Raw genomic sequence first — 55,669 nt, forward strand, 5'->3', positions numbered from 1 at the left:
AACGATGTCATCGCGGCTGATGGTCCCCGCCGAGAGCGGGATCTCGATCTCGCCGATATGGCCCACGGTGGTGTCGATGCTGTCCACGAACAGGCGCGCACGGCACAGCGCTTCGTCGTCGGCCTCGCGCATGTCGGGGCGGTAGGCACCGATGAGGTCGATATGCTGGCCCGGTTGCAGCCACTCGCCCTTGAGGACCGGCTCGGTGCTCATGGTGGCCGAGGTCACGATATCGGCGGCGCGCACGGCCTGTTCCAGATCGTCCGCCACGGCGATGCCGCCGCATGTTTCTGCCATCTCTTCGGCGCGCGCGCGGGTGCGGTTCCACACGGTGAACTCCGCGTCGGGAAAGGCGGCGCGATAGGCCTGCCACAGCGAATGCGCGACCGTGCCCGCGCCGACGATCAGGATGTGACGGCTATCGGACCGCGCCAGCCGCGTGGCGGCATAGAGGCTGTCACCGGCGGTCTTCCACTTGGTGACGAGGTGGAAATCCACGATCGCGGCCAGCGTGCCGGTGGCGTCGTCATAGAGGTTGACGCCGCCATTGATCGTGGGCAGGTCGCGCGCCGCATTGCCCGGAAAGATGGTGGCCGACTTGACGGCAAGGCCCAGTCCGTCGATCCATGCGGCCCGGTTCAGCAGCGTGTCGTCGCCGCGATAGAGAAAGCTGTCGGCGATCTCGGCGCGGGGGCGGTCGTGGCCTGCCTGAAACGCGGCGCACAGGCTCAGCCAGTCGAGCGCGCGCTCGCCCTCTTCGAAGGGGATGATGGTGGGGGGCATGGCGTGTCTCCTTTGCTCAGCGGCGATAGGTCGGGGCGCGGCGGGCCACCTGCGCGTCGCGCACCGTCTCGCGCCACAGCAGGTAGAGACCCGATCCAACGATGAGCGCGATGCCGATCCACGCGGTCGCGTCCGGCCATGTGCCAAAGACCGTCACGCCCCAGAAGATCGCCATCGGCATGGCGACATATTCGAACGGTGCGGCAAAGGCGGCCTCCGACAGGCGATAGGCCTGGCTGATGAACAGCCCGCCAAACAGCCCCGAGACCCCCAGCACCGCGAGGATGGGGTAGTCGCCGGTGGCGGGCCACTCCCACCCGCGAAACAGGAATTCCAGCGACGGATGCCCCGACCCGGCAAAGCGCCCGTCGCCGATGGTCAGCCCGATCAGCGTGCTGGCCACGATGAACGTGATCTGGATATAGGCCGCCATCGTCGCCGCGCTCTCGGTGCCGCCGATGCGGCGGGTGAGCATGTGCAGCGTGGCATAGAGAAACGCCGCGGCGATGGGCAGCAGCGAGGCCGCCTGAAACGACGCGGTACCGGGCTTGACGATGATCAGTACGCCGACGAATCCCACCGCGATCGCCGCCCAGCGGCGCGGCCCCACGGTCTCGTGCAGGAAGACCACGGAGAATACCGTGATGACCAGCGGCGAGACGAAGAAGATCGCCGTGGCGTCCGCGATGGGCAGCGCCGCGAGGCCGAGGAACAGGCACATGTTGGCCGCGACCACGCACAGCCCGCGCACGAGATGGATCACCGGGCGGCGCGTCCGCAGCACCGTGAGCCCGCCCGCGAACGGCATGACGAGGCAGGTGAACACCACGAGCGCCACCAGCGCCCGGATGAACACCACCTGGTGCAGCGCGTAACCGCCCGAGAGGAACTTGATCCCCACATCGTTGACCGAAAAGCATGTAACCGCCGCCAAGGCATAGGCGGCGCCGGTCAGGTTCGCGCGCTGAACGGTCGCGGTGGTCATGAATATCCAAGGCTTGCCGACTGTCGCCGATACATGAGCGGACCGCCCGCGCATTGTAAACCCCCGGGCTGTCCACATCGTCGCCCGGTGGGGCAAGAGATGCGCGCCCGGACATCCTGCCGGCGCGGCAAGGCGATCCATCCAGTAGTCGTGCTCCGGCGATCGCCCCGAGGCGGCGTCAAACCCTTGTTAAGCGGGCAGGATCAGGTCATGGTGCGACAGTTTGGTGAGCAAGATGGAGCATGTTGGCGGCAGAGGGAGGTGATCATGTTCGGGGAGGGCGGCTGGTTTTCTGGCGAGCAATTGGTGCTGCTCGGTGCCGTCGTCCAGACGATGGCCATGCTCTCTCGTCACCAGATCACCCTTCGCGTCACCTTCATCACGGGTTCCGCGATCTATATCGCTTTCTATCTTCTGGTTTTGCCCACCCCCCTCTGGGAGGCCGCGTTCGCAAGCCTCGCGATGGCCACAGCCACATTCTACGGGCTCGTGGTCCTTCTCGTCAGCCGGTCGAAGCTCATCATTCCCGGCAGCCTGATGGACCTGTACCACACGATGGGTGGCATGGAGCCGGGCGAGTTCCGGTCGCTGATGCGCTCATCCACGCGGCGGGTGGTCGAGACGACAGAGACGTTGACGCAAGAAGGCGAGGTGCCGGACAGGCTCTACTTCATTGAATCGGGCAGCATGTGGGCAGAGAAGAATTCGCAAGAGTTCACCCTTCCCCCGGAGGTGTTCATCGGCGAGGTCGCCTTCCTGACAGGCAAGCCGGCCTCTGCAACGGTGCGGGTGGCCCCGGGTGCGCGTCTTGTAGAGTGGGACGCAGCCACCCTGAAACGCCGTGTTCAGCGCAATTCGCGGGTGCGTCTCGCACTCGAGGCCCGGATCGCCGAGGACCTGGCGGGCAAGGTCACCCGCGCGGTCAATTCAGAGACGTAACCCCGATTTCCGCGTCCGCGCCGCCAACCCTCACCCCCCGGCGCGTCCGGCGCTGCGCACCGCCCGCTCCAGCGCGTCGAGGAAGCGCGACCGGTCGGCCTTGGTGAATCCCTTGCCGCCGCCCTGCCGGAACGGGTCGGCGGCGCGCAGGTCGGCCATCAGGTCGCGCGTCGCCAGCACGTTGCCGATATTGGCCCGCGTCAGCGCCTCGCCATTGTGCTTGAGGACCAGCGCCCCCGCCTCCACGCATTTCGCCGCCAGCGGGATGTCTCCGGTCACCACGACGTCCCCCGGCCCGGCGCGCTCGGCGATCCACATATCGGCCACGTCCGGGCCATCCGGCACGATCACCGTCTCCACCAGCGGGTTGCGTGACGACCGCAGCCCGCCATTGGACACGAGAAACATCCGCAGCCCGTGCCGCGTGGCCACCCGCTCGGCCTCGTCCTTGACCGGGCAGGCGTCTGCGTCGATGTAGATGGTCATGGACAGTCTCCTCGTCTCGGGCCGATGGATCACATCCGCGCCAGCTATCGGTCGAGCCATACAAATTCCCCGCGGCGCGGTCTATGACTGCGGTCAGACATGACGCAAGGAGATCCCATGCCCTTTCTCCCCAGCCTCCCCGATCCCGCGCATCTAAGGGATCTCTACGCGCGGTTCCCCGACAACGTGCAGCCGCTCATGGTCTATACCGATGGCCTCCTGCGCGGCGAGGGGGAGTTGAACGTGGGCGAGCGCGAGCTCATCGCCACCTATGTCTCGGCGCTCAATGCCTGCACCTTCTGCGCGGGCGCGCACCGGGCCTATGCCGAGGTGTTCGGCATCGACGCGGGCCTTATCGACGCGCTGATCGACGATCCCGCCACCGCGCCGGTGGATGACAAGCTGCGCCCGATCCTCGCCTACGTGGCCAAGCTCAATACCCTGCCGAGCAGGCTCAAACAGGACGACGCGCAGGCGGTCTATGATGCTGGCTGGTCCGAGACCGCGCTCTACGAGGCGGTGCAGGTCTGCGCGCTCTTCAACATGATGAACCGGATCATCGAGGGTACGGGCATCAATTTCGACTATGCGAAGACCCCCGAGGGCCACCACGCCACCGGCACCACCCCCGAGGAACAGGCCGACAGCTACAGCCGCTTCGGCGAGATGGTCGCGGCGATGGCGAAAGGCTGAGGCATGCTGGTGGTCGTCGGCCTGATCGTCGCCTTCATCCTCGTGATGATCTATTCCAACCGCGCGACGCGCGGCTGCCGCTGGCGCGAATACCGGGTGAGCGGCTGCGACCTGCGTCGGCGCTGGCGCTGCGCGGCGTGTGGCGCCGAGGTCTTTACATCCGACGGTGACCCGCCGAAGGTCTGTCACGATCCCGGTCGCCAGAGGAAATAGCCGATGACCCAAGCCCCCGCCGATGCTGCCACGCGCCGCGCAGTGGTCCCCGTGATCTGCTACCCCAACGACACGCTGCCCGCGCCCGACCTGGCGCTCTACCACGCCGCGCGCGAGGGGGCCGCGAAAGTGGCCGAGGTGATGGTGCCCCCGCGCGAGGCCGCCTGCTTTCGCGTGGGCGCGGGGCAATTCTTCCGCATCAGCAGCGTCGAGGGGCCGCAGGTTGGCGATCTCAACCTGTGGAACGCCGATGACCTGTCCGAGCGGTTCTATTCCGGCAAAACCCGCGCGCTGCACGGCACCCATGTCACCACCAGCGAGCGGCTCTGGTCGTCGTTCCCGCATATGCGCCCGATGGCCACGATCATCGCGGATACGCTCGACTGGTACGGGATCGACGAATTCGGCGGCTCGGTCCATGACGTGATCGGCACGCGCTGCGATCCTTACACAGGCAACCTCTTGTCGGGGGTTCAGTATCACCATTGCTGCCATTCCAACCTGACGCGCGCGCTGGCCGACGAGCTGGGCGTGTCGCTGGCCGAGGCAGAGCCCCATGTTCATGATGTGCTCAACGTCTTCATGTGCACCGGCTTCACCCGCGACACCGGGCAGTATTTCATGAAGGCCAGCCCCGTGCGCCCGGGTGACTATCTGGAGTTCTTCGCCGAGATCGACCTTCTAGGTGCCCTTAGCGCCTGCCCCGGCGGCGATTGTTCTTCCGAGCACACAAGCGACACGGCGGCGTGTTTCCCGCTGCTGGTCGAGGTGTTCGCACCCGCGCCGGGTGCGCTGGAGGGCTGGCAGAGCCCCCCGCCCAACGGCTATGACCGCAGCCACGGGCGGTAGCATACGGCGCGGAGCAGGGGGGGGTTAGTCTGGAGCGAACGCTCGTAGCCAAGTACCCCCGCGCGGAGTCGAGGCGTGCTTGCACGCCGCCGCGCGAGCACCCGCCCGCCCGGACGGGCGGGTGCTTTTGCGACGTTGCACACCCGCATGATCGCTCGACGTTCATGGTGCCATAAAGCGACGACCAAAGCCGTCGGAGCATCCGCCCGCGGTCGGGCACTCGCGCGGCTCATCGCATCCTGCCCAACGACCGCTTTACGCCACGCCCCCCCCCGCTCTGCCCCCTAGAACGGCTTGCGCCATGCCAGCGCGAGGGTCCAGTCCGTCTTTGACTGCACGCCGTTCAGGTCCTGGTAGAGCGGCACGCCCAGCTCCACCCCGATCCGGTGACCCTTGAACAGCCCCTTTTTCGGCGCGAGGTCGGCCCCGGCATGGAGCGTCACGTAACGCCCGCCGTAATTGCGCGGGTCGGCCCCGAGCGACGGCCCCATGATGCGCGGATCGCGCCCGTGAATGCGCCCGGCGTGGCGGTATTCCAGTCGGCCCGAATAGCTGATCCACGGTGCCGCGCGATAGCTGAGCCAGCCCGAGACCGCCGCCTCGTGGCCGTGCCGATAGCCCTCGTCATTCTCGCCCAGCCGGATGATCCCGCGCGCCTGCGCCCCCCAGTTGAGCGCGCCGCGCCCGGCCTCCCATGTCAGGGCGGGGTGCAGGTCATAGGTGCCCGAGCCGAGTTGCATCGAATAGGCCAGCCGCATGGTGGGCGTGGTGCCCATCGGGCTGAGCATCTGCCCCGTCTCGGTGATCGAGCCGGTCGGCAGGCTCAGGCCCAGGCCGAGCGCGGTGCGGTTGCGCCCCGCCTCGTGCAGCGACCACAGCGCGCCGAGGCGGATATCGCCCAGGCCGTCACTTCGCGTGGTGCTCTGCCCCAGGACGGCGGTTCCGGCGGGTCCGGCATAGGTCCGCATGGTCATGGATTTCTTCACATAGGGCAGCATGCCCATCACCGTGAGCCGCGCGCCCGCGCCATACATCGCGCCCAGCATGTGCATCTCGCCGGTCATCTCCACCGGGGCCATGCGGATCGTGGGCGGCTGGCCCGGCATGCCGGCAAAGGCATTGGGCACGGTCGTCACCAACGTGGCCGGGTCGAGATCGTCGGTGCCCGCGCGGATGCCCGACATGGCCATCGCCCCCGCCCGATAGACGAGCACCATCCGCCCCTCGGGGATCTGGTGGCGGCCCGGCAGGCCGACGGGCCCGTGGCGATGCATGTGGTGGCGGGCGTGGTCGTGGGGCATCGCGCCCCCCGCCTGCATGGCCATCGGGGTCATGGTCTGGGCCGTGGCCATACTGGCCAGCAGCCCGGCGCAGGCCAGCGCTGCGCCAAGGGATCGTTTCAGCATCGTGTCGTCCTTCGCAATCGGGCGCGCCTCGGGGCGGCCCGGTGATCTGTCTTGAGGGTGTCAGGGTCAGATCAGGCGAGGGGCGGGGCGCGGGGCCGGTGCGCGGGGGCAGGGCGCGCTGCGACGCGTGCCGCTTGGCCGGGCACAGGGGTGAGCGAAACCAGCCGTCCGGCGGGAACGGTCACGCCAATGTCGGGCAGGGCGAGCGCGGCGGTGATGCCGAAGGCGGGGCAGGGGTCGTGGACCGCGTCGGGCGCGGGCTCGACCGGGCCGCCGCCGATGGGGACATAGATGATCTCGGCCCCGGTGCAGATCGCCATCATGCCGGGGCCGGGTGCGCCGCCCGCCATCACCACCGGCAGCGCCGCGACGCGCAGCGCGAGGGTCAGCGCCAGCAGCACCGCCGCGCCGCCGCGCACCCACCTTCTGCCCATGCTCCGCCTGCCCGTCATGTCCCCTGCCTTTCCGGCATCCGGTTATATGCGCGGTCACGAATTTGTGAACCCGCAAGACGGCCCGCGCCGGTTTTGTCGCAGGGTGGGCAGGCGACTCCACAAAAGAACAAAACATGAATATCCTGACCGGAACGCTGCCTGACCGAATCGCCCATGATGTTCGCCGAACTCTGCGCCACCTCGAATTTCACCTTTCTCACCGGGGCCGCCCACCCCGAGGAATACATCGAGCGTGCCGCCGCGCTGGGCCTCGCGGGCGTGGCGATTGCCGATGTGAATTCCGTGGCGGGGATCGTGCGCGCCCATGCCCGCGCGAGAGAGATCGCGCGGCAGGTGCGCGAGCGGCGGGCGCTGGAGGCGCGCGAGGGGCTGCACGGCCCGCCCGCACCGCACCCCGCGCCGCCCGCATGGGCCAACGCTCCCCGCCTCATTCCCGCCACCCGGCTGGTGCTGCGCGATGGCCTCACGCTCACCGCGCTGCCCGGCGACCGGCAGGGCTGGGCGCGGCTCTGTCGGCTCCTGACGCTTGGGCGGCGGCGCGCGGCCAAGGGGGGCTGCGATCTGACCCTTGCCGACGTGCTGGAGGGGGCAGGGGGGCTGCACCTCCTCCTGCACCCCGAAACCGCGCCCGGCTGGCAGGATCAGGCGCGGCGGCTGAGGGGCCGCCTCGGGGATCGGCTGCACCTGCTCCTGCACCCGCATTACGACGGGCGCGATCCTGCACGCTTTGACCGGCTGGCGGGGATCGCGGCGCGGCTCGGCCTGCCCACTGTCGCCGCCGCCTGCCCGATCCTGCACCGCGCCCATCGCCGCCGCCTCGCCGATGTGCTGAGCGCGATCCGGCTCGGGCTGACGGTGGACCGGCTGGGCCGCCACGCCCTGCCCAATGCCGAAGGACGGCTGCGCTCGGAGGCCGAGATGCGCCGCCTGTTCACGGGGCACGAGGACGCGGTGGACCGCGCCACGGCGCTGGCCGCGCGGCTGACCTTCTCGCTCGACGAGCTGCGCCACGACTATCCCAGCGAGGCGGAGGGCGGCGAGACCCCGACCGCGCGGCTGCGGCGGTTGGCCGAGGCGGGCCTGAACTGGCGCTATCCGCAGGGCGCGCCTGACCGCGTGCGCGCGATGATGGAGCACGAGTTGGCCCTCATCGCGCGGATGCGCTACGAGCCCTATTTCCTGACCGTGCATGACGTGGTGGCCTTTGCCCGCTCACGCGGCATCCTGTGCCAGGGGCGTGGCTCGGCGGCCAATTCGGTGGTCTGCTACTGCCTCGGCGTCACCTCGGTCAGCCCCGAAATCGGCACCATGGTGTTCGAGCGCTTCGTGTCAGAGGCCCGCGACGAGCCGCCCGATATCGACGTGGATTTCGAGCATGAGCGCCGCGAGGAGGTGATCCAGTGGATTTATGACCGCTACGGGCGGCACCGCGCCGGGCTGTGCGCCACGGTGATCCATTACCGCGCCAAGCGCGCCATCCGCGAGGTGGGCCGCGCGATGGGCCTGTCGGAGGATATGCTGTCGGCGATCTCGTCACAGATATGGGGCGCGGGCAGCGCGCGTCGCCCCGACGCGGCGCGCCTCGCCGGGGTCGGCCTCGACCCGCGCGACCGCCGCCTTGCCCTGACGCTCGATCTGGTGGACGAGATCATCGGCTTTCCCCGCCACCTGAGCCAGCATGTTGGCGGTTTCGTCATCGCCGCCGACCGGCTGGACGAGCTTGTGCCCATCGAGAACGCGGCGATGGAGGAGCGCACGGTGATCTGCTGGGACAAGGACGACATCGACACCCTCGGCATCCTCAAGGTGGACGTGCTGGCGCTGGGCATGCTGAGCTGCCTGCGCCGCGCGTTCGACCTCTTGGCCGATCACCACGGCACGCGCTACGACCTCGCCACGCTACCGCCCGAGGACGGGCGCGTCTACGAGATGCTGGGCCGCGCCGACAGCCTCGGCGTGTTCCAGGTGGAAAGCCGCGCGCAGATGAATTTCCTGCCCCGGATGCGCCCGCGCAGCTTCTATGACTTGGTGATCCAGGTGGCGATTATCCGCCCCGGGCCGATCCAGGGCGATATGGTCCATCCCTTCATCCGCCGCCGCAATGGCGAAGAGGCGGTCAGCTTTCCCTCGGACGAACTGGGCCGCGTGCTGGGCAAGACGCTGGGCGTGCCGCTTTTCCAGGAACAGGCGATGCAGATCGCCATCATCGGCGCGGGCTTCTCGCCGGAAGAGGCCGACCGCCTGCGCCGGTCGCTGGCGACGTTCAAGAAGCATGGCAATGTCAGCGAGTTTCGCAACCGCTTCCTGCGGGGGATGCGCGAGAACGGCTATGACATGGACTTTGCCGAGCGCTGTTTCAGCCAGATCGAGGGGTTCGGCAGCTACGGCTTCCCCGAGAGCCACGCGGCCAGCTTTGCCCTGCTGGTCTATGCCAGCGCCTGGATCAAGTGCCACCACCCGGCGGTCTTTGCCTGCGCGCTGCTCAATTCCCAGCCGATGGGCTTTTACGCCCCCGCGCAAATCGTGCGCGACGCGCGCGAACATGGTGTGACGGTGCGCCCCGTCTGCATCAACGCGTCCTGCTGGGACAACACGCTAGAGCCCGACGGGCGCGGCGGGCTGGCGCTGCGGCTGGGCTTTCGGCAGGTGCGGGGCGTGGCCCGCGAAGAGGCCGACTGGATCGCGGCGGCGCGCGGCAACGGCTATCTCGGCCCCGAGGACGTGTGGCGACGCGCGGGCACCGCGCCTGCGCTCATCGCGCGGCTGGCCGAGGCCGACGCCTTTGCCGCGTTGGGGATGTCGCGCCGCGACGCGCTCTGGCAGGCGCGCGCGATTCGCAGCGCCGCGCCGCTGCCGCTCTTTGCCTGCGACCTCGACGGCGAGCGGATCGACGAGCCCGAGGCAACCCTGCCCGCGATGAGCCTCGGCGAGGAAATGGTCGAGGATTACGCCTCCCTGCGTCTGTCCCTGCGCGCGCATCCGCTGGCGCTTCTGCGGCCCATCCTCACCCCGCCCCGAGGTCATGGACAATCGCGCGCGTAGCGGAAATACTCGTGGAGAAATCACCACAGCGGGAGAGCCAAAATGCGCTGCGTCTTCATCAACATCCGCTGCAAGCCCGGCCACTCCTACCACGTGGCCGAGGATATCGCCCTGCGCGAGATACACTCGGAACTGCACTCCACCTCCGGCCCGTTCGACCTCTTGATGAAACTCTATGTCCCAGAGGACGCGGATATCGGCAAATACATCAACGACAACCTGCTCGATATCGAGGGGATCGAGAGAACCGAGACGACGCTAACCTTCAAGGCATTCTGAGGGGCGTAATCGGGGGGGCTTGCGCTCGTGTGTCGTCGCGAATGACCTGGAGCGGACGTTCAGGTCTTGGTGCCCATGCGCGGAATCGAGGCGCGTTTACGCGCCGCCGCGCAGCGCCCGACCGCCCCCTCGGGCGGGCGCTCCTCGACGGTGCAAGTAACGGTAATTCCAGAAGTATCTTGCACCATAAATCGCGCTGCGTAACCGGTTTTGTGCCCACCCGGCGGTCGGGCGCTGCGCGGCTCATCGCCAGACGGTTCAATGTCCCCTCTAGGCCAGCCCCGCCCCACTCTTTCACCCGATCAACTCGAAGCGCGTCACGTCCACCAGCCCCCGGTCGGTGATCTTGAGCGCCGGAATCACCGGCAGCGCCAGGAAAGCCAGCTGCAGGAACGGCTCGTGCAGCGCCACGCCGAGCGATTTCGCCGCCGCGCGCAAATCCACCAGCCGCGCGCGCACCTCCTCGAACGGCGCAAGACTCATCAGCCCGGCCACCGGCAGCGGCAATTCGGCCAGCACCCGGCCGCCTTCCACCACCACGAAGCCGCCTTCGATCTCGGCCATCCGGTTCACCGCCACGGCCATGTCGCCGTAATCCATGCCGACGCAGGCGATGTTGTGGTGGTCGTGGCACACGGTCGAGGCAATGGCCCCCGCCCGCAGGCCAAAGCCGCGCACGAAGCCGGTGGCGATGTTGCCGTTCTTCCCGTGCCGCTCCACCACCGCGATCCGCACCAGGTCGCGGCCCGCGTCGGGGCGCTTGTCGCCGTCCTCGGGTGCGATCTCCTCGCGCAGGTGCTCTGTCAGGATGCGTCCCTCCAGGATGCCGATCACATCCGTTTCCGCCCGGTTGCCGCCGTGGCGGAAATTCTCGGCGCGCACGCGCGGGGCCATGACCGAACGTCGCCCCACCGGGGCCACCCCGTCGCGCGTGCCAAACGCGGCCTCATCGGCCACCCGGCCCGCGCACAACACCAGCCGCGCGTCGCAATCCTCCAGCGATCCCACCGCCACGATATCCGCCCGTCGCCCCGGCGCGATCAGCCCCCGGTCGCGCAGCCCGAACGCCTCGGCCCCCGACAGCGACGCCGCGCGATAGGCCGCGAGCGGCGAGGCCCCGCGCGCGATGAGCCGCCGGATCATGTGGTCGAGATGGCCTTCCTCGGCGATATCGAGCGGGTTGCGGTCATCGGTGCATAGGCACATGTAGGGCGCGGTGATGTCCGACAGCAGCGGCGCCAGCGCCTCGAGATCCTTGCTGACCGAGCCTTCGCGGATCAGCACCCGCATCCCCCTTTGCAGCTTCTCGCGCGCCTCCTCGACGGTGGTCGCCTCGTGCTCGGTGCGGATACCGGCAGCGCAATAGGCGTTGAGATCGCGCCCCGAAAGTTGCGGGCAATGCCCGTCCATGTGGCCCCCCTCGAAAAGCCGCAGCTTGGCCATCATGCCGGGATCGCGATGGATCACGCCGGGATAGTTCATCACCTCGGCCAGCCCGATGCCCGAGGGGTGCCCCATCACCTCTCGCAAATCCTCGGCCCCGATCTCGGCGCCCGCCGTTTCCATGTCCGTGGACGGCACGCAGGAGCTGAGTTGCACCCTGATATCCATCAGCGTATGCGCACTCGCCTCCTGGAAATAACGGATGCCATCCAGCCCCATCACGTTGGCAATCTCGTGCGGATCGCAAATCGCGGTGGTCACGCCCCGGGGCGTTACGCAGCGGTCGAATTCCAGCGGCGTGACCAGCGAGCTTTCGATATGCAGATGCGTGTCGATGAAGCCGGGCACGAGGGTGAGGCCCTTCACGTCGATCACCTGCCGCCCCTCGTACTCGGCGCCGACGCCGACGATGGTATCGCCGCAGATCGCGACGTCGCCGGGGATCATCGCCCCCGTGACCAGGTCGAACACCGCACCGCCCCGCAGTACGAGGTCTGCCGGTTTGTCGCCCCGCCCCTGCGCGATCCGGTCCTCAAGCTTCGCCATTTGCCGCCCTCCGGTTGCTTTGCCTCACTGTCGCGCGGGAGGGGGCGGGGGGCAAGAGCGGTGGGGCGGTGATGAGCCGCGCGAGCGCCAGCCCGCGGGATGGCGATCCGATGGCTGGTCTATTGTGCTCTATCTCCGGGTTCCCGAGAGAGATCAGAGCTTTGCGCCAGCGTTACCCAATCGCCAGCCCGGGGGGCGGGCTGGCGCTCGCGCGGCGGCGTGCAAGCACGCCTTGATTCCGCGCGGGGCGCAGGGATTCCGCGCGGGGCGCAGGAGGCGAATGGCAGGAACAGGCCAGCCGCGTCAGCGCCTCAAACCACCCCTCACGCCGCCGCCTTCATCAGCCCCTCGTCGCGGACCTGCCGTTCGGCCTCGTCGAGCGAGCGCCACGCCCGGTCGATCAGCGTGTCGATTTCCGACTTCGAGATCACCAGCGGCGGCGAAATGATCATGCGGTCGCCCACGTGGCGCATCACCAGGTTGTTGGCAAAGCACCGCTCGCGGCAGATATAGCCCACCGTCCCCGGCTCCGAGGCGAACTTCGCGCGCGCGCCCTTGTCCGGTGTCAGCGCGATGGACCCCATCATGCCCACGATCCGCGCCTCGCCCACCATCGGGTGCGCGGCGAGGCTCTCCCATTTTTCCTTCAGGTAAGGGCCGGTTTCTTCGGCCACGCGGGTGACGATCCCCTCCTCGTCGAGGATGCGCAGGTTCTCCAGCGCCACGGCGCAGGACACCGGGTGCCCCGAATAGGTATAGCCGTGGTTGAACTCGCAACCATTCAGCACGCGCGCCACCTCGTCCGACACGATCGACCCGCCGATCGGCGCATAGCCCGACGACAGACCCTTGGCGATGGTCATGATGTCGGGGCGAATGCCGAGCGTCTGGCTGCCGAACCAGTTGCCCGTGCGACCGAACCCGCAGATCACCTCGTCGGCGATGAGCAGGATGCCGTACTTGTCGCAAATCCGCTGTATCTCGGGCCAATAGCTGTCGGGCGGAATGATCACGCCGCCCGCGCCCTGCACCGGCTCACCGATGAAGGCGGCGATGCGGTGCGGCCCCAGTTCCTCGATCTTCTCCTCCAGTTGCCGCGCGCGGGCGAGGCCGAATGCCTCCGGGTCCGTATCGCCGCCCTCGGCATACCAGTGGGGCTGGTCGATATGGTGGATGTCGGGAATGGGCATACCGCCCTGCGCGTGCATGCCCCCCATGCCGCCAAGGCTCGCGCTGCCCATCGACGAGCCGTGATAGCCGTTGTGCCGCGCGATGATGACATTGCGCTCCGGCTCGCCCTTCTCCGCCCAGTAGGTGCGCACCATGCGGATATTGGTGTCATTGGCCTCCGAGCCCGAACAGGCATAAAACACGTGGTTGAGATCGCCCGGCGCCAGTTCCGCCAACCGCTTGGCCAGCGCGATGGCGGGCACGTGGCTGGTCTGGAAGAACGTGTTGTAATATGGCAGCTCGCGCATCTGCCGCGCTGCTACCTCGGCCAGCTCCTCGCGCCCGTAGCCGATATTGACGCACCACAAGCCCGCCATCGCGTCGAGAATCTCGTTGCCGTCGCTGTCGGTCAGCGTCACGCCGCGCGCGCGGGTGACGATGCGCGCGCCCTTGGCGTTGATCGCGTCACCATGGGTAAAGGGATGCATGTGATGCGCGGCATCGAGCGCCTGAAGCTCGGCGGTGGGCAGGTGATTGGTGATCGTGGTCATGGCGGACCCTTTCGTCTCGGGGAATCGGGGGTGCGGCCCGGTCAGCCGCCTTCCACCAAGAATATGATCAAATTTATCTCTGTCAATCGAATCAGTCGTCCCGCGGCTGGCGCGACAGCGATTGGCGTACCTGCTCCATCCCCTGCACCACGTCGGCACGGATTGCCTGCGCCGCGGCCTCGGCATCGCCCGCGCGCATCGCCGCGAGCAGGTCCTTGTGCCGGTCAGGCAGGCCCTCGGTGCCCACCCGTCCGCACACCACGCGCAGCGACGGACCAAAGCGCAGCCATAGCCCGTCTGCCACGTCTGTCAGGATCGGGGCCACCGCAATTTCGTAGAGCGCGCGGTGAAAGCGGTAGTTGAGCTCGAGATAGGCGCGCATGTCCCCGCGCAGGATGGCGCGGTCGAGGTCGTCGTCGACCTCGGTCAGGTGGTCAAGGTCCGCAGGCGTTGCGCGTTCTGTCGCGCGCCGCGCGAGGTGAGGGTCAAGCCATTGACGCGCAAAGATCAACTCCCCGATATTCCCGGCATCCAGCAGCGGCACCGAGACCCGCCTGTTGCCCTGGAACTCCAGCGCGCCCTCGGCGATCAGCCGCCGCAGTGCCTCGCGCACCGGCGTCATGCCCGCACCGAGCCGGTCGCACAGCCCCTGGATCGTTACCGCCTGTCCGGGGGCCAGATCGCCAAAGAGCACCAGCGCGCGCAACTCGCGATAGATCGTCTCATGCGCCGGAAGGCGCGGGGCGAGGGCGGTCTCGCTGCCCGTTTTACGTGCGGTTCTCGATGTCACTCCGGCATCCCCGATGTCTGTGCAAACTCATCGCTTGCGAGTTTAACGGCTGCGTGAAAACATTACCATATTGCCATCCGCGGTAGTTTTTGATCAAATGCCGCCAAGGCAGACAACATGCCGAACCAACGGGAGATCACCATGAAATACCTTATACTGACCACCACCGCCACGCTCGCACTCGGTACCGCCGTCGCCTCGGCAGAGGAAGTGCGGGTCTACAACTGGTCCGACTATATCGACGAATCGCTGCTCACCAAGTTCGAGGAAGAGACCGGCCTCGATCTCGTCTACGACGTGTTCGACAGCAACGAGGTGCTGGAAACCAAGATGCTCGCCGGCGGCTCGGGCTATGACGTGGTGGTGCCCTCGGGCACCTTCCTGCAACGTCAGATCCAGGCGGGCGCGTTCCAGAAGCTCGACAAGTCCAAGCTGCCCAATCTGGATAACATGTGGGACGTGGTCACCAAGCGTACCGAGCAATACGACCCGGAAAACGCCTACTCGATCAACTACATGTGGGGCACCACCGGCATCGGCGCCAATGTCGGCAAGGTGCAGGAGGCACTGGGCGAGGATGCGCCGCTCGACAGCCTCGAGCTGGTGCTCAACCCCGACAACATGGAGAAGCTAGGCGACTGCGGCGTGCATTTCCTCGATGCCCCCGCCGAGATGATCCCGATGGCGCTCAACTATATCGGCGAAGATCCGAACAGCCATGACCCGGACGTGATCGCCAAGGTCGAGCCGATCCTGATGGCGATCCGCCCCTACATCCAGAAGTTCCACAGCTCCGAATACATCAACGCGCTGGCCAACGGTGATATCTGCGTCGCGGTGGGCTGGTCCGGCGACATCCTTCAGGCGCGCGACCGTGCCGACGAGGCCGATAACGGTGTCGAGATCGTCTACAACGCCCCCAAGGAAGGCGCGCAGATGTGGTTCGACCAGATGGCCATTCCGGTCGATGCCCCGAACCCCGACGGCGCCCACACGTTCCTGAACTTCATCATGGACGCACAGAACATGGCGACGGCGTCGAACTATGTCTACTACGCCAACGGCAACAAGGCGTCGCAGGAATACCTGGTCGAGGACGTGATCGGCGATCCCGCGATCTATCCCTCGCAGGAGGCGCTCGACAACCTGTTTACCACCACGCCCTACCCGGCAAAGGTGCAGCGGGTAGTCACCCGTCTGTGGACCAAGATCAAGTCCGGCACCTGATCGCGATGACCGGCCCGCGCCCTCCCGGCGCGGGCCTTTTCATATCCGTAAATGCCGGGGGCAGCATGGGGCAGACCGTCTTCGAGCCGTGGAACGATCCGGACGAAAAACCGCTCATCCAGTTCAAGAATGTCACCAAGCGGTTCGGCGATTTCACCGCCATCGACAACCAGACATTCGACATCTACGAGAAAGAGTTTTTCGCCCTTCTCGGCCCCTCGGGCTGCGGCAAGACCACGATGATGCGGATGCTCGCCGGCTTCGAGGCACCGACCGAGGGTACCATCCTGCTGGGCGGGCAGGACATCGCCCCCATCCCGCCCAACAAGCGCGCGGTGAACATGATGTTCCAGTCCTACGCGCTCTTTCCGCATCTCTCCGTGTGGGACAACATCGCCTTCGGCCTCAAGCGCGATCGCATGTCGAAGGACGCGATCGCCGCGCGGGTCGAGGAAATGCTCAAGCTCACGCGGCTCACGCAATTCGCCCGCCGCAAACCGCACCAGATTTCCGGCGGCCAGCGGCAGCGCGTGGCGCTCGCGCGCAGCCTCGCCAAGGCGCCCAAGCTCTTGCTGCTCGACGAGCCATTGGGCGCGCTCGACGCCAAGCTGCGGCAGGCCACGCAGTTCGAGCTGATGGACATCCAGGAAAAGACCGGCACCACCTTCGTCATCGTCACCCACGACCAGGAAGAGGCGATGACCGTGGCCAGCCGCGTCGCGGTGATGGACGAGGGCCGCATCGTGCAGGCCGACACGCCCGCGCGCATCTATGAAAACCCGAGCACCACCTATGTCGCGGATTTCATTGGCGATGTGACGATCATCTCCGGTCGTGCCAGCCGGGCGGGCGAGGGCTACGAGGTGCACTATGCCGAAGCGGCCGCACCGATCTACTCGGCCTTCGATATCGACCTCGCCGAGGGCGAGAGCTGTCACCTCGCGCTGCGCCCCGAAAAGGTTTCGATCACCGCCGAGCGCCCGGCGGACCGCCGCAATGCCGTGCAGGGCACGATCATCGACATCGCCTATCTCGGCAATCTCTCGACCTACCATGTCGAGATCGAAGGCGGGCAGATGGTCAAGGCGCAGGCCGCCAACACCCGCCGCCTCTCGCGTCGCGATTTCACTTGGGAAGACACGGTGTGGCTGTCGTGGACCGATACCGCCGCCGTGCTCTTGAGGGAGTGACGGGATGCGCCGCTTCGCCCTCATCGCGCTACCCTATGCCTGGCTTCTGGCGCTGTTCCTCGTTCCTTTCGGAATCGTGCTCAAGATTTCGCTGTCGGATATCGCGCTTGCGATCCCGCCCTACACGCCCACGCTCGACCTGTCCGAGGGATGGGCAGGGTTCAAGGATTTCCTCGCCGCGCTCGATTTCGAGAACTTTACCTTCCTGACCACCGATGATCTCTACTGGAAGGCCTACCTGTCGTCGCTCCAGATCGCGGCGCTGGCCACGTTCATCACGCTGATCGTGGGCTATCCCATCGCCTATGGCATGGCCAACGCGCCCGATCACTGGCGCCCGACGCTGATGATGCTGGTGATCCTGCCGTTCTGGACGTCGTTTCTCATCCGGGTCTATTCGTGGATGGGGATTCTCTCGACCGAGGGCTATCTCAACCAGCTTCTGCTCTGGGCAGGGCTGATTTCCGAGCCGCTGGATATCCTCAACACCCCCACGGCCGTCTATATCGGCATCGTCTATACGTACCTTCCGTTCATGATCCTGCCGATCTACTCGACGCTCGAGCGAATGGACGGCTCGCTTCTCGAAGCGGCGGAAGACCTGGGCTGCTCGCGGCTCACGGCCTTCTGGCTGGTGACGGTGCCGCTGTCGAAGAACGGGATCGTGGCGGGCTGTTTCCTCGTCTTCATCCCCACCATCGGTGAATTCGTCATCCCCTCGCTGCTGGGCGGATCACGCACGCTGATGATCGGCAAGGTGCTGTGGGAGGAATTCTTCAACAACCGCGACTGGCCGGTGGCAAGCGCGGTGGCGGTGGTGCTGCTGCTGATCCTCATCATCCCGATCATCCTGTTCCAGCGCAACGAGCAGAAAAGCCGGGAGGCCGAGGGATGATACGACGCCGTTTCCCGAAATCTTCAAAAGATTTCGCCCCGATTTCTTTCAAAGAAATCGGCCACCCGAGGGCGCACACATGAGACGGGTCACCTGGTTCAACGCCACCTCTCTCACCCTCGGCTTCGCCTTTCTCTACCTGCCGATGCTGATCCTCATCGTCTACAGCTTCAACGAGTCGAAGCTGGTAACCGTCTGGGCCGGGTTCTCGACCAAATGGTATGGCACGCTCATCCAGAACGAGGCGTTCCTCGACGCCGCGCTCGTCACGCTCAAGGTGGCGGTGGCGTCCTCGACCATTGCCACGGTGCTGGGCACGATGGCCGCGCTGGTGCTGGTGCGCGCCGGGCGGTTCCCGGGGCGGACGTTGTTTTCCGGCATGATCTACGCGCCGCTGGTGATGCCAGAGGTGATCACCGGCCTGTCGCTCCTGCTTCTCTTTATCGGCATCGGGCTCGATCGCGGCATCCTCACCATCATCCTTGCGCACACCACCTTCTCGATGGCCTTTGTTGCGGTGGTGGTATCCTCGCGGCTCATGAGCTTCGATCGCTCGCTGGAAGAGGCGGCGCTCGATCTCGGCTGTTCGGCCTTCGACGCGTTCCGCCTCGTCACCCTGCCGATCATCGCGCCCGCCGTGATCTCGGGATGGCTGCTGGCCTTTACGCTCTCGCTCGACGACCTGGTGATCGCGTCCTTTACCGCTGGACCGTCGGCCACCACCCTGCCGATAAAGATCTGGTCCTCGATCCGGCTGGGTGTCAGCCCCGAGATCAACGCGCTATCCACCATCATGATCGGCATCGTGGCCGTCGGGGTCGTCACCGCCTCGCTCGTCACCAAGCGCGCCAGCTTGCGCCAACAGGCCGAGGAGCGCGCCGCGGCGCAACAGGTATGAGACGCATCTTCCCCGCGCACGCCTACGGGCCCGGTCCGCGCGCCGCCTGCTTCTGGGCCGGGACCGCCGATATCCCGGACTACCCCGCCGCCGAGGGCGAAATCGCCTGCGACGTGGCGGTGATCGGCGCGGGCTTCACCGGGCTGTCGGCGGCGCTGCGCCTCGCAGAGGCGGGCGAGGACGTGTGCGTCTTCGAGGCAGAGCACGTAGGCTGGGGCGCATCGGGGCGCAACGGCGGGTTTTGCTGCCTCGGCGGGGCCAAGGCGTCGGACGCGATGCTTCGCCGGTTTCACGGCGAGGATGCCCGCCGCGATTGGCGGCGCACCGAGATGGCCGCGGTCGAGACGGTGCGCGCCCTGATCGACCGCCACGGCATCATTGCCGACACCCATTCCGAGGGCGAAACGGCGATGGCCCACACGCCTCGCGCCGCCGCCGGGTTCACGGCCCGCGCCGCGCAGATCGAGGCCGATTACGGCGTAACACCCACGCTCATTCCGGGCGCCGAACTGGCACGGGAGGGGATGCGCGGCCCGTTCTTCGCGGCCCTCACAACGCCTATCGGCTTTGCCCTCAACCCGTTGAAATATGCGCTCGGCCTTGCCCGCGCCGCCACCGGGGCAGGGGCGCGCATCCACGCCCATTCGCCGGTCACCGCGATCCGCTCCGATGGTCGCTTTCACCTCACCACGCCCGACGCCCGCATCACCGCCCGCCGCCTGATCGTGGCCACCAACGGCTATTCGTCGGACGATCTGCCCGGCTGGCTGCGGGGCCGCTACCTGCCGACACAGTCCAACGTGATCGTCACCCGCCCGCTTACCGAAGAAGAACTGGCCGCCCAAGGCTGGACCACGCACCAGATGTGCTACGACGACCGGTTCTTCCTGCATTATTTCCGGCTGATGCCCGACCGGCGGATGCTCTTCGGGATGCGCGGTGGGCTATTCTCCTCGCCACGTCACGACGAGCGGATGCACCGCACCATCCGGCGGCATTTCGACGCGATGTTCCCGGCATGGCGACATGTCGAGACGCCGCATGGCTGGAATGGCCTCTTGTCGCTCGCCCCCGATCTCACGCCCTTCGCCGGGCCGATCCCCGAGATGCCGGGCGCCTTCGCCGCGCTGAGCTATCACGGCAACGGCGTCGCGATGGCCAGCCACGCGGGCGCGATTCTCGCCGATCTGGCAACGGGGCGCACACCTCGGGCACGCTACCCCGAAATCATGCAGACACCGCCCCGGCGCTGGCCCTTGGGACGGTTGCGGCGGGCGATGATGTGGCCGCCCTATGCATGGGCCACACTGCGCGGCGACTGACGCGCCTCAGCCGGGCCCGATCATGAAGCAGGTGATCTGGCGCGCCTGAAGCCGGCGGCAGGCGAGATCGGCGGACTCGCGGGTCATACCCATGAAATTCGCGTCGAACCCGGTGGGATGGCGCACCACCTTGCGCAGACTGCCGTCGAGCGTGGAAATCTCGCTCAGCGCTGTGCGCAGCAGCACCTGCCGCGCCTTGAACTCGTTGGGATAACGCCCGACATTCACGCCCCAATGGCGACCATCGGAGGTAGAGACGCGGGTGACGACCTCCCGTTCCGGCTCCGCCGACCCGGCTGCCACCCTGGTTTCTGCGGCAGGTTCCGTGTCAGGTATCGTTTCGGGGCGCGGTTCGGGGCGCAATGCCGGGATGTCTTCGACCGCGGCGACCTCCGTCGTGGTGGCCTCGGCGGCGTCGCGCACCGCGCGTTCGATTTGAACGGCATCGGCCAGCATCACAGGGGCCGCCGGCGCCACCGGCTCGGCGCCGGGGCGGGGCCGTGGCCGCAGGCTCTTGCGCACCGCGGCGGCAGTGGCAAGCCGCACCGTCCGCGCGGCATAGGCCGGGCGCGCCGCTCCGGCGGCGATCGCTACCGGCGCATGGTCCAGCTTGCCCAGGTAGGGCGGACGGCCCGGCGGTGCCAGGGCGACGCGGTGCGCGGCCTTGCGAAAGCCGAGGTCGAGCAGCTTGGCCACCTGCGCGTTGCGCGACGCGGTGGATTTGCCGCCGAACACGGTGGCGATGATGCGCTCGCCTCCCCGCTCGGCACTTGCCACGAGGTTGAACCCGGCGGCGCGGGTATAGCCGGTCTTGATCCCGTCCGCGCCGCGGTAGCTGCGCAGCATGCGGCGGTTGGTGTGGCTTACACGTTTGACGCCGGCATCGGCGGTGATCCGCGAGAACAGGTTGTAATAATCGGGATAGTCATAAAGCACGTGCCGCCCGAGGATCGTCATGTCGCGGGCCGTGGACAGGTGCCCGCTCTCGGTCAGGCCATGCGCGTTCTTGAACGTGGTTCGCGTCATCCCCATCGCCTTGGCCGTGCGGTTCATGCGGCGGGCAAAGCGCGCCTCCGACCCTTCGATCGCCTCGGCCAGCGCGGTGGCGGCATCGTTGGCCGAACGCACGGCGGCGGCCCGGATGAGATAGCGCAGCTTGATTCGCTGACCGGTGCGCAGGCCCAGCTTGCTGGGCGGCTCGGAGGCGGCGTGGCGCGAGATGGTCACAAGATCGTCGAGGCCGATCTCACCGTTCTCCACCGCCTCGAACACGATGTAGAGCGTCATCATCTTGGTCAGAGAGGCGGGGTGAAGTCGCGTGTTGGCGTTCTCGGAATAGAGCACCTTGCCGTTGCGCCCGTCGATCACGTAGCCCGCGTAGGGAGCTGCCGTCGCGCTCAGCGGCACGATCACGAGCATCCAGACCGTCGCCAGCGCGACCAGGCCCCACAGCAGAGGCCGACTGCCCCATATTTTCATGGTTCTGCTCTTTTTTGTCTTGTTTCTGCCTCGTGGCGACGATTATTGCCGCGCTTATTTTCTTTGAGAGTATCACATGAACTGCGGTGCTCAAAGCACCAATTTTCTTGAATAAATTCGGGTTCGCGCGCTGCGCAATGCGCAATGCAAGATGTGGTGGCGCATTTACGGGCGACCCCCAGATGGGCGATCCGCCGCCCGGATTGCGATGCACGCGCGGGCTCACACCGCCCTAGCGCGATTGCTCGTGCTCGAACCGCTGGCGCGCGATGGCTTCGTTTTGATCGGCCTTCTGCTGGTCCGAGAGCGCCTTTTCCACGTAGGCGAGGTGCGCGTCGACCGCCTCGCGTGCCCCCTTGGAATCGCGCGCCTGAATCGCGGCGTTGATCCGCCGATGCTGGTCGAGCAGGGCCCCCCGCGTGGTGCGCTGCCGGAACATCACCTGGCGATTGTAGAACACGCCCTCGCGCAGAAGCTGGAACATCGAGCGCATCATGTGCAGCATGATGACATTGTGGCTCGCCTCGATGATCGCCATGTGGAATTCCGCGTCGAGCCGCGCCTCGTCCGCCGGGTTGGTCTTCTTGTGGGCGGCTTCCATCTTGTCCATCACGGTCTGGATCACCCGCAGATCGGTATCCGATGCCAGCCGCGCCGCCCGGCACGCCGCCAGCCCTTCCAGGTCGCGGCGGAACGCGATGTAGTCGAACACCGCCTCGGCATGCTCGGCAAAGAGCCGGATCAGCGCGGGCGAGAACGCGCTGCCCAGAACGTCGGCCACGTAAATCCCGGCCCCGGCGCGCGCCGTGAGCAGCCCCTTGTCCTGCAGATCGGCCACCGCCTCGCGCAGCGACGGTCGCGACACGCCCAGTTTCTCGGCCAGCTCACGCTCGGCGGGCAGGCGCTCGCCCGGGCGCAGGATGCCGCGCAGGATCAGCTTTTCGATCTGCCGCGTCACCGCGGTCGATAGCTTTTCGGGGGTCACTTTTTCGAATGGCATGGTGCTGGCCCGTGGTAAAACTGGTCAGATCATATGACCACACCCCATGTGCGGCAAGTGCCGTGACCCGGCCTCTTTGTCTTTTTGCGTTTTCACCCCATCTTGAAGGGATAAGGAACATGGAGCGTAGCATGGCCCCCTACCACAAGGATCCCGAGCGCATCAGCGCGCTCAGCCCCGAGCAGTACCGCGTCACCCAGCAGAACGGGACCGAGCGTCCCGGCACCGGCGCGTATCTCAACAACAAGGAGCCGGGAATCTACGTCGATATCGTCTCGGGCGAACCGCTCTTTGCCAGTTCCGACAAGTTCGAATCGGGCTGCGGCTGGCCCAGCTTTACCAAGCCGATCACACCCGCGCATGTCACGGAACTGCGCGACGCCTCGCTCGGCATGATCCGCACCGAGGTGCGCAGCCGCGACGGCGACAGCCATCTCGGCCACGTCTTTCCCGACGGGCCCCGCGACCGTGGCGGGCTGCGCTATTGCATCAACTCGGCGAGCCTGCGATTCATTCACAGAGACGACATGGCGGCCGAAGGCTACGGCGATTATCTCGATCAGGTGGAGGACGTGACATGACCGAACGCGCAGTTCTGGCGGGGGGGTGTTTCTGGGGGATGCAGGATCTCATCCGCAAGCTCGACGGGGTGATCTCGACGCGGGTGGGTTACACGGGTGGTGACGTGCCCAACGCCACCTACCGCAACCACGGCACCCATGCCGAGGGGATCGAGATCATCTTCGATCCCTCGCGGATCAGCTATCGGCGGCTGTTGGAAATCTTCTTCCAGATCCACGATCCCACCACGCTCAACCGTCAGGGAAACGATGTCGGGATGAGCTATCGCTCGGCGATCTACTACTGCTCCGATGCGCAGCGTGAAGAGGCGCTGCGCACCATCGCCGATGTCGAGGCCAGCGGCCTCTGGCCCGGCAAGGTCGTGACAGAGGTGGAACCGGTCGGCGATTTCTGGGAGGCCGAGCCCGAGCACCAGGATTACCTCGCCCGCTTTCCGCAGGGCTATACCTGCCATTTCCCACGCCCCGATTGGGTGCTGCCGCGCAAGACCGCCGAGACCGACGGCTAGAGCGTGTCGCTCAAAAGTGGGAACCGGTTTTGAGCTTCTCGGACACGCGAAATCAATCGGTCAGAGCGGGTTGCGTGAATGCGAATGAACGCGAGCCGCTCTGACGCGCCGCTTCACCGCGTCGCCGCGCGATACCACGCGACGATGCGGCGGCGCTCCGCATCTTCCATAAAGCTCACGTTCGCGGGCGGCATCGCGTCCGTCACGCCCGCGTGCAGATAGATCGCCCGCGCCGCGCGGGCGATATCGCCCTCGGTCTCCAGCAGCACGTTCTTGGGCGCGCGGCGGATACCCTCTTGGAACGGCTCGCGCGCGTGGCACATGGCACAGCGCCCGGGCACGATGGACGCCACCTCCTCGAATCCCTCGGTCTCGGCGAATTGGCGCTCGGCGGCGCTCAGCGGGCGTGTCTCGGCGGCCCCGTATTCATCGTGCTGCAACGGCGCGGTCGACAGCCACATGATGCCGACGAAAAGGATCGCGGTCACCGCCCACGTCCACCACAGCATCCCGCCGCCCGCGTGCATGGTGTTAAAGAAGTGGCGGATCGTCACCCCCATCAGGAACACCAGCGACGCGATGAGCCAGTTCCATTCGGTGGCAAAGGCCAGCGGGTAGTGGTTCGACAGCATCAGGAACACCACCGGCAACGTCAGGTAATTGTTGTGGGTCGAACGTAGCTTGGCGATGCGCCCGTATTTTGCATCCGGCGTCCGGCCCTCGCGCAGGTCGGCCACCACGATGCGCTGGTTGGGCATGATGATGAAGAACACGTTCGCGGTCATGATCGTGGCGGTGAACGCACCGAGATGCAGCAGCGCCGCGCGCCCGGTGAACACCTGGTCATAGCCCCAGCCCATCGCCACCAGCAGCACGAACAGCAGCGCCATGAGCAACGTGGGCCGTTCCCCAAGGCCGGATTTGCACAACCGGTCATAGACCAGCCAGCCGACCGAGAGCGACAGCGCCGAGATCGCGATCCCCTGCCACAGCGCCAGATCGGCCTTGTTCGGGTCGATCAGGTATAGCTCGCCCCCGACCCAGTAGACGATCATCAATAGCGCCGCGCCCGACAGCCAGGTGGCATAGCTCTCCCATTTGAACCATATCAGATGCGCGGGCATGTTTTCGGGTGCAACCAGGTATTTGCGGACGTGGTAGAACCCGCCGCCATGCACCTGCCATTCCTCGCCATGCGCACCGGGCGGCAGGTCGTCGGCCCGACGCAGGCCCAGGTCAAGCGCCACGAAATAGAACGACGAGCCGATCCACGCGATGGCGGTGACGACATGAAGCCACCGCACCGCGAAACCCGCCCAGTCCCAGATGATCGCCAGATCGTGCATTCTCCGCCTCCCTGCGCATGATTGCGCGCCCCTTGTGCCACATGCCGCGATTGTCATGAATTGAGAAAGGAAACCTAGCTCTTTCAAGAAAAGACGAATAATCTCGGCGCATGGCCTACCTCGAGAATATCAGGACCTTCGTCCGGGTCTATGAACTCGGCAGCATGTCCGCCGCAGCCCGCGATCAGCGCATCTCCGCGGCGGTGGCCTCGGCACGGATCGCCGCACTCGAGGATCATCTCGGCGTCCGCCTCTTTCAGCGCACCACCCGACAGCTCAACCCGACCGAGCAGGGCACGCTGTTCTATCGCGGCGCCTGCAAGATACTCGAGTCCGTGGACGAGGCCGAGGCCGATGTCTCCGACGTCACCCAGGCCCCGCGCGGCAGCCTGCACATCGCCGCCCCTCTCGGCCTTGGGCAACGGATCATCGCCGGGGCGATGTCAGAGTTTCACGCCCGCTATCCGCTGATCCACATCCGCCTGCGGCTGTCGGATCGCAAGCTCGACCTCGCCGCCGAGGGGCTCGACGCGGCGTTCTTTCTCGGGGTGCCAGAGGATTCATCGCTGCGCATCCGCAAGATCGCCGATTGCGAACGTGTGCTCTGCGCCGCGCCGGAATACATCGAACGCAAGGGACAGCCACGGACGAGCGCGAGCCTGCGCAGCGAGCATGATTGCATCAACCTGCGCTATGCCGGGGCGCCGGAATTCCAGTGGCCCCTGCAAACCCCCCAGGGCGTGCGCCGGATCACCGTCTCGGGGCCGTTCGAATCCGATCACGGCGACGTGCTCACCCAATGGGCGCTGGAGGGTTACGGCATCGTGCTCAAGCCGCTCTTCGAGGTCCAGGACCACCTCGCCGCCGGTCGGCTCTGCCGCGTGCTCGACTCAGAGCCGCCGGTGCCCATTCAGCTCGCTTGCCTCTATGCCCACCGCCGTCGGCAGGACCCCAAGGCAAGGCTGTTCATCGACTTCATGACCCGCCGGATACGCGAGTCGCTGCCTGCGGCGTCCTGAGGATGGGGCGCTTGGGCATGTCTGGCCTGTTGCTGCCATTCACCTCCTGCCCCGCGCGGAATCAAGGCGCGCTTGCGCGCCGCCGCGCAGCGCCCGACCGCCCCCTCGGGCGAGCGCTTTTGCAACGCTGCAAGCCGCTGAAATAAAAGAGGTATCTTGCACCATAAATCGCATATCATAAACCGACCTGCGCCCACCCGGCGGTCGGGCGCTGCGCGGCTCATCGCTCAAGACCCGAACGTCCCCTCCAGGCCAAACCCGCCCCCTGCCGTCAACTTCCCCGATAGGTCGAATACCCGAACGGCGACAGCAGCAGTGGCACATGGTAATGCGCCGCCTCCGACATGCCAAAGCGTAGCGGCACGAGATCGAGAAAACGCGGGCTTTCCGGCGGCACGCCAACGGCATCAAGGTAGGCTCCGGCGTGAAACACCAATTCATAGGTGCCCGGGTGAAACTCCGCTTGTGGCAGGATCGGCGCATCGGTGCGCCCGTCTTCATTGGTGACGACGCTGCACAGGTGCCTGCGGGTCTCGCCGTCGATCCGGTAGAGGTCGATCGCCATCCCCGCCGCCGGCATGCCGCGCGCGGTATCGAGAACATGGGTGGTCAGGTAGCCAGTCATTTTCCGTGTCCTTTGCGCGTATACCCCGCCGTTTCTGCCCGGTTTCGGCGGCGGGGACCAGCACGGGATGCGAAGATGGTCTTTCTTCGAAAATCGTAAAGTCATCCGTATTCTTCTGCTTTATAAATGAATGGCAACCCAAACACGCGACCGATCACCGGAGAGGACAGACATGACCCGTTATCCCCGCGACCTGCGCGGCTATGGCGCGCACCCGCCCGATCCGAAATGGCCCGGCGGGGCGCGGATCGCGGTGCAATTCGTGCTCAACTACGAGGAGGGCGGCGAGAATTGCCTGCTGCACGGCGATCCCGCCTCCGAGGCATTCCTGTCGGACATTCCCGGAGCCGCCCCGTGGGAGGGGCAGCGCCACTGGAACATGGAATCGGTTTATGAATACGGCGCGCGCGCCGGGTTCTGGCGGCTGCACCGGCTCTTTACCGGGGCGGGCATCCCGGTGACGGTCTATGGCGTCGCCACCGCGCTCGCCCGCTCGCCCGAGCAGGTCGCGGCGATGAAATCGGCGGAATGGGAGATCGCCTGCCACGGGCTGAAATGGATCGAGCATCGCGACATGCCCGAGGAGGAAGAGGCCCGCCAGATCGCCGAGGCCATCGCCCTTCACGAGGAGGTGACGGGGGAATTGCCAAGAGGTTGGTACACCGGGCGGTGCAGCATGCGAACCGTGCGGTTGGCGGCGCGAACCGGGAGGTTCGCCTACCTGTCGGACTGCTACGACGACGATCTGCCCTACTGGCGGCGGATGGAAGGACGCGACCAGTTGATGATTCCCTACACGCTCGAAGCCAACGACATGCGCTTCGCCGCCACCCCCGGCTGGGTCACGGGCCGCGACTTTGGCGACTACCTGATCGACGCCTTCGACACGCTCTATGCCGAGGGGCAGGACGGTGCGCCCAGGATGATGAGCGTGGGGCTGCACTGCCGCCTGATCGGACGGCCCGGCAAGATCGCCGGGCTGCGGCGATTTATCGAGCATGTTCAAGGACATGAAGGGGTGTGGTGCGCCCGCCGCATCGACATCGCCGAGCATTGGTCGCGGGTTCACCCGCCTGTCGATCACGAGCGCCCCAGCGAGATGGACCGCGACAGTTTCGTGGCGCGCTTCGGCGCTGTGTTCGAGCATTCGCCCTGGGTGGCCGAGCGCGCCCACGCGCTCGAGCTTGGCCCCGCGCATGATAGCGCGGCGGGCGTGCATAATGCGCTCTGCCGCGCCTTCCGCCGCGCCACCCCCGACGAGCGCCGCGATGTGCTGACCGCTCACCCCGACCTCGCCGGCAAGCTCGCCGCCGCCGGCCGCCTCACCGCCCAGAGCACCGCCGAGCAGGCCGGGGCAGGGCTCGATCACCTGACCGACGAGGAGCGCGCCGCATTCCAGAGGCTCAACGCTAACTACATGGAAAAGCACGGATTTCCCTTCATCATCGCGGTGCGGGATCACGACACGGCACAGATCCGCGCCGCGATGGAGCGGCGTATCGACAACGACAACGAGACCGAGTTTTCCGAGGCGTGCCGTCAGGTGGAGCGTATCGCCGAGCTGCGGTTGCGGGACATGCTGCCATGATTCCGCTGGAGGTGGCTCCGCTCACCGCCGAGGCGTTCGCGCCCTGGGGCGACGTGATCGAGGCGCGCGGCGCGCCGGACAGGCTCATCAACCAGGGAATGTGTGGCCGCCACCACGATCTCGCGCGGCTCGATTTCGGCGACGGGTACGCGGGGCTGAGCCTGTTCGACGCCAAGGCGCGGCACCTGCCCCACGTCGTTGACATGGTCGAGCGCCACCCCGAGGGCAGCCAGGCATTCATGCCGGTGAGCGGCGCGCGCTTTCTCGTGGTCGTGGCCAACGACGACGGCGGCGTGCCGGTGCGCCCGCGCGCTTTCGTCACCGCGCCGGGGCAGTCGGTCAACCTCATGCGCGGGGTCTGGCACGGGGTGTTGGCCCCTCTGGACGCGGCGGGGCAGTTCGTGGTGCTGGACCGGATCGGGGAGGGGCCCAACCTCGAAGAGCACTGGTTCGACACACCCTATGTTGTTGAAACGGTGCCGGATTTCTGGGGCGCGCCCGCCACGTAGATCTGTGCCACGGCGCGGTCATCGCCCATGATCTGAAGGATGAACAGCTCTTCCGAGAGGGTCTCGGCCTGCTCCATCCGCAAGGCCATCGCCGGAGTGGCGCGCGCGTCGAGCACCACGATATCGGCCTCGCTCCCCGCCTCCAGCGTGCCGATGCGATCCTCTAGCCCCAGTGCTACGGCGTTGCCCCGCGTGATCCAGTGAAAGGCGCGCAGCGGGTGCAGCTTCTGTCCCTGAAGCTGCAGCACCTTGTAGCCTTCGTTGAGCGTCTGCAGCATCGAATAGCTGGTGCCGCCGCCCACGTCGGTCGCGATGGCGTTGACAAGGCCCTGCTCCCGCAACCCGGCATCGTCAAAGAGCCCGCTGCCGAGGAACAGGTTCGAGGTGGGGCAAAAGACCGGACGCGCGCCGGTCTCCTGCATCACCGCGATCTCGCGCGGCGAAAGGTGCAGGCAATGCCCCATCAGGGCCTTTGGCGAGAGCAGGCCATAGCGCTCGTAGACGCCGAGGTAATCCGGTGCGTCTGGATAGAGGCTGGCGGTATAGGCGATCTCGTCGTGGTTCTCGGACAGGTGCGTTTGCAGATAGCAACCGGGATGTTCGGCCACCAAAGAACCAGCCATTTCAAGCTGTTCCGGCGTCGAGGTGATGGCGAAACGTGGTGTGATCGCGTAGAGCGCGCGGCCACGCCCATGCCAATGGTCGATCAATGCCTTGCTGTCGTCGTAGCCCGCCTGCGCCGTGTCGCGCAGACCGTCGGGCGCGTTGCGGTCCATCATCACCTTTCCCGCGATGATGCGCATGTCGCGCCGCTCCGCCTCGGAAAACAGCGCCTCTGCCGAGGCCCGGTGGACCGAGGCATAGGCGACGGCGGTGGTGGTGCCATGCGCGGTCAGTTGATCGAGAAACAGCGCCGCCATGCGCGCGGCATGGTCCGGGTCGGCAAAGCGGGTTTCCTCGGGGAAGGTATACGTGTTGAGCCAGTCAAGAAGCTGCGCGCCCCAGGACGCGATCACCTGGACCTGCGGGAAATGGATATGCGGGTCGATGAATCCCGCCATCATCAGGTGTGGCCGGTGGTCGGTCACGGGCAGGCCGGGTGCCTGCGCGGCGATGTCCGCGTATGTCCCCGCCGCGCCGATGCGTCCCTCCGCAACCAGGAGCGCGCCGTCCTCGATATAGCTGTAGGCGTCGCTGTCCTCGGGTCTCTGCGGCTCGGCATGGAAGGTCAGGAGGCGTCCGCGCAATACTTTGTCTGTCATGGGTGTCCCGGTCTCTGCAGGGCGGTGGCCGGGGCGCTCTGTGCGTTTCCCGGCCACCAGCCCCGGTTTCAGTCTCTGGCCAGCGTCTCCGGCGCGTCAAGCGGCAACTCCACGTTGGAGCGGATGCCGTCGCGGTGCAGCACCGGGTAGACCAGCAAGAACGCGGCGGCGATGAGATAGCCCATGCTGACGCCGCTCGGCTCGGGCCAATGCAGGGTGGCCGAATGGATGATCCCGACGAGCGACATGGCGCAGGCCGCGAGCGCGAAACCGCCCGCGTTTCGGAACCGCCCGTCGATCACGCTCGCGACTATCGCCCCCCAGATCAGCCCGGTGAGGATCGCCCCCTGGCTGAGCGCGAGATGGCCCTCGAAATGTGCGCCCTGCTGGAGCAGGGCGGCGGTCAGCGCCTCGTCCCCCAGCTCTGGCAGCCCCTCGACGCCGCTCGCCCCGAGCGCGCCCATGAGCGAGCCCCACTTGACCATAAGGAAGGCCGAGACATGCGGCATCATCGCGATGGTGACGGCGGCCATGTGGCCGGGCTTTATCGCGTGGGCGGTGTTGGTGATGAGACTGAGGGCGACGAAGACCAGCACCGGTGCGGCGGCGGCCACCGGGATCAGGTTGTTGAGAAAGGCAAGCAGCCCGAAGACCGCCGCCACCGGGATCACGACGCCCACCCCGATCACGTAACCCGCATGCGCCCCCATCCGTTTGTAGGCCGGGTGGCCGATATAGGCGGTGGTGGGAAACGGCGAGCCGAACACAGCGCCGATCATGGTGCCCGCGCCATCCGTCACCTGGCAGAGCGCGACGGGGTAGGAATCGCCCGCCGCCTCGGCGCTCTCGACGTTGTTCATGGTCTCGATGAAGTTGTATATCTGTACCGGCACCAGCACGAGGAACAGCTCGGGATTGGCGAACAGGTGCTGGATGCCCAGCACGAGGTCGCCGAAATAGGGCAGCGGCGGGTAGACGCCGACACCCTCGAAGCTGATCGACGCCTTGCCCATGCCGAAGGCCACCACCGTCCCGACGACGAGCGCCAGAAGACCGGCGGGGATGTTGAAGGGCAACCGGAACCGACCGACCAGCCCCCAAAGAATGATAATCATCGAGGCAAAGCCCACGAACGGATCCTCGAACACCGTGGCCAGCGGCACCGTGCCGATAAACACCAGCGCGATGCCGCACAGCGTGCCCAGCATGCCCGCGCGCGGCGTCACCCGCTTTAGAAACGGGCCAATGATTGCGCCGAGTCCAGCAACGATGCCGCCCATGAATCCGGCGCCGATGCCCACCTGCCAGGCCAGCACCGCGTCCTGCGTGGACCAGTAGATCGGGCCAATCACCCCAAAGAGATAGACGAACATCACCGGTGTCGAGATGCCGTAGGGCAGGGCGGTCACGTCGCGGCCCTCGCGCGCGGCGACGCGCGCCGCGAGCCATGTATAGACACCCACGCCCGCCAGGATCGCCACCGCCGCGCCCGGCACGATGCGGCCGAATACGATCTCGGCGGGCATCTGGAACACGAACTGGCAAATCCCCGACAGCACGATCAGGTTGATGAGGTTGTCGGTAAAAAGCGCCCAGAACGCACTGAAATCCTGGCGCGCGAACAGTTTGTAGCTATAGCTCCCTCCCTGCATGTGCAGGTCTCCTTTCGCTGATGGGCCGCCCGGGCGGTGCTCTCCTCCGTGACCGGTCCGGGCGGGGTTGTGCGCTAGCCTGACACGTGCAGGGCGCGGGATTGCATTGCGGCGTGACGGGCAAGCGCGGCCATAACTTCGGCCAGAACGCCGGCCGCGATCACCTCGGGGCGCTTGTCACCGCCGGTGGCGGCCCCGATTGGGCAGGTCAGCGCGTCGATGCGCAGGCCGTCGCAGTGATTGCGGCACCATGTGGCCAGGCGCGCGCGTTTGGTGGGCGATCCGATCATGCCCACGTAAGCCGCGTCGCCGCGCGCCAGCGCCTCGGCGCTGAGCAGGAAATCGAGCGCATGGTCGTGGGTGAGGATGACGAAGGCGCTGCCGGGGGGCGCGCGGTTGATCTCGGTCTCGGGCAGGGCGCTTTCGCGGCGGTCCGCCTCCTCGGGGCAGAGCGCAAGCTCGGCGCGGCGGCTGTCCACCACCACCGTGCGGACCGGCATCTGCACCAGTAGCTGCGCCAGCGCCCGTCCCACATGGCCCGCGCCCATGACGTAGACATGGGGCCGCGCCTGTGCCTCTGCCTCGGCCCCGGCGCGGGCGGCGCGGCGGGCTGTGATGTCCATAAGGCGCAAGGTCACGGCGACACGCCCACCGCAGCACTGCCCGATTTCGGGGCCGAGCGGTATATCGAGATCACGCCGCGTATGCCCTTGTGCCAGCATCGCGCGCGCCGCGTCGATCATCATGTACTCAAGCTGTCCGCCGCCTATGGTGCCGTGGCAGGCGGTGGCGCTCACGATCATTCCCGCGCCTTCCTCGCGTGGGGCGGAGCCGCGCACGCGGGTGAGGCGCACCTCCACCGTGTCCGGGTGACGGTCCAGAAACTCCGAGAGGCTCATGCCGCGCCCTCCTTCAGCCGCTCCACCGCCATCAACACGCGCTCGGGCGTGGCGGGGGCATCGAGCCGGGGGCATTCGTGATAATCTGCCACGCTCGCCACCGCCATCGAGATTGCCTCAAAGACGGAAATGCCCAGCATGAAGGGCGGCTCGCCCACGGCCTTGGAGCGCTTGATCGTGCGTTCGCGGTTCTGCGACCACTCGGCGAGCGCGACGTTGAACACGCGTGGCCGGTCCGACGCGAGCGGGATCTTGTAGGTCGAGGGCGCGTGGGTGCGCAGGCGGCCCGCCTCGTCCCACCACAGTTCCTCGGTGGTGAGCCAGCCGACGCCCTGCACGAAGGCGCCCTCGACCTGTCCACGGTCGAGAGCGGGGTTGATCGAGCGGCCCACGTCGTGCAGCACGTCGGCACGCAGGATGCGGTATTCGCCGGTCAGCGTGTCGATCTCGACCTCGGAACACGCGGCGCCATAGGCGTAGTAGTAGAACGGGCGGCCCTTGCCGGTGGCGCGGTCCCAGTGGATGTCGGGCGTCTTGTAGAACCCGGCGGCCGAGAGCTGCACGCGCGCCATGTAGGCCGCGCGCACCAGATCGGCGAAGGGGATCATCTCGGCCCCCACCTGCACGCCACCAGCGACGAAGCGCACAGCCTCGGGCGTGGTCTGCCAGCGTTCGGCGGCGAAAGCCGCCAGCCGCGCCTTGATCTGATCGGCGGCGTCGAGGGCGGCCATGCCGTTGAGGTCCGACCCGCTCGACGCGGCCGTGGCCGAGGTATTGGGCACCTTCTCGGTGGTGGTCTGGGTGATCTTGATGCGGGCGATATCCACGCCGAACGCATCGGCCACCACCTGCGCCACCTTGGTGTTCAATCCCTGCCCCATCTCGGTGCCGCCGTGATTGAGGTGGATCGAGCCGTCATTGTAGACGTGGATCAGCGCGCCCGCCTGGTTGAAATGCGTGGCGGTAAAGGAGATGCCAAACTTCACCGGGGTGAGCGCGATCCCGCGCCGGATGATGCCACCCTGCGCGTTGTGGTCGAGCACGGCGCGGCGGCGCGCCCGGTACTCGGCGCTGGCCTCCAGTTCCTCGACCACGCGAAGGATGATGTTGTCCGCGACCGTCTGGTGATAGGGGGTCACGTCGCGCCCCTTATCCCCGTAGAAATTCGCCTTGCGGATATCCAGCGTGTCGCGCCCGAGTGCATAGGCGATTTCCTCGATCATGCGCTCGGCGACGATCACCCCCTGTGGCCCGCCAAAGCCGCGAAACGCGGTGTTGGAGACGGTGTTGGTCTTCATCGGTCTGCTTTGCAGCCGCACATGCGGGTAGAAATATGCGTTGTCGGCGTGAAACAGCGCCCGGTCGGTGACCGGCCCCGAGAGGTCCGAGGAGAATCCGCAGCGCGCGGCGAAGGTGCCATCGACGCCTGTGATGCGCCCTTCGTCGTCGAAGCCCAGATCGTAATCGACGACGAAATCGTGCCGCTTGCCGGTGGCAGTCATGTCCTGGTCGCGGTCGGGGCGAATCTTGACCGGGCGGTTCCATTTTTTCGCGGCCAGCGCGGCAACGGCGCAAAACAGGTTCATCTGGCTTTCCTTGCCGCCGAAGCCGCCGCCCATGCGCCGGACATTGACGGTGACGGCGTTGGAGGCCAGGCCAAGGACATGCGCCACCATGTGCTGCGCCTCGCTGGGATGCTGGGTCGAGCAATGTAGCGTCACATCCTCGTCCTCGCCGGGAACGGCAAAGGCGATCTGCCCCTCGAGATACATGTGATCCTGGCCGCCGATCGCCATGCGACCCTCGATGCGGTGCGGCGCGGTGGCGAGCGCGGCACCGGCATCGCCGCGCGCCAGCGTCAGCGGATCGGTGACATGGGGATATCCCGCGTCCTGTGCCGCCACCGGGTCGAGCGCATGGGGCAGCACCTCGTAGTCGATGCGCGCCTGCATCGCCGCGCGGCGGGCGGCGTCGCGCGTCTCGGCCACCACGGCAAAGAGAGGCTGGCCGTGGTATTCCACAAGGTCGGTGGGAAAGACCGGCTCGTCATGGCGGCCCGTGGGGCTGATGTCGTTGTGGCCCGGAATGTCGGCGGCGGTCAGAACGCCGATCACGCCGGGGGCGGCCCGTACCTCGTCAAGGTTCATCGCGCGGAGTTGCGCGTGGGTCTCGGTTGCGCAGCCGAGATACGCGTGGAGCGTGCCCGCCGGCTCGGGGATGTCGTCGGTATAGGTGGCCCGGCCCGTGACATGCTTGGCGGCGCTGTCATGGGCGAGCGGCTGGTGCACCGGGCTTTGGGTCGCGGTCTGATCCTTCATCGCTCGTCTCCCTCAGGCGCTCAGCCGCATCGCGGCGCCGTGCTCGTGTTCGAGATAGAAGCGCAGCAACAGGTTCTGCGCCGCGCGCATCCGGTAGGCGGCAGAGGCGCGCATGTCGGTAAGCGGGGTGAAGTCGTCGGACAGCGTGGCCATCGCCGCCCGGATTGCCGCTTCACCCCAGGGCTGCCCGGTGAGCGCCGCCTCGGCTTGGGAGGCGCGTTTCGGCGTGGCGGCCATGCCGCCATAGGCGAGGCGACAGGCGGCAATCCGGCCTTCTTGCAGCGTGACCGAGAACCCGGCGGCAACGGAGGAAATATCCTCGTCGCGCCGCTTCGACACCTTGTAGGCCGCCACGATCTGTCCGGGTGCGATACGGGGGATGCGGATTTCCTCGACGAATTCGCCCGGCGCGCGGTCCTGCTTGCCGTAATCGACAAAGAACGCCTCGAGCGGCAGGGTGCGGCGCACGCCGCGGTGGCGCAGGGTGACCCCGGCCCCGAGCGCGATCAGCGCGGGGGGCGTGTCGCCGATGGGCGAGCCGTTTGCGATATTGCCGCCGATGGTGCCCATGTTGCGCACCTGCCACCCGGCGATGCGGCTCCAGTAGTCTGCAAGGCAGGGGAAATGCGCGTCGATGACCGGGGCGAAATCGCTATAGCTCACCCCGGCACCGATGCGGATATCGCTGTCGTTCACCTCGATCCGGCGGAGTCCGTCGAGATGCCCGGTAAAGATGGCGGGGCCGATGGGGCGCAGGAATTTCGTGACCCACAGCCCCACATCCGTGGCCCCGGCGACGATGGTTGCCTCGGGCGTGTCGGCATAGACCTCGGCGAAATCGTCCAGATCGGCGGGCAGGATGGCGCGGTCCCCCTCGGGGCCGGTCACCACCCGCGCGCCATCGCGCAACGCCGCCAGGCGGGCCGAGACGCTGTCGCGCTCCTGCACAAGCCGGTCGCCGGCGGGGGTGCCGTAGCGGGCGGCGGATTGCGCCGCGCGGATGATCGGGGCATAGCCGGTGCAGCGGCACAGATTGCCCTGAAGGGCGGTCTCGATCTGGGCCTCGTCCGGCTCGGGCGTCTTCATCCAGAGCGCGTAGAGCGCCATCACGATCCCCGGCGTGCAAAAGCCGCATTGGCTGCCATGTTCGGCAACCATTGCCTGCTGCACCGGGTGTAGCGCGCCGCCCTCGCCGCGCAGATGCTCGACCGTCACCACGTGACAGCTATCCACCGACGCGAGGAAGCGGATGCAGGCATTGACCGGCTCGTAGCGCAGCGCGCCCGACTCCAACCGGCCCACCAGAACGGTGCAGGCCCCGCAATCGCCCTCGGCGCAGCCCTCCTTGGTGCCGGTGAGCCGCCGGTCGAGCCGCAGGAAATCCAGCAGCGTGCGCGTGGCAGCAACATCGGCCAACGCGACCTCGCGGTCGTTGAGCAGAAACCTGATCTCGTCTCGCTGCGGCATTCGACCTCCTCCGGATTTCATGACAGCCCACAGGATAACGCAATCGACTTTCGATGAATACGGCGGCATTCGGCAAATACTTTCAACAAATCATTGAAAATAAGGGCGCACCGGTGTTCACTCCCTGCATATCCCGGGCGGCAAGGAGCGGAGCCATGCCCTATATAGACAGCTTGCGCGTTTTCGTCCGCGTCGTCGAGCTTGGCAGCATCACCTCGGGCGGGCGCGACCTGCGGATGACACCCGCGGTGGCGAGCAAGCGTATCAAGGAACTCGAGGCACGCCTCGGCGTGCGGCTGTTCAACCGCACGACCCGCACGCTCTCGCCCACCGAGGTGGGGCGGGTGTTCTACGACGAGGCGCGCAAGGTGCTCGACACCGTCGAGAGCGCCGAGGCGGCGGTGGCGAGCTATTCCTCGGCCCCGCGCGGGGTGGTCCGCATCGCTGTGCCGCTTGGCGTCGGGCGACGGATCATCGCGCCGCTGGTGCCCTCCTTCGTCGAGCGGTTTCCCGACATACAGGTGCAGATGCGGCTCTCGGATCGGGTGGTGGACATCCTCGCCGAGCGGCTTGACGTGGCCTTCTTCGTCGGGCAGCCGCAGGAGTCGAACCTCAAGCTGCGGCGGATCGAGAACTGCCGCCGCGTGCTCTGCGCCGCGCCGTCCTATCTCGACCGGCACGGTACACCGCGGCGGCCCGCCGACCTGCTTGATGGCGGGCACAACTGCCTGCTGCTGCGTTATCCCCGCTCACCGGAATATTTCTGGACACTGGAAACCGGCGACGGGCCGCGCAAGCTCGCCGTGTCGGGGCGGTTCGATGCCGACGATTCAGACGTGCTGACCGACTGGATGCTCGCCGGGCACGGCATCGCCAACAGGCCGCTCTTCGACGTGGCACATCATATCGCGGCCGGTCGCCTCGTCCAGGTGCTGCCGCAGACACCGCCACAGCCCTCGCTCTTCGGCTGCCTCTATCCGCACCGGCGCTGGCAGGACCCCAAGGTGCGTCACCTCGTCGACTTCATGGTAGACCACAGCCGCAAACGCATCCGCGCGGTGCAGTGACACCGGCAAGAAACCCTGCACCGCGCCCCTTGCCAAGCCGGCGCACCTGCGGCTAGAAGGCCGCAACGGAGAGGTGGCCGAGTGGTCGAAGGCGCACGCCTGGAAAGCGTGTAGGCGGGAAACCGTCTCCAGGGTTCGAATCCCTGTCTCTCCGCCACTTGCCCCCGCGAAAGCGTTCTCCCGCTCCGGCTGCCGCCGGATTTTTCCGTTGTATTAGAGGGTTATGCGGGATGGGCTGAGCACCGGCCTCGGGGCCAGGTGGCTCGGAAGCGCTCTCTCAGAGCCGATATTCTCCGGACCTCATGACTGCGCGGATTTGGTGAATAGATTGTATCCCTTTGATATTATGAGAAATATTGAATGGCGCGACTGTGCACTTCGATCTTGGTCGCGTTGGCAGAAGGAACATAAATCCAACGAATGACAGGTCGCCTCAGCTCGGGATAGGCCCGCTACACCGGCGGGCATGTTGTGCATCATAGGTCTTGTTAACGCAAAATTTCTGCGCTATTTTCCTAAAAACGCAACACGCACCGTGAGGTCAGATGTCGAGTCCTGTTGATCGCGTCGTAGACGCTTTTCCCGCAAGCTTCTTCCGAGCGGCAATGGAGCAGACTGACGCTGCCTTCATGAAAGCCGCTCGCCTCACGGATCAGAATATTGCTGAACCCGAGCGCGCGAATACGCTGGGCCAGTTGCGTCATGCTTGCGTGGAAGAGGGCTTCCGGATAGCCGCAAAGGAGGCGGGGCTTGCGCCGATAGCTCCGCACACTGAACCGGCCGGTGGACGGTTCAGCTTGGTAAGCAGTCACGGCGTTTACCTCCTGCGCAGTAATATCCAGCAGCACTGCGGCACGCCGCGACCGACGCGCTTTCGCAGCCTCTGGGCAGCCGTTAACGCGTGGCTCGACCCGCTTCAGCTTGATTTTTTGGTTGAGGTAGAGAACCCACCCTGTGACCGCCTTTGCGCGATGTTGGTAGTAACGGCGAGCAGAAAATTTGGCGATCCGAGCCTCCCAGCCTTTGTAGGACTCGGCATTCCAAGTGCGGACTTGTCGCAATGGAAGTATCTGGAACCGCTGACCACTGTGCTCGGGATGTACCACGACCTCGAGAGCAAAGCGCGTATGCCCACCGCGGCGCCGATCGAGATTGTTGATCGCGCTCTTCCCAGGTTGAAGCAGCGCGACTGAGATAACGATGCAGAAATAGACCCCGGCAGCGGGGCGTTGGGAGATCAGAAATGCGAAGCGGTACGCCAGGATTCCGAGCAGAGAGGCTGGTGGAGGCTAGGGATTCTCGTGGCCTCACACAGGTGGCGCTTGCCGACCTTATCAATAGGACAAGTTCAAGTATCTCGCGTTGGGAGGCCGGTGACCAGTCGCCGGAACCAGACGCACTTGATGCTCTTGCGCGGGCACTGAACCTACCGGTTGCATTCTTTTTGTGGGATCAGCCAAAGCACGGGCCTGCCCCAATGTTCTTCCGGTCGATGGCGAGCACAACTCAGTCTGTACGCAAGCGCAGCCAAGCTCGACTTCGTTGGGCGCAAGGAATCTCACTTCAACTTCAGGAGTGGGTTGATTTGCCCGAGGCGAGCGTGCCCGAAGGTGAGATGCGCGACCATCGTCAGATCCGTGATGAAGACATTGAGCGTATGGCGAACGAGTGCCGCACTCGATGGTCGCTCGGCCGTGGACCCATCTCCGACATGCTTCTCGTCTTGGAGAACGCTGGCGTTGTCGTCGTGAAGGAGGAGGTTGGCACGGCCAAGATGGATGGGGTGTCGAATTGGTCCTCGGTCGATCACCGACCTTATATCCTAATTGCGCGCGACAAAGCCACTTCAGTTCGATCGAGGATGGACGCGGCCCATGAACTCGGGCACCTTGTACTCCATCGCTACTTATCTCCAAAAGCACTGAACAGTGCAGCTGACTTCAAGGAGATCGAGCGACAGGCGTTCTACTTTGCTGGTGCATTTCTATTGCCAGCGGAGAGCTTCGCGGCCGAAGTGTGGTCACCGTCTCTAAATGCTTTCGTTGCTCTAAAACAGCGCTGGGGGGTTTCGGTCGGCGCAATGATCATGCGTTGTTCCGCACTTGGAATGATGAGTGAGGAAGCTGGGCGCCGCCTGTGGAAATACTACAGCGCTCGTGGTTGGAGGAAAAACGAACCACTCGACGACGTGCTCGTCCCTGAAGAGCCACGTCTCTTAGCTCGGTCGATCAGATTGCTTGTCGATGAAGGCGTGAGATCGCGTGAGGCGCTGCTCGGAGATTTTCGGCTGCCTGCTACTGATGTGGAGAGCCTTTGCGGGCTGCCCCGTGGCTACATGACTTCGCGCGAAGCCGAGGTCTTGCAGTTACCGCAACTGAAACAACAAGCAGAGAAGCGTGATTCCGGTACGGTTTTACCGTTTCGACGAGATTAACAAATTCTGCGACCTGCCTTTCTTCATGCACCCGAAGAATAGAGGTCGTTGCAAACGCCTGTGTTTTCTGCCTGATGGGCAAAGAAACAACGAAAGATGAAACCAATGCCTGTCACCGGAAGCCAGATGAAGCTCGATCTTGATGTGCACAACATTGAATGCAAGCCGGCTGGGCGGCAGCCTCGGGCAATAGAAGATGAAGAATTTCCTTTTGAGCTAATCTCAAAGATTGCCGAACAGGAAAGTTGGCGCAAAGAAATCAATCGCCCGATTTATCATGTGCACAAGTGGTGGGCCCAGCGTCTCGGATCAGCGTTTCGCGCAATACTGATCGGCGCTTTGTCGCCTGGAGGAACCGACGTAATGCGCCGCTTCTATGAGCCGTCCAGGTTCAATGGCGCAGTAGTCTTTGATCCATTTATGGGAAGCGGAACTACAGTGGGCGAGGCCCTAAAGCTTGGCTGCAAGGCCATCGGGCGAGACATCAACCCCGTTGCATATTTTCTTGTGAGAAACGCCCTCCAAGTCCACTCGCGCGATGAGGTCATCAAGACCTACCAGAAACTATCTGACACTGTCTCAAATGAAATTTTGTCATACTATAGGTGCCCAAAGACGGGCGGCACAGTCCTTTATTTTTTCTGGGTAAAGACTCTTCCTTGCCCGGGTTGCAATCAAGACGTTCGCCTATTTTCTAAGTACATATTTGCTCAACATGCCTACCCCAAAAGGCATCCCGAAAGCCAGGCATTATGCCCATGCTGTGGCAACATCAACGAGATCCTTTTTGACGCAGCGTCTGCGACATGTTCATCATGCGGACATACCTATAGTCCAAAAAGTGGCCCAGCTCAGGGAACGAAAGCCACTTGCCCTAATTGCGACACCACCTTTGGCATCGCGGCCACGGCGCGTGGTCTTTCTCACCCGCCTCATCATCAGATGTATGCTAAGCTGGTCCTTCTTCCGGACGGCACCAAGCAATACCTTCCTGTGGACGAAGCAGACCGTGCCATCTATGAAAGCGCAAAACAGCGGCTTTCTAAGGAGGGCGAATTTTTTCCAAAAGTGGGTATTGAGCCCGGATATAACACAAATCAGGTAATTAATTATTCCTATCGTCACTGGCACGAGATGTTTAATGACCGGCAATTGCTCTGCCTTGGAATGCTTGCGCGGGAAATAATGAATATCGAGAGCCCAAACATGAGAGACGCAATGGCGTGCCTCTTTAGCGGAGCGCTTGAATTCAATAATATGTTTGCCTCCTATAAAGGCGAAGGAACTGGTGCGGTGCGCCATATGTTCTATCATCATATTCTCAAACCGGAGCGGACTCCACTTGAGGCGAATTTGTGGGGCACTCCGAAAAGTTCGGGGGCGTTTTCTACCATGTTCAAGAGTCGGCTGCTTCGTGCTTTAGATTACTGCGCCGATCCGTTTGAGTTGCGGGTAGAAGATGGGCGCACAACCAAAATCTACGGTCTCTCAGACCCAATCGGACACGAGCGAGCTGATTCATATGACGAGTTTTTGAGTGGGAAGCAGTTCTACGTGTCGTGCGGAGACAGCTCAGACACTGACCTACCGGATGAGAGTGTTGATGTCGTTGTGACCGACCCTCCATTTTTTGACAACGTTAACTACAGCCAGCTAGCAGACTTCTTCTTCGTCTGGCAGAGGCATATGTTGGGGAACTTTGAGAGACCAAGCACTCGGTCAGACCGTGAAGTTCAACACCAAGACGCAGACGTTTTTCAGGGAAGACTTGGCGACGTATTCCGTGAGTGTCACCGTGTCCTGCGTAAGGACGGCCTCCTCGTTTTCACCTATCATCACTCAAGAAGCGAAGGCTGGACGAGTGTTCTTGGGGCGCTTTCGGAAGCGGGTTTCGTGATTACTGCTTCTCAGCCCGTTAAGGGCGAAATGTCAGGTGCGACGCCAAAAAATCAAGCCAAGGAACCGATTGACCTAGATATTGTGATTGTTTGCCGAAAGCGTGACGGAGAACCGTCTCGTGATGGCATTGATGAACCAGCGGCCGAAGCCGTAGCGGCGAGACAAGTCCAACGATTGAGGGCTTCTGGACGCCGGCTTAGCCGAAATGATGTCCGTGTTATTCTTATGGGCCAGCTCATCAAACGTGCTTCTCAAGCTAAATTAGACGATGACCCCGCGAAAATTCTCGGGCAGGAGGTCATCGAGGAAGCGATCGAAAGGCTTTATTAGCGCGCGGGCTTCACATTTATTTTGAAGCGCCCGCGCCCGGTGGTTTTCTCGCTACGCTTCTTTGGACTTGGAAAGGGATCTGTTGCGTCAAAGTCAGACGGTGGTGTGCCAGCTTTTCGGTAACAGTGAAACGCGACTGGTTTGCTACCAGGGATGCTTCTCCTGATCCGTCCGGCATAGCTGAGTTCAGCATCAATGTCGGCAAGATCAGAGCGAGGGTGAAGGAGCGTGGCGTTTCTATCAAGAAGTGATGAGCCGAGCGGATTCGAGAATATCACCATCGGTCGATTTCGGTTGGCGCCGTCACCGTAGGTCCCGACGCCAATTTCTTTGGTTCGCTGGCCAGCCACGCTCAGATAGTATTCGAAGTCAGAATTCAATGCATTGCCATCACACAGAACAAGAGACGATAGATAGTTGACCTTGGCTTCCTTTCCCCGGTCAAGGCAAGCGAAAAGATAAAAGCCTCGCATGTCCATGGGGCGTCCGTCGGCATCGTATACACGTATGGTGCCGCACGGCGGTGTTGAGTTGTAGTCGAGACCTGATGCGCGGGCGACCTTACCATCTTTGCCGCGTTCCAGCTTTTTCACTTCGATGCCAACCATACGAGTTAGGTCCACGCTGAGTTGGTCTCGTGGCGCCCCGTTGCACAGGTGTGGCCGTGTCAACGCAATATCGGGAGTGATGAGTGGACCTGGTGCGCGGTGACACTTCACATCTTCGGGCAACGAACGTTCCAGGACGTCTGCTACATATTCGTCGAATGGGTCGTCTTGCGTATTTCTTTTGTCACGCAACTCAAACTCAATCGGCGTCAGGTCATCCCTGAAAAACGTCTGCCGAAGGATTTTAAAGGCTTCGATGGAGAGGTCGGTCACTTGCATGACGCGATGTATATCGCGGGTCGTAGAGCCGCGCAGCAACAAAATTGCGGCGGCGATCTGCAAGGTAACCGCTGTCGGTGCTAGGTTCGTTGCCGCCGCCATTCCACTGGAAATGGCTCCTGCACGCGCGCCAACGTCACCTCCGGCCCCTGCTTCCCGTCCAGGATCGCCTCGACGATGTCGGGTGCGAGGAGCGTCAGGCGCAGAACTCGGGTCATGTAGGACGGCGCGATCCCTTCGCGCTCGGCCAGTTCGGCGATGGTGGTGAACTCGCCCGAGTCCAGCATGCGATTCCAGCGGAACGCGCGCGCCAGCGCCTTGACCAGCGTGTTATCCGTTCGACGCGGTTGCGCGGCGCTGTCCGGCAATTGCATCTCCTTCCGCCCGCCGCGTTTCACGACGCGGAACGGGATGTGGAGCGTGACGGTCTCGGGGATCGGCATGCCGCGTGTCATGCGGCTTCTCCGATGCTGCCAGACAGCATCTCTCGCGCGAGGCCGCCGAGGCCGTCGACGCGCAGCCGGACGTTCAATCCGTCCGTGCCGATATCCACGCGCTCGACCAGCAGCGCCACGATGCGCGCCTGCTCGGCGGGGAACAGCTCGTCCCACAACGGGTCGAGTTGCTGCAGAGCCGCGCGGGAGTCGGCTTCGGTGATGTCGTCGGCATGGGCGCGCGCGGCCTTCCACGTCCCTGCAACGATCTCCGGCTGGCGGAACACGGCGCGCAGCTGATCGATGACCGCTGCCTCGATCTCGCCCGCGGGCACACGACCCACCGGGCACGACCCGGCGCCATGCTTCAGCACGGTCTGGCTGACATAGTAGCGGTACAGCCGCCCGCCCTTGCGCGTATGGGTCGGCGAGAATGCCGCGCCATCGGGCCCGAACAGCAGCCCCTTCAGCAGCGCCGGCGTCTCGGCGCGTGTGCGGGCCGCGCGCTTGCGGGGACTCTCCTGAAGAATGGCGTGAACCCTGTCCCACATCTCGCGGTCGATGATGGCGTCATGCTCGCCGGGGTAGCTTTCGCCCTTGTGCACCGCCTCGCCGATATAGGCGCGGTTGTTCAGCATCCGGTATAGGTACTTCTTGTCGATCCTGTTGCCGCGCGGGGTGCAGATGCCGCGTTTGGCGATCTCCCGCGCGAGTTCGGTCCCCGAGCCGATCTCGAGGAAGCGGGCGAAGATCCAGCGGACGTGCTCGGCATGCTCTTCGTCGATGACCAGCTTCCGGCTCTCGACCCGGTAGCCGTACGGCGGCACGCCGCCCATCCACATGCCCTTTTTACGGCTCGCGGCGACCTTGTCGCGGATCCGCTCGGCCGTCACCTCGCGCTCGAACTGGGCGAAGGACAGCAGGATGTTCAGGGTCAGCCGCCCCATGGAGGTGGTGGTGTTGAACGACTGCGTGACCGAGACAAAGGTCACATGGTTACGGTCGAACACCTCGACCAGCTTGGCGAAGTCGGCGAGCGAGCGGCTGAGCCGGTCGATCTTGTAGACCACGACCACGTCGACCAGCCCGTCCTCGATGTCTTCCAGCAGCCGCTGCAGGCCGGGGCGCTCCAGCGTGCCGCCCGAGATGCCGCCGTCGTCATACTGATCGCGGACCAGCACCCAGCCCTCGGATCGCTGACTGGCGATGAAGGCCTCGCAGGCCTCTCGCTGGGCGTGGAGGCTGTTGAATTCCTGCTCCAGCCCTTCCTCGGAGGATTTGCGCGTGTAGATCGCGCAGCGTTGCTTCCGAACGATCGGCTTGGTCATGTGCGGCCCCTCCGGTTCTTGAGGCCAAAGAAGACCCAGCCGTTCCAACGCGTGCCGGTGATGGCGCGGGCGATGGCAGACAGCGACTTGTAGGGTCGGCCCTGCCATTCGAACCCGTCCGCGGTAACGGTGACGACATGCTCGACACCCTGCCATTCGCGGATCAGGCGCGTGCCGACAATGGGCATCTGGTCAGCCCGCATCCTGCTCTTCTTGCGGTCCCCACCGTCGAGTTCCTCGCCCAGCCGCTCCAGCCGCCGGACAGTCTCGGGCCTCAGCCCGCCATAGGCGAGTTCCTGGATGCGGTAGGCGAGCCGGCTCTCCAGGTAGCGCCGGTTGAACGGCGGCGGCTCGCTGTCGAACAGCTCACGCCATTGCTGCTTTAGGTCCGGCGTCGGCGTGGTCTTCAGCGCGGCCAGGCGCGCGGGGATGGGATCATGTGTGGTCATGCTGTCTCCTCTCGAGTCGGAGTTGCATGACGGCATTGGTCGGCCGGAGAGTGTAGGAGAATTTCTCCAGTCTCGTCAGAAGGTTCACTCCGCTCCCGCTGCCGCAACCGCACCAGCCCGAGCGCCAGAAGACCGCACAGTTCGGTGCGGCGTTCTGCGGGCGTCATCTGGTCAGGCGGCAGGGGATTAGAGCGTTTCATGTGGGCCTCGGATCGGTTGTCTCCTTCAGCCTCTACTCATCCGATCCCAAAACCGTCCCAGCCGATCCCGCCCAGGTTGCAGAATCACTCAGAGGAACGTATCAAGAACACTTAACTTGCAGGAAAGGGGATTCGTCGTGGCAGGCAATTTGAAGAAGTTCGTGAACCCCCGGTTCATCAAGACCATCGACCTCGCCCTGATGAAGCCGCTGCTGGCGCGGCATGCGGGCAACTATCAGGGCTTTTCCCTGGACCTGCTGGATAAGGAAGAGGATGCCGCCCGCGAGGCGCTGCAGACGCTGCTGACCGGCCCCGAGGACAGCTATCCCGAAGGCTTGCGCGGCGACTTGCACCGCATCGCGGAACTGGGCGACGCCCGCGGCTTCGAGATCATCCAGGCGCAGGCCGACCGTCAGGGCATCGATCTGTTCCCCGACATAAAGACCGGCGATGAGGATGCGCCCAACAAGGCGCATGATCCAAAGCACATCGCGGTACGGGTGTTTCTCGAGCATCCCGACCTGTTTAACGCGGCCGCCGACCACATGGCGATGCTCACTGCCGACCGCCTGCATGAATATGCCGGACGGGAACGGGGCGTCGCGATCGATCTGACGCAGGAGAAGATTGAAGTGTTCCGCACCGCCGTCGTCGAGATCTTCCGCGACGCCTTCCAGGGCGATTACTGCCGGGTGGGCGATTATGTCGATGGTGACGAGATCAATCTGGTGATCGGCCACGGATCGCTGGTATCCACCATGCCGGTTGTCGATGGTCAGCAGGAACGGGTTATCAGCGTGCGGCAGATCGCGCATGCCGTGATCCGGTATTCGGAAACCACCGGCATGCTGCGGCTCGCCCGGATCCGGAAGGCGCATCAGCCCGATATCGCGGAACTTTTCGCCTCGATCATTCTGGACAGGCCCGGCTTCTTCGACGGCGACGATGCGCAGGACCTTTATACCCTGCGCCCGGTCGAACTGGCTGGGCCCGGCTTCGCCTTCGATCATGCCTATGATCCGCAGATCGAGCGGGTGCTGATCATCGAGGCGGCGGCCGACCTGATGGTGCCCGGCAAGAAGGGATACCCGCGCGTGGCGCGTACGCTGCGTTCACGCGACCTCGGCGGTAACGCGCTCCAGCATTTCGGTAGCACGCCGGTCTCGTTCGACGGCGCCTGGCGGCTGGGCGAGTTGGTGTTTCGCATCCTGTTCAAGGGCGAGGGCAAGCGCCAGCCGCAGGTCACGGTCAAGCTGCGGCCCCCGCGCGTCGTGCAGTTCCGCCGCACACAGCATGAGGCGCGGGTGATGAAGCTGATCGAACGGAACGGGCTGATGAATGACCGAGACGATTTTGAGGTTGTTGACGCGGCTGAGTGAGGCTGGCGACGACGCGATCCTGCCCGGCGAGCTTGCCGCGCCCTTCTTCGGTCCGGTCTTCGATAGGCTGCTGGCAAAACGTGTCCTTGTCGAACAGGCGCCGCTTGCCGATTGGGACGTCTGCGATGCCTGCGAGTGCGGGCTCCCCTGTCGGCCGATCCGGAAAGCGGGCGACGCATTTCGGGCCGAGTGTCCGCTCGATCGCCGACAGGACATCGATCTCACCGAGGACGATTTGCGCGTGTTCTGCATTGGCGGTGAGGCGCTGGCATCCGTGATCGGCACCGCGGCGGGATTCCGGGCGGCCCCGAAACTGGCGGCGGAGAAGGTCTGGCGGCTCGGCGACACGCCATCGGGTCGGGCGGTGTTTCTCGCATTGGAGCCCGCGGCCCTGACCAGCGACGGCATCATCGCATCGTTGCGCCAGGCGGCGCAGGGCTCGGACATCACGATCCTCGCGCCGGAATTGCCAGCGGAGGCTGCGCGGCGACACTACGATGCGGGCTTTCATTTGATCGAAACCCTCGAGGTGCTGAAGCCTGCCTCGAACGTCCTCGGCGCTGCAATCGCCGACGCCGCTCTGGTCCCGGTCCCGCTGGCGCCCGTGCTTCGCGTGCGAAGGGCAACGGCCGAGGTTCAATGGGATGGTCGCTCTGTCATCCTGTCGCGTCAGATTTTCCCCGTGTTCGAGCGTCTGCTGGAAAAGGCGCTGTCGCGCGATCAGGTCGCCTCCGGATCCCATGTCGAAGGCACGACGGCGCGCGAGGCCAAGGATCTGATCCGCGAGCTGCGCGACGCGTTCAAGGTTGCGGGGTTCACCGATGCCGAGAGTAAGACCCTGATCATGACCGTGCGCAACCGGGGCTACCGGCTCGGTGTCACGGCATCCGAGATCGTGGTCGAGGCTTGAAATGGGCGCCCCGTTCTCGAGGACGAGTTTCCGTGTTGAGTAAGAGTTGTCGCCCTCCACGCGCCTGCTATGAATTGCAGCCAGTTGCTAAAGCACAGGATGATCATGACACCCACGGATGCCCTTGTCGCGCTACACGCACTTCCACTGCAACGAATAGTAAATATTCCGCAACACAAGGGCATTTATGCACTCGCCGATCACGAACATCGCTTCCGCTACATCGGAAGCACCGAAGGTAAGGACTTCCGAGACCGCATCCAGAACCGCCATGCCACCGGCACCGAGGCCAATAGCCACAAGTTCTCTTGGGCCTACAATACCGGGCGCATGTACCGTGGTCCCAAAGATCCAAATAAAGATCTTATGGACGACCGACATGCGGCCAAGCAGCTGCGAAATGCGTTCATCCGCAAACATTGCCGCGCCGTATGGATGCCGCTTCAGGGTAGCCGGGCAGAAATCGAAGAGCTCGAGCATGCCATGATCCGCATCGCTCCTCTGGAGTCAGTACTGTGGAACCGCGAACGCATCCAGTGCGACCCGCCGCCGGAGCCCTCAGAGCTTGTTGACGCGCTGATCTCAGAACTTGGACTCGATGCAATCACGCGCGCCCGGCTTGAGCGTCAGGCTCATCGCTTCCGCAAGGCTGCGGAAAATCCCAAGATCTGATTCAGCGTCTGACAGGCTATCAGACAGTCGAGCTTGGCGATGCCTGACGCCACCTTAAACATCCTTCTGAGGATTTGCGGCGCTATAAAACTTTGAGGGCTCGGACCCACCAAACCCCCACCTTATTCCCACCCCGTTCCCACCTGCGCGCCGACCGCATCCGGCACCTTGGGCTCATCAGAAACGATGACCGAGGCGCACAGCGATGCAGATCGAACTCTCCCACGACGACATTGCAACCATCATCCACGAGGCAGATGCGGCGGCACAGCGGCTCCGGCGCAAGTTGTGCCTGCCGAGCTGTGAGCGCGAGGATCTTGGCCAGGACCTCCTGGTCGATCTGCTGCGCCGCTTGCCCGCCTACGACCCCTCGCGCGGCAGCATCGGCGCCTTCGCCAACATCGTTCTGCGCAACCAGTCCTCGCGGATCGCGATGCGCCATCACCGCCAGCGCCGCGCGCAGGGTGGGTCGCTGCTCTCGCTTGAGGTTCCGCTGGCCGGAGCCCGCGAGCCGGTCGGCGACACGCTGACCGAGGACGACGGGCTTGCCGCCTGGCACGGTCAGACCTGCTGCGCCGCCGCTGTCACCGAACTTCACCACGCCCTGCAGGTCGCGCTCGCGCGGCTCCCGGCCGAGGATCGCCGGTTCTGCTGCGCGCTTGCCCATCGCTCCGTGACGGCGCTGGCCGCCGAGGGCTTCGGCAGCCGCTCGGCGCTCTACCGGCGCCTCGCCGATCTCCGCCACGTCCTCACCGCCTACGGGCTCGGGCCCTCCTGGGACGATCTCGCCGCGGCGTGAGTAGAGGCGAGAGGAGGAGATCGTGTTCATGCAAACAACCCCCATCATCACCGTCCGGGCCAGTCGTCCGCTGACCGAGATCGAGTTCTGCGCCTGGGTGGCGCAGGCCGCGCCCGGCGACCGGCTGGAATATCACCGCGGCTATCTGGTGCTGGACACCTATCCGATGTTCAGCGCGCTCGACGACAAGGCGCGCGGCGAACTCGCCAGACTGGCCGCACGCGCCTTCTGGGCTGCCGAACAGGGGCTCGTGCATCTCGTGCAGGAGCGCGAGGGCCCCGACCGCTTCGCCTACATCGCCGTCGCGCGCCCGAAGCCCAAGCACGCCGCCGCCTCGCTGTCGGCGCTGCTGCTCGAGGAGCAGGCAGCGTGACCGCCCCCATTCAGACCCCCTTCACCGATCACGGAGACCCGTTCATGCCCTTTCCCGAGAACACCCCCATGCCGGACGACCTGCCGGACCTCACCGTGCAGGACATAGCGCAGCTGCCGGTCGAATTGCTGGCTATCCTGCAGCATGAGATCGACGCACGCCTCAAGCGCGACAAGGCCGCCAAGACCCGGCTCGATGCCGCCCTGACGGCTCGCTACGCCACCCGCGCCGCCGAGGAACGCCGCGCGCGTGGCAAGGATACCGGCACGACCCGGTTCGACGACGGCGATTTCATCGTGGTCGCAGACCTGCCCAAGCGTGTCGACTGGGACCAGGCCCAGTTAGCCGCGATGGTCGAACGCATCCGCGCCGCCGGCGACGACCCTGCTCAGTATGTCGACATCGCCTTCAAGGTCCCGGAGCGCAAATACGCCGCCTGGCCGCAGGCGATCCGGGCCGGGTTCGAGCCCGCGCGCACGGTCGGGAGCGGCTCGCCCAGCTTCAGGCTCGAGCCCGCCGGCACGCCCTGAATGCAGCGGCGGGGATGCCCTGACCGCAAGGCTGGGCAGGCTCCCCTTCGGCGCCCGGTCACCCCCGCCGCTGTTGACCCCTTCGAGCCACCACAAGGAGAGCACGATGACAGTGCGCATCATCACCGCTGACGAGAGATTGTCGGCATCTGAGAACAAGACATCGCTGGCGATCTTCGGACCGCCCGGCGTGGGCAAGACCACGCTGATCACGTCGATGCCCGAGGAAAAGGCCGTGTGCTTCGATCTCGAGGCCGGCATGAAATCCGTGCAGGACTGGCGCGGCCCCAGTATTCCGATCCGCAGCTTCACCGATTTCCGCGATCTGGTGATCCTGATCGGCGGACCGGACCCGGCCCAGCACCCCGACAGTTACTACGGGCCGCGCTATCACGCCCATGTCCAGGCGCAGTATGCCGAAAGCCGGCTGGAGGGGTTCCTTCAGGACCGCTCGATCATCTTCGTCGACTCGATCAGCGATCTAACGCGCCAGGCCATGGCCTATGCCAAGCAGCAGCCGGAGGCGTTCTCGGAGCGCAGCGGCAAACCGGATGTGCGCGGTGCCTACGGGCTGCTCGGGCGCGAGGTCATCCAGGCGCTGAAGCACCTTCAGCATGCCCGCGGCAAGACCGTGATCTTCGTGGGCGTGCTGGAAAAGGTGACCGACGAGTTCGGAACATCGACCTGGCTGCCGCAGATGGAAGGCACGAAAGCGGGGCGCGAACTGCCCGGCATCGTCGACCAGGTCATCTCGATGCAGCTTTTCGGCAAGGACGCCGAAGGGGCATGGACCCTCGATGAAAAATCCGCCGAGCGCCGCCTCGTCTGCAGATCCGGCAACCCGTGGGGGCTGCCCGCGAAAGACCGCTCGGGCCGGCTCGACACGACGGAGCCGCCCGATCTCGCCGCGCTGCTGGCCAAGATCGACGGCCGCGCGGCCCCCGCCTCCCTCCCTCAACCCGACTGATCCCACGAAAGGACCCAACCCATGAGCTACGATCTGAACGACGCCGCCCCGCAAATGGCACCGATGGGCGAACTGATCCCCGACGGCACCTTTGCCAAGGTGACGATGAAGCTGCGCCCCGGTGGCACCAACGGTGCCACAGAGATGGATGCGGGGTTGCTGAAAAGCTCGTCGCACAGCGATGCGAAAATGCTCGATTGCGAGTTCACCGTGACCGAGGGGCCGTTCGCGCGGCGCAAGTTCTGGCAGAACTTCACCGTGGCCGGCGGCAAGCTCGACGAGAAGGGCCAGTCCAAGGGCTGGAACATCTCCAAGAGTTCCTTCCGGGCGATGATCGACAGCGCGCTCGGACTCGACCCGACAGATGTCAGCCAGGCGGCGAAGGACAAGCGGGTGATCGGCGGGCTCAAGCAGCTCGACGGGATCACCTTCGCCGCCCGGATCATGGTGGAGAGCTCGGACAACCCGAACTACCGCGACAGCAACAAGCTGGCCAATGTCGTGTTGCCGGGTGAGCCAGCCTATGCCGCGATCATGCGCGGTGAGCAGGTCACGCCGGATCCGGTCAACGCGGCACCGCGCAAGGCGCCCGCGCAGACACCGCCGGCCTGGAACGGGCAGGCCCCGGCGCAGGGCGGCTGGTCCAACACGCCTCAGGCGCCGGCAGCAAAGCCGCAAGGCGGCACAGCCCCCGCAGCACCCGCCACACCCGGTGGGGCCCCGGCCTGGCTGAACAGCTGAGCCGATGACGCCGGATGAATGGCAGGCGCATGTGACGCGCGCGGCAGCACGGGAGATAGGCACATGGCTCGAGGCCCGCGGAAGACTGGATCGGCCCATCGCAAGTCTCGCGCTGTCCGATCTCGACGCCATGGCCTCGGTGGCCATAAGCCGCTTCGTCGTTCTGGCATCGCACAAGACCAGGGAAGCGCCGGGGCAGCACGCGGATCTCGAAACCCTGCTCATGGGGTGAGCGGCGAAGCCCGCGTCTGCGCCATCTGCGCGCGCGAAGCGCGCGGCTTCGGGTTCTGTCTGCGCCTGCAATGGGCGCGCTTTCCTTCGTACCAATTCTGTTCGCGCCGGTGCCAGGACATCGGCGCGGATCTCGCCCAGAGGAACCACGGAATGATTGACAAGACCGCCCGCGAGGCGCGCGCCATCCGCGATGCCCGCAAAGATTTTGCCGAGGCGCTGACCGAGCTCGGCCTGATGGCACCCTTTTTCGACCGCACCGCCGCGGAGATCGACCAGCTCATCGAGGCGGCGGTCACCGGATACATCGACAGCATGCAGACGCAGGCCGCGCGGACGGAGCGCACGGGCACGGTCCTCGACGACCCTCTGCCGTTTTAAAGGAATGTAACATGACCAACGGTGAAACCTGGAGAATGAACCCCAGCGTCCCCGAAGTGCTGGTGAGCAGCGAAGGGCGCGTGATGCTGAAACCGTATCGCGGCCCGATGCCGAATGGCAGTGAGAGACCCTACGGCGGAACGCCGACCTTCGGTGTCTGGAACAAGCGGGATGCTCGCTTCATTTTCGTGTTGCGAGGCAAGACCTACAAGGTCGCGCGGCTCGTCGCAGAAGCGTTCCACGGTGCGGCCCCATTCGACGGTGCGGTCGTCATGCATCTCGACGAGAACGCCGCGAACAACCGCGCCGACAACCTGGCTTGGGGGACCCAGCGCGAAAACCTGAATGCGCCAGGGTTCGTCGAGTACTGCCGCGGAAGGACCGGAGACCGTCATCCCGGCGCCATTGCCAAACGGCGGAGGGCACGGTCATGATCGATCTGAATCACGGATCGGGCGCGCAGTATGTGCAGTCCCGCGCGCTGCCCGACATCAATTCCGCCCTTGGCGCCGCCATCGATGCCGGCCTCAGCGCCCGCCAGCAGGACGAGCGCCCGCGCAGCTATGTCAGCTCCTCGGGGCTGGGCCGCGCCTGCCTGCGCCAGATTCAGTACGATTTCCTGGCGGTGCCGAAGGACGAGGGCCAGGGCTTCGCGCCGAAGACTCTGCGCATCTTCGAGGCCGGGCATCGCGGCGAGGACCTGGTGGCGAGCTGGCTGCGTCTTGCCGGGTTCGATCTGCGCAGCGAACGCCCCGATGGACGGCAATTCGGGTTCACCGCCCTCGATGGCCGGTTCAAGGGGCATATCGACGGCTGCCTGGTCAGCGGGCCTGTCGCGATGGCGTATCCGGCGCTCTGGGAGACCAAGGCGCTCGGGGCCTCGAGCTGGAAGGACACGGTCAAGCGCGGGGTAACCGTCGCCAAGCCGGTCTATGCCGCTCAGATCGCGCTTTATCAGGCCTACATGGACTTGCCGAACCCGGCGCTCTTCACCGCGCTCAATCGCGACACGCAGGAAATCTATGCCGAACTGATGCCCTTCGATGCGGCACTGGCGCAGCGGATGAGCGACCGCGCCGTCGAGGTCGTGCGGGCCTCGGACGCGCAGGAGCTGCTGCCGCGCGCGGTCGCGGAACCGACCTCGGTCGTCTGCAAGGGCGGCATGGCGGCCGGTCACTGGCATCCCCCCTGTGCATGGGCGCAGCGCTGCTGGAGGTCACGGCAATGATTCCACAGGCATACGAATTCAAGCGACTGGCACCCCACTTCCGGAAGAAATCGATCTTCGGGTTTCTCTTCGAGGGCATCGAGTCCGCACCGGTCTATTACTTTGCCGATCAGGAGAGCTTCGACAGTGACGAGATCGCCGCGCTGCGCCCCCGGATCACGGGAGGGCCGCTGAGGCTGCCGCATCCTTGCGTGGTGTTGGAGGTCAAGGATCGCGACCCCAAGCGCTCCGCCTTGCTGGTTTATGCGCGCCAGTTCGACGATCGCGTCGAAGCCGCCTTCGTCTTCAAGGACAGGCGCAAGCGGCGATGGACGGACTGCCTGATCCATGCCGTGTTCACCGAGCCCGGACTGGCAGAAGGCTATCCGAACCCGAAGCTGGGCGAGCAAGAGATCAATATCTATGGCGAAGTGGCCACGGGCATCGTCTGGCGCGCTCTGAGCATCCTGTCCCAGGTGGCCGAGGTCAAACCCCGCACCATCAGCCCCGCGCAGCGCCGCAAATACGCGAGGGCGGGCGTGCGCGGCTGGACCTGGCATCAGATCACGATCGATCCGGAGCGGCTGCGCGCCAGGACCGCGCCGCAGGGCGGCACGCATGCCGGCCCCCGCTGGCATGTTCGGCGGGGCCATTGGCGTCAGCTTGCCGACGGCCGCCGGGTCTTTGTCCGCCAATGCCAGGTCGGCGATCCCGCGCGCGGCGGGGTGGTCAAGGATTACATCGTGAAAGGACAATCGGCATGAGCAGCTTCACACCGTCGCCCCCGCAAGCTGCGGCCATTCGCGAGATCAGGGACTGGTTCGAGACCCGGACGGAAGAACAACAGGTCTTCCGGCTGTTCGGGTACGCCGGGAGTGGGAAAAGTACGGTGCTGAAATTCGCACTCGACGAGCTTGGCCTCTCCCCCCATCGCAGCGCGAAGGACGGCCCCTGCGTGCCGGGGGTGGTCACGGCCACTTTCACCGGCAAGGCGGCGCTCGTGCTGACGCGCAAGGGCACGCCCGCGCGCACCATCCACAGCCTGATCTACTCGGTGACCGAGGCGACCGAGGAAGAGGTCGAGGCGGCCGGCAAGCGCGTCCGCGAGGCCGAGGACGCCGCGCGGCGCCTGAGCGGGTTCGACCGCACCACGGCCGAGGCCGCGGTCGAGGCGATGCGCCAGGCGCTTTCTGCGATGAAGCACCCGCGGTTTGCACTCAACCCGCAGAGCGACGCGGCCGATGCAAGGCTGATCGTGCTCGACGAGGTCTCGATGGTGGGCGAGGAGATGGCGCGCGATCTGATGAGCTTCGGCAAGCCGATCCTCGTTCTGGGCGATCCCGGCCAGTTGCCCCCCATCAAGGGCGACGGCGCTTTTACCCGCGATGCGCCCGACATCATGTTGACAGAGATCCACCGCCAGGCGGCCGAGAGCGCCATCATCCGCCTCGCGACCATGGCGCGGACCGGCGCGCCCATCGGGTTTGGCAGCTATGACGCCCATGTGGCAAAGATGCGCAAGGGCGACGTCACGCCGGAACAGGCACTTCACGGTGGCCAACTCATCTGCGGAATGAACGCCACGCGGCTGCAGATCAACAATGCGATGCGCGCGGCTGCGGGTCTCGGCGGGACCTGGCTGCCCACCGGCGCGGCCGAGAAGATCGTCTGCCTGAAGAACCAGAACGACCTCGGCCTCATCAACGGGATGTTCGTGACCTTGGAGGATATCGTCGACGAGGGCAGCCTCTTCTTCTCGGCCGTGGTGACGGACGAGGACGGGCGGCGCGTCGGGCCGGTCGATCGCGACGGCCGCCCGGGCCGGCTGCGCCTCTACAAGGGGCATTTCGAGGATCATGTCGCCTTCGACCGAACCCGCCATGACCGCGACTGGAAGGACAAGAAGCATCTGACCGAAGCGACCTTCGGCTGGGCCATCACGGCGCACAAGGCGCAGGGCTCGCAATGGGAAAACGTGATCGTCTGGGACGACGGGCTGGGCCGCACCGAGATCGACCGTCGTCGCTGGCTCTAC

General features: G+C 65.3%; 55 protein-coding genes and 1 tRNA gene (2 of these 56 running past the window's edge). 35 read left to right on the forward strand and 21 right to left on the reverse strand.

Going from position 1 to position 55,669, the window contains the following annotated elements; all coding sequences use genetic code 11:
• Together AC13D8_RS03450 and AC13D8_RS03455 are read right to left on the reverse strand one after the other, a co-directional pair.
• On the reverse strand, positions 1-783 hold the 5' portion of the coding sequence (locus AC13D8_RS03450; RefSeq protein WP_482967631.1) for an ornithine cyclodeaminase family protein. It extends 135 nt beyond the left edge of the window; only the first 783 of its 918 coding nucleotides appear in the window; it begins with the start codon at positions 781-783; its stop codon lies beyond the left edge, outside the window.
• Positions 784-799: 16 nt separating this feature from the next.
• Positions 800-1,768: a DMT family transporter gene (locus tag AC13D8_RS03455; protein WP_129433811.1), complete on the reverse strand. Its 969-nt coding sequence runs from the start codon at positions 1,766-1,768 to the stop codon at positions 800-802.
• A gap of 267 nt (positions 1,769-2,035) precedes the next feature.
• Between AC13D8_RS03455 and AC13D8_RS03460 the strand changes: the two genes are divergently transcribed.
• Entirely contained in the window at positions 2,036-2,707 is a 672-nt protein-coding gene (locus AC13D8_RS03460; RefSeq protein ID WP_482967632.1) for a cyclic nucleotide-binding domain-containing protein, read from the forward strand.
• Positions 2,708-2,737: 30 nt separating this feature from the next.
• Here the strand turns inward: AC13D8_RS03460 and AC13D8_RS03465 are convergent, their stop codons facing one another.
• A complete protein-coding gene (locus AC13D8_RS03465; RefSeq protein ID WP_482967633.1) occupies positions 2,738-3,193 on the reverse strand; it encodes a YaiI/YqxD family protein in 456 nt (151 codons plus the stop codon).
• A 117-nt stretch (positions 3,194-3,310) separates the two neighbouring features.
• Between AC13D8_RS03465 and AC13D8_RS03470 the strand changes: the two genes are divergently transcribed.
• From AC13D8_RS03470 to AC13D8_RS03480, 3 genes are read left to right on the forward strand one after another with little or no spacing between them, the layout of a single operon-like run.
• Positions 3,311-3,886, forward strand: a complete 576-nt coding sequence (locus tag AC13D8_RS03470; protein WP_482967634.1) for a carboxymuconolactone decarboxylase family protein — start codon at positions 3,311-3,313, stop codon at positions 3,884-3,886.
• Positions 3,887-3,889: 3 nt separating this feature from the next.
• Positions 3,890-4,099: a hypothetical protein gene (locus tag AC13D8_RS03475; protein ID WP_482967635.1), complete on the forward strand. Its 210-nt coding sequence runs from the start codon at positions 3,890-3,892 to the stop codon at positions 4,097-4,099.
• Between the two features lie 3 nt (positions 4,100-4,102).
• Positions 4,103-4,948 carry an urea carboxylase-associated family protein gene (locus tag AC13D8_RS03480; protein ID WP_482967636.1) on the forward strand — a complete coding sequence of 282 codons (846 nt, stop codon included), beginning with the start codon at positions 4,103-4,105 and terminating at the stop codon, positions 4,946-4,948.
• A gap of 284 nt (positions 4,949-5,232) precedes the next feature.
• Here the strand turns inward: AC13D8_RS03480 and AC13D8_RS03485 are convergent, their stop codons facing one another.
• Together AC13D8_RS03485 and AC13D8_RS03490 are read right to left on the reverse strand one after the other, a co-directional pair.
• Positions 5,233-6,354 (reverse strand): transporter, encoded by a 1,122-nt coding sequence (locus AC13D8_RS03485; protein WP_482967637.1) that lies wholly within the window; start codon positions 6,352-6,354, stop codon positions 5,233-5,235.
• A 71-nt stretch (positions 6,355-6,425) separates the two neighbouring features.
• Positions 6,426-6,788 (reverse strand): hypothetical protein, encoded by a 363-nt coding sequence (locus tag AC13D8_RS03490; protein WP_482967638.1) that lies wholly within the window; start codon positions 6,786-6,788, stop codon positions 6,426-6,428.
• Between the two features lie 177 nt (positions 6,789-6,965).
• On the opposite strand from AC13D8_RS03490, the gene AC13D8_RS03495 reads away from it, so the two are divergent.
• Together AC13D8_RS03495 and AC13D8_RS03500 are read left to right on the forward strand one after the other, a co-directional pair.
• On the forward strand, positions 6,966-9,851 hold the full coding sequence (locus AC13D8_RS03495; RefSeq protein ID WP_482967708.1) for an error-prone DNA polymerase: 2,886 nt from the start codon (positions 6,966-6,968) through the stop codon (positions 9,849-9,851).
• A gap of 42 nt (positions 9,852-9,893) precedes the next feature.
• Positions 9,894-10,130 (forward strand): Lrp/AsnC ligand binding domain-containing protein, encoded by a 237-nt coding sequence (locus AC13D8_RS03500; RefSeq protein WP_129433830.1) that lies wholly within the window; start codon positions 9,894-9,896, stop codon positions 10,128-10,130.
• A 294-nt stretch (positions 10,131-10,424) separates the two neighbouring features.
• Here AC13D8_RS03500 and ade read toward each other — a convergent pair whose 3' ends face one another.
• The 3 genes from ade to AC13D8_RS03515 all read right to left on the reverse strand — a co-directional run bounded on the left by ade (position 10,425) and on the right by AC13D8_RS03515 (position 14,630).
• On the reverse strand, positions 10,425-12,119 hold the full coding sequence (ade, locus tag AC13D8_RS03505; protein WP_482967639.1) for an adenine deaminase: 1,695 nt from the start codon (positions 12,117-12,119) through the stop codon (positions 10,425-10,427).
• A 323-nt stretch (positions 12,120-12,442) separates the two neighbouring features.
• A complete protein-coding gene (locus tag AC13D8_RS03510; RefSeq protein ID WP_482967640.1) occupies positions 12,443-13,840 on the reverse strand; it encodes an aspartate aminotransferase family protein in 1,398 nt (465 codons plus the stop codon).
• A 91-nt stretch (positions 13,841-13,931) separates the two neighbouring features.
• Positions 13,932-14,630: a GntR family transcriptional regulator gene (locus AC13D8_RS03515; RefSeq protein WP_482967641.1), complete on the reverse strand. Its 699-nt coding sequence runs from the start codon at positions 14,628-14,630 to the stop codon at positions 13,932-13,934.
• Between the two features lie 141 nt (positions 14,631-14,771).
• Between AC13D8_RS03515 and AC13D8_RS03520 the strand changes: the two genes are divergently transcribed.
• From AC13D8_RS03520 to AC13D8_RS03540, 5 genes are all read left to right on the forward strand, one after another.
• Entirely contained in the window at positions 14,772-15,857 is a 1,086-nt protein-coding gene (locus AC13D8_RS03520; protein ID WP_129433838.1) for a polyamine ABC transporter substrate-binding protein, read from the forward strand.
• Positions 15,858-15,922: 65 nt separating this feature from the next.
• Positions 15,923-17,047, forward strand: coding sequence for an ABC transporter ATP-binding protein (locus AC13D8_RS03525; protein WP_482967642.1), 1,125 nt, complete (start codon positions 15,923-15,925; stop codon positions 17,045-17,047).
• A 4-nt stretch (positions 17,048-17,051) separates the two neighbouring features.
• On the forward strand, positions 17,052-17,942 hold the full coding sequence (locus AC13D8_RS03530) for an ABC transporter permease subunit (protein WP_129433842.1): 891 nt from the start codon (positions 17,052-17,054) through the stop codon (positions 17,940-17,942).
• 79 nt (positions 17,943-18,021) lie between these two features.
• Positions 18,022-18,840: an ABC transporter permease gene (locus AC13D8_RS03535; protein WP_482967643.1), complete on the forward strand. Its 819-nt coding sequence runs from the start codon at positions 18,022-18,024 to the stop codon at positions 18,838-18,840.
• Positions 18,837-20,162 carry an NAD(P)/FAD-dependent oxidoreductase gene (locus AC13D8_RS03540; protein ID WP_482967644.1) on the forward strand — a complete coding sequence of 442 codons (1,326 nt, stop codon included), beginning with the start codon at positions 18,837-18,839 and terminating at the stop codon, positions 20,160-20,162. The genes AC13D8_RS03535 and AC13D8_RS03540 overlap by 4 nt, the downstream gene beginning before the upstream one ends.
• Before the next feature lie 6 nt (positions 20,163-20,168).
• Here the strand turns inward: AC13D8_RS03540 and AC13D8_RS03545 are convergent, their stop codons facing one another.
• Positions 20,169-21,641 (reverse strand): D-alanyl-D-alanine carboxypeptidase family protein, encoded by a 1,473-nt coding sequence (locus AC13D8_RS03545; RefSeq protein WP_482967645.1) that lies wholly within the window; start codon positions 21,639-21,641, stop codon positions 20,169-20,171.
• 232 nt (positions 21,642-21,873) lie between these two features.
• Positions 21,874-22,641 (reverse strand): FCD domain-containing protein, encoded by a 768-nt coding sequence (locus tag AC13D8_RS03550; protein ID WP_129433849.1) that lies wholly within the window; start codon positions 22,639-22,641, stop codon positions 21,874-21,876.
• Between the two features lie 131 nt (positions 22,642-22,772).
• On the opposite strand from AC13D8_RS03550, the gene msrB reads away from it, so the two are divergent.
• The gene (gene msrB, locus AC13D8_RS03555; protein ID WP_129433850.1) at positions 22,773-23,222 is read left to right on the forward strand and encodes a peptide-methionine (R)-S-oxide reductase MsrB; all 450 of its coding nucleotides are present in this window, start codon (positions 22,773-22,775) and stop codon (positions 23,220-23,222) included.
• Positions 23,219-23,731 (forward strand): peptide-methionine (S)-S-oxide reductase MsrA, encoded by a 513-nt coding sequence (gene msrA / locus AC13D8_RS03560; RefSeq protein ID WP_104020217.1) that lies wholly within the window; start codon positions 23,219-23,221, stop codon positions 23,729-23,731. The genes msrB and msrA overlap by 4 nt, the downstream gene beginning before the upstream one ends.
• Positions 23,732-23,844: 113 nt before the next feature.
• On the opposite strand, the gene AC13D8_RS03565 is transcribed toward msrA, so the two are convergent.
• A complete protein-coding gene (locus AC13D8_RS03565; RefSeq protein ID WP_482967646.1) occupies positions 23,845-25,077 on the reverse strand; it encodes a urate hydroxylase PuuD in 1,233 nt (410 codons plus the stop codon).
• A 110-nt stretch (positions 25,078-25,187) separates the two neighbouring features.
• Between AC13D8_RS03565 and AC13D8_RS03570 the strand changes: the two genes are divergently transcribed.
• On the forward strand, positions 25,188-26,096 hold the full coding sequence (locus AC13D8_RS03570) for a LysR family transcriptional regulator (RefSeq protein ID WP_482967647.1): 909 nt from the start codon (positions 25,188-25,190) through the stop codon (positions 26,094-26,096).
• A 271-nt stretch (positions 26,097-26,367) separates the two neighbouring features.
• On the opposite strand, the gene uraH is transcribed toward AC13D8_RS03570, so the two are convergent.
• Positions 26,368-26,721, reverse strand: a complete 354-nt coding sequence (gene uraH, locus AC13D8_RS03575; RefSeq protein ID WP_482967648.1) for a hydroxyisourate hydrolase — start codon at positions 26,719-26,721, stop codon at positions 26,368-26,370.
• A gap of 172 nt (positions 26,722-26,893) precedes the next feature.
• Between uraH and puuE the strand changes: the two genes are divergently transcribed.
• Together puuE and AC13D8_RS03585 are read left to right on the forward strand one after the other, a co-directional pair.
• Positions 26,894-28,309 (forward strand): allantoinase PuuE, encoded by a 1,416-nt coding sequence (gene puuE / locus AC13D8_RS03580; protein WP_482967649.1) that lies wholly within the window; start codon positions 26,894-26,896, stop codon positions 28,307-28,309.
• Positions 28,306-28,818 carry an ureidoglycolate lyase gene (locus AC13D8_RS03585; RefSeq protein ID WP_482967650.1) on the forward strand — a complete coding sequence of 171 codons (513 nt, stop codon included), beginning with the start codon at positions 28,306-28,308 and terminating at the stop codon, positions 28,816-28,818. The genes puuE and AC13D8_RS03585 overlap by 4 nt, the downstream gene beginning before the upstream one ends.
• On the opposite strand, the gene guaD is transcribed toward AC13D8_RS03585, so the two are convergent.
• From guaD to xdhA, 5 genes are all read right to left on the reverse strand, one after another.
• Positions 28,770-30,080, reverse strand: a complete 1,311-nt coding sequence (gene guaD, locus AC13D8_RS03590; RefSeq protein ID WP_482967651.1) for a guanine deaminase — start codon at positions 30,078-30,080, stop codon at positions 28,770-28,772. The two genes, AC13D8_RS03585 and guaD, sit on opposite strands and share 49 nt — an antisense overlap.
• Before the next feature lie 68 nt (positions 30,081-30,148).
• Positions 30,149-31,732 carry a xanthine/uracil/vitamin C permease gene (locus tag AC13D8_RS03595; protein ID WP_482967652.1) on the reverse strand — a complete coding sequence of 528 codons (1,584 nt, stop codon included), beginning with the start codon at positions 31,730-31,732 and terminating at the stop codon, positions 30,149-30,151.
• A gap of 74 nt (positions 31,733-31,806) precedes the next feature.
• Complete coding sequence (gene xdhC, locus AC13D8_RS03600) at positions 31,807-32,631, reverse strand: xanthine dehydrogenase accessory protein XdhC (RefSeq protein ID WP_482967653.1); 825 nt, start codon at positions 32,629-32,631, stop codon at positions 31,807-31,809.
• Positions 32,628-34,949, reverse strand: coding sequence for a xanthine dehydrogenase molybdopterin binding subunit (xdhB, locus tag AC13D8_RS03605; RefSeq protein WP_482967654.1), 2,322 nt, complete (start codon positions 34,947-34,949; stop codon positions 32,628-32,630). The genes xdhC and xdhB overlap by 4 nt, the downstream gene beginning before the upstream one ends.
• Positions 34,950-34,961: 12 nt before the next feature.
• Positions 34,962-36,416 carry a xanthine dehydrogenase small subunit gene (xdhA, locus tag AC13D8_RS03610; RefSeq protein WP_482967655.1) on the reverse strand — a complete coding sequence of 485 codons (1,455 nt, stop codon included), beginning with the start codon at positions 36,414-36,416 and terminating at the stop codon, positions 34,962-34,964.
• 155 nt (positions 36,417-36,571) lie between these two features.
• Between xdhA and AC13D8_RS03615 the strand changes: the two genes are divergently transcribed.
• The 5 genes from AC13D8_RS03615 to AC13D8_RS03635 all read left to right on the forward strand — a co-directional run bounded on the left by AC13D8_RS03615 (position 36,572) and on the right by AC13D8_RS03635 (position 42,146).
• Positions 36,572-37,483, forward strand: a complete 912-nt coding sequence (locus tag AC13D8_RS03615) for a LysR family transcriptional regulator (protein WP_482967656.1) — start codon at positions 36,572-36,574, stop codon at positions 37,481-37,483.
• A gap of 67 nt (positions 37,484-37,550) precedes the next feature.
• Positions 37,551-37,640 (forward strand) — tRNA-Ser (locus tag AC13D8_RS03620).
• A gap of 448 nt (positions 37,641-38,088) precedes the next feature.
• Complete coding sequence (locus AC13D8_RS03625) at positions 38,089-38,676, forward strand: hypothetical protein (protein ID WP_482967657.1); 588 nt, start codon at positions 38,089-38,091, stop codon at positions 38,674-38,676.
• Between the two features lie 50 nt (positions 38,677-38,726).
• The gene (locus tag AC13D8_RS03630; protein WP_482967658.1) at positions 38,727-39,917 is read left to right on the forward strand and encodes a helix-turn-helix domain-containing protein; all 1,191 of its coding nucleotides are present in this window, start codon (positions 38,727-38,729) and stop codon (positions 39,915-39,917) included.
• 126 nt (positions 39,918-40,043) lie between these two features.
• Entirely contained in the window at positions 40,044-42,146 is a 2,103-nt protein-coding gene (locus AC13D8_RS03635) for a DNA methyltransferase (RefSeq protein WP_482967659.1), read from the forward strand.
• On the opposite strand, the gene AC13D8_RS03640 is transcribed toward AC13D8_RS03635, so the two are convergent.
• Genes AC13D8_RS03640 through AC13D8_RS03655 form a run of 4 tightly spaced genes read right to left on the reverse strand, consistent with a single transcriptional unit; the run spans position 42,143 to position 45,244 of the window.
• Positions 42,143-43,135, reverse strand: a complete 993-nt coding sequence (locus AC13D8_RS03640) for a hypothetical protein (RefSeq protein WP_482967660.1) — start codon at positions 43,133-43,135, stop codon at positions 42,143-42,145. The genes AC13D8_RS03635 and AC13D8_RS03640 overlap by 4 nt on opposite strands.
• Positions 43,114-43,488 (reverse strand): hypothetical protein, encoded by a 375-nt coding sequence (locus tag AC13D8_RS03645; protein ID WP_482967661.1) that lies wholly within the window; start codon positions 43,486-43,488, stop codon positions 43,114-43,116. Before AC13D8_RS03645 ends, AC13D8_RS03640 begins: the two co-directional genes overlap by 22 nt.
• Entirely contained in the window at positions 43,485-44,795 is a 1,311-nt protein-coding gene (locus AC13D8_RS03650; protein WP_482967662.1) for a recombinase family protein, read from the reverse strand. The genes AC13D8_RS03645 and AC13D8_RS03650 overlap by 4 nt, the downstream gene beginning before the upstream one ends.
• Positions 44,792-45,244 carry a DUF2924 domain-containing protein gene (locus AC13D8_RS03655; RefSeq protein ID WP_482967663.1) on the reverse strand — a complete coding sequence of 151 codons (453 nt, stop codon included), beginning with the start codon at positions 45,242-45,244 and terminating at the stop codon, positions 44,792-44,794. Before AC13D8_RS03655 ends, AC13D8_RS03650 begins: the two co-directional genes overlap by 4 nt.
• A 337-nt stretch (positions 45,245-45,581) precedes the next feature.
• Here AC13D8_RS03655 and AC13D8_RS03660 point away from each other — a divergent pair, with 337 nt between their 5' ends.
• The 14 genes from AC13D8_RS03660 to AC13D8_RS03725 form a co-directional block, all read left to right on the forward strand.
• On the forward strand, positions 45,582-46,823 hold the full coding sequence (locus AC13D8_RS03660; protein ID WP_482967664.1) for a hypothetical protein: 1,242 nt from the start codon (positions 45,582-45,584) through the stop codon (positions 46,821-46,823).
• Positions 46,783-47,733: a hypothetical protein gene (locus AC13D8_RS03665; protein ID WP_482967665.1), complete on the forward strand. Its 951-nt coding sequence runs from the start codon at positions 46,783-46,785 to the stop codon at positions 47,731-47,733. Before AC13D8_RS03660 ends, AC13D8_RS03665 begins: the two co-directional genes overlap by 41 nt.
• Before the next feature lie 105 nt (positions 47,734-47,838).
• Positions 47,839-48,405 (forward strand): GIY-YIG nuclease family protein, encoded by a 567-nt coding sequence (locus AC13D8_RS03670; RefSeq protein ID WP_482967666.1) that lies wholly within the window; start codon positions 47,839-47,841, stop codon positions 48,403-48,405.
• 205 nt (positions 48,406-48,610) lie between these two features.
• Positions 48,611-49,204, forward strand: coding sequence for a sigma factor (locus AC13D8_RS03675; RefSeq protein WP_482967667.1), 594 nt, complete (start codon positions 48,611-48,613; stop codon positions 49,202-49,204).
• Between the two features lie 28 nt (positions 49,205-49,232).
• Positions 49,233-49,577, forward strand: a complete 345-nt coding sequence (locus AC13D8_RS03680) for a hypothetical protein (RefSeq protein WP_482967668.1) — start codon at positions 49,233-49,235, stop codon at positions 49,575-49,577.
• Positions 49,574-50,107 (forward strand): hypothetical protein, encoded by a 534-nt coding sequence (locus AC13D8_RS03685; protein WP_482967669.1) that lies wholly within the window; start codon positions 49,574-49,576, stop codon positions 50,105-50,107. The genes AC13D8_RS03680 and AC13D8_RS03685 overlap by 4 nt, the downstream gene beginning before the upstream one ends.
• A 106-nt stretch (positions 50,108-50,213) precedes the next feature.
• Positions 50,214-51,074, forward strand: coding sequence for an ATP-binding protein (locus AC13D8_RS03690; protein WP_482967670.1), 861 nt, complete (start codon positions 50,214-50,216; stop codon positions 51,072-51,074).
• A 21-nt stretch (positions 51,075-51,095) separates the two neighbouring features.
• Positions 51,096-51,815: a hypothetical protein gene (locus AC13D8_RS03695; protein ID WP_482967671.1), complete on the forward strand. Its 720-nt coding sequence runs from the start codon at positions 51,096-51,098 to the stop codon at positions 51,813-51,815.
• Between the two features lie 4 nt (positions 51,816-51,819).
• Positions 51,820-52,047 (forward strand): hypothetical protein, encoded by a 228-nt coding sequence (locus AC13D8_RS03700; protein ID WP_482967672.1) that lies wholly within the window; start codon positions 51,820-51,822, stop codon positions 52,045-52,047.
• Positions 52,044-52,427 (forward strand): DUF6511 domain-containing protein, encoded by a 384-nt coding sequence (locus tag AC13D8_RS03705; protein WP_482967673.1) that lies wholly within the window; start codon positions 52,044-52,046, stop codon positions 52,425-52,427. Before AC13D8_RS03700 ends, AC13D8_RS03705 begins: the two co-directional genes overlap by 4 nt.
• Before the next feature lie 11 nt (positions 52,428-52,438).
• Entirely contained in the window at positions 52,439-52,861 is a 423-nt protein-coding gene (locus tag AC13D8_RS03710) for an HNH endonuclease signature motif containing protein (RefSeq protein WP_482967674.1), read from the forward strand.
• A complete protein-coding gene (locus AC13D8_RS03715; protein WP_482967675.1) occupies positions 52,858-53,655 on the forward strand; it encodes a hypothetical protein in 798 nt (265 codons plus the stop codon). The genes AC13D8_RS03710 and AC13D8_RS03715 overlap by 4 nt, the downstream gene beginning before the upstream one ends.
• Positions 53,622-54,398: a hypothetical protein gene (locus AC13D8_RS03720; protein ID WP_482967676.1), complete on the forward strand. Its 777-nt coding sequence runs from the start codon at positions 53,622-53,624 to the stop codon at positions 54,396-54,398. Before AC13D8_RS03715 ends, AC13D8_RS03720 begins: the two co-directional genes overlap by 34 nt.
• On the forward strand, positions 54,395-55,669 hold the 5' portion of the coding sequence (locus tag AC13D8_RS03725; RefSeq protein ID WP_482967677.1) for an ATP-dependent DNA helicase. 45 nt of this gene lie beyond the right edge of the window; the window shows 1,275 of its 1,320 coding nt (coding positions 1-1,275); its start codon is at positions 54,395-54,397; its stop codon lies off the right edge, out of view. The genes AC13D8_RS03720 and AC13D8_RS03725 overlap by 4 nt, the downstream gene beginning before the upstream one ends.

This window comes from Roseovarius sp. B-10 (assembly GCF_056859295.1).

Excerpts from the sequence above, each read along its gene's own strand:
- xdhC (WP_482967653.1), bottom strand. The coding sequence starts at position 32,631 with ATGAGCCTCTCGGAGTTTCTGGACCGTCACCCGGACACGGTGGAGGTG.
- AC13D8_RS03495 (WP_482967708.1), top strand. The coding sequence starts at position 6,966 with ATGTTCGCCGAACTCTGCGCCACCTCGAATTTCACCTTTCTCACCGGG.
- AC13D8_RS03700 (WP_482967672.1), top strand. The coding sequence starts at position 51,820 with ATGACGCCGGATGAATGGCAGGCGCATGTGACGCGCGCGGCAGCACGG.
- AC13D8_RS03570 (WP_482967647.1), top strand. The coding sequence starts at position 25,188 with ATGGCCTACCTCGAGAATATCAGGACCTTCGTCCGGGTCTATGAACTC.
- AC13D8_RS03640 (WP_482967660.1), bottom strand. The coding sequence starts at position 43,135 with ATGGCGGCGGCAACGAACCTAGCACCGACAGCGGTTACCTTGCAGATC.
- AC13D8_RS03460 (WP_482967632.1), top strand. The coding sequence starts at position 2,036 with ATGTTCGGGGAGGGCGGCTGGTTTTCTGGCGAGCAATTGGTGCTGCTC.
- xdhB (WP_482967654.1), bottom strand. The coding sequence starts at position 34,949 with ATGAAGGATCAGACCGCGACCCAAAGCCCGGTGCACCAGCCGCTCGCC.
- AC13D8_RS03680 (WP_482967668.1), top strand. The coding sequence starts at position 49,233 with ATGCAAACAACCCCCATCATCACCGTCCGGGCCAGTCGTCCGCTGACC.
- puuE (WP_482967649.1), top strand. The coding sequence starts at position 26,894 with ATGACCCGTTATCCCCGCGACCTGCGCGGCTATGGCGCGCACCCGCCC.
- AC13D8_RS03490 (WP_482967638.1), bottom strand. The coding sequence starts at position 6,788 with ATGGGCAGAAGGTGGGTGCGCGGCGGCGCGGCGGTGCTGCTGGCGCTG.
- AC13D8_RS03645 (WP_482967661.1), bottom strand. The coding sequence starts at position 43,488 with ATGACACGCGGCATGCCGATCCCCGAGACCGTCACGCTCCACATCCCG.
- AC13D8_RS03540 (WP_482967644.1), top strand. The coding sequence starts at position 18,837 with ATGAGACGCATCTTCCCCGCGCACGCCTACGGGCCCGGTCCGCGCGCC.
- AC13D8_RS03475 (WP_482967635.1), top strand. The coding sequence starts at position 3,890 with ATGCTGGTGGTCGTCGGCCTGATCGTCGCCTTCATCCTCGTGATGATC.
- AC13D8_RS03500 (WP_129433830.1), top strand. The coding sequence starts at position 9,894 with ATGCGCTGCGTCTTCATCAACATCCGCTGCAAGCCCGGCCACTCCTAC.
- AC13D8_RS03710 (WP_482967674.1), top strand. The coding sequence starts at position 52,439 with ATGACCAACGGTGAAACCTGGAGAATGAACCCCAGCGTCCCCGAAGTG.
- AC13D8_RS03565 (WP_482967646.1), bottom strand. The coding sequence starts at position 25,077 with ATGCACGATCTGGCGATCATCTGGGACTGGGCGGGTTTCGCGGTGCGG.
- AC13D8_RS03675 (WP_482967667.1), top strand. The coding sequence starts at position 48,611 with ATGCAGATCGAACTCTCCCACGACGACATTGCAACCATCATCCACGAG.
- msrA (WP_104020217.1), top strand. The coding sequence starts at position 23,219 with ATGACCGAACGCGCAGTTCTGGCGGGGGGGTGTTTCTGGGGGATGCAG.
- AC13D8_RS03615 (WP_482967656.1), top strand. The coding sequence starts at position 36,572 with ATGCCCTATATAGACAGCTTGCGCGTTTTCGTCCGCGTCGTCGAGCTT.
- AC13D8_RS03635 (WP_482967659.1), top strand. The coding sequence starts at position 40,044 with ATGAAGCTCGATCTTGATGTGCACAACATTGAATGCAAGCCGGCTGGG.
- AC13D8_RS03510 (WP_482967640.1), bottom strand. The coding sequence starts at position 13,840 with ATGACCACGATCACCAATCACCTGCCCACCGCCGAGCTTCAGGCGCTC.
- ade (WP_482967639.1), bottom strand. The coding sequence starts at position 12,119 with ATGGCGAAGCTTGAGGACCGGATCGCGCAGGGGCGGGGCGACAAACCG.
- AC13D8_RS03545 (WP_482967645.1), bottom strand. The coding sequence starts at position 21,641 with ATGAAAATATGGGGCAGTCGGCCTCTGCTGTGGGGCCTGGTCGCGCTG.
- AC13D8_RS03670 (WP_482967666.1), top strand. The coding sequence starts at position 47,839 with ATGACACCCACGGATGCCCTTGTCGCGCTACACGCACTTCCACTGCAA.
- AC13D8_RS03535 (WP_482967643.1), top strand. The coding sequence starts at position 18,022 with ATGAGACGGGTCACCTGGTTCAACGCCACCTCTCTCACCCTCGGCTTC.
- uraH (WP_482967648.1), bottom strand. The coding sequence starts at position 26,721 with ATGACTGGCTACCTGACCACCCATGTTCTCGATACCGCGCGCGGCATG.
- AC13D8_RS03695 (WP_482967671.1), top strand. The coding sequence starts at position 51,096 with ATGAGCTACGATCTGAACGACGCCGCCCCGCAAATGGCACCGATGGGC.
- AC13D8_RS03720 (WP_482967676.1), top strand. The coding sequence starts at position 53,622 with ATGGGCGCAGCGCTGCTGGAGGTCACGGCAATGATTCCACAGGCATAC.
- AC13D8_RS03485 (WP_482967637.1), bottom strand. The coding sequence starts at position 6,354 with ATGCTGAAACGATCCCTTGGCGCAGCGCTGGCCTGCGCCGGGCTGCTG.
- AC13D8_RS03465 (WP_482967633.1), bottom strand. The coding sequence starts at position 3,193 with ATGACCATCTACATCGACGCAGACGCCTGCCCGGTCAAGGACGAGGCC.
- AC13D8_RS03665 (WP_482967665.1), top strand. The coding sequence starts at position 46,783 with ATGACCGAGACGATTTTGAGGTTGTTGACGCGGCTGAGTGAGGCTGGC.
- AC13D8_RS03630 (WP_482967658.1), top strand. The coding sequence starts at position 38,727 with ATGCGAAGCGGTACGCCAGGATTCCGAGCAGAGAGGCTGGTGGAGGCT.
- AC13D8_RS03525 (WP_482967642.1), top strand. The coding sequence starts at position 15,923 with ATGGGGCAGACCGTCTTCGAGCCGTGGAACGATCCGGACGAAAAACCG.
- AC13D8_RS03690 (WP_482967670.1), top strand. The coding sequence starts at position 50,214 with ATGACAGTGCGCATCATCACCGCTGACGAGAGATTGTCGGCATCTGAG.
- AC13D8_RS03470 (WP_482967634.1), top strand. The coding sequence starts at position 3,311 with ATGCCCTTTCTCCCCAGCCTCCCCGATCCCGCGCATCTAAGGGATCTC.
- AC13D8_RS03530 (WP_129433842.1), top strand. The coding sequence starts at position 17,052 with ATGCGCCGCTTCGCCCTCATCGCGCTACCCTATGCCTGGCTTCTGGCG.
- msrB (WP_129433850.1), top strand. The coding sequence starts at position 22,773 with ATGGCCCCCTACCACAAGGATCCCGAGCGCATCAGCGCGCTCAGCCCC.
- AC13D8_RS03595 (WP_482967652.1), bottom strand. The coding sequence starts at position 31,732 with ATGCAGGGAGGGAGCTATAGCTACAAACTGTTCGCGCGCCAGGATTTC.
- AC13D8_RS03455 (WP_129433811.1), bottom strand. The coding sequence starts at position 1,768 with ATGACCACCGCGACCGTTCAGCGCGCGAACCTGACCGGCGCCGCCTAT.
- xdhA (WP_482967655.1), bottom strand. The coding sequence starts at position 36,416 with ATGCCGCAGCGAGACGAGATCAGGTTTCTGCTCAACGACCGCGAGGTC.
- AC13D8_RS03650 (WP_482967662.1), bottom strand. The coding sequence starts at position 44,795 with ATGACCAAGCCGATCGTTCGGAAGCAACGCTGCGCGATCTACACGCGC.
- AC13D8_RS03655 (WP_482967663.1), bottom strand. The coding sequence starts at position 45,244 with ATGACCACACATGATCCCATCCCCGCGCGCCTGGCCGCGCTGAAGACC.
- AC13D8_RS03550 (WP_129433849.1), bottom strand. The coding sequence starts at position 22,641 with ATGCCATTCGAAAAAGTGACCCCCGAAAAGCTATCGACCGCGGTGACG.
- AC13D8_RS03520 (WP_129433838.1), top strand. The coding sequence starts at position 14,772 with ATGAAATACCTTATACTGACCACCACCGCCACGCTCGCACTCGGTACC.
- AC13D8_RS03480 (WP_482967636.1), top strand. The coding sequence starts at position 4,103 with ATGACCCAAGCCCCCGCCGATGCTGCCACGCGCCGCGCAGTGGTCCCC.
- AC13D8_RS03715 (WP_482967675.1), top strand. The coding sequence starts at position 52,858 with ATGATCGATCTGAATCACGGATCGGGCGCGCAGTATGTGCAGTCCCGC.
- guaD (WP_482967651.1), bottom strand. The coding sequence starts at position 30,080 with ATGACAGACAAAGTATTGCGCGGACGCCTCCTGACCTTCCATGCCGAG.
- AC13D8_RS03585 (WP_482967650.1), top strand. The coding sequence starts at position 28,306 with ATGATTCCGCTGGAGGTGGCTCCGCTCACCGCCGAGGCGTTCGCGCCC.
- AC13D8_RS03625 (WP_482967657.1), top strand. The coding sequence starts at position 38,089 with ATGGAGCAGACTGACGCTGCCTTCATGAAAGCCGCTCGCCTCACGGAT.